Raw genomic sequence first — 56,719 nt, forward strand, 5'->3', positions numbered from 1 at the left:
CCGACATGACGCCGGACCAGCGCACCGAGGCCCTGCGTCGGCTCCTCACCGCCATCAACAGCCAGGCACTGCAGGTGCAGACCGGCGGCGCACCATTCTGAGACGGCGCAGGCCCTCCGCTTCGCCCGCGCGGGTCACGCCCGCGCCCACCGTGGCGACCGCGCTTCCCTTTCCCCCGCGCCGCACACCTGTCCGCTCCCCGGCACCACGCGTGCAATCGAGCCCGTGGGGCCCCGACTGCCCGTGAGCGAACGGACAGCCGGACGACCTCCCACGTCGTTCACCCTTGCACTTCCACACCACTTGCTTATTTTGCACGCCAAATTTAATTTAGCTGTCGAAACCTCGAAGCACTTATAAAAATAAGGTCAGACCCGCCAATGCCCATGGATGAGCTCGACTTCCGCCTGGTGGACCTGCTGCAGCGCGATGGCCGCGCGACGCAGCTGGAGCTGTCGCGCGCGGTGGGGCTGTCGCAGCCCGCGGTGGCCGAGCGCATCCGCAAGCTGGAGGAGCGGGGCGTCATCACCGGCTACGCGGCGCGCGTGGACGCGACGAAGCTGGGCAAGGACATCACCGCCTTCATCGGTGTGAGCATCGAACATCCGAAGTACTTCGAGGGCTTCGCCAAGAAGGTCCTCGCGCTGCCCGACGTGCTGGAGTGCCACCGCGTCGCCGGGCAGGACTCGTATCTGTTGAAGGTCAAGTCGGCCAACACGCGGACGCTCGATTCGCTCCTCGTGGAGACGCTGCGCACCATCGCCGGCGTCACCCGCACGCAGACCGTCATCGTCCTGTCGTCCATCAAGGAGGACACGCACGTCCGCGTGCCTCCCGAGCTCGCCAAAGGAGAGTGAAAGATGAGCGCCGATGCCATGAGCGCACCCCTTCCCCCGCCGCCGGTCTGGCGACTCGCCCAACGCATGTCGCGCATCAAGACGTCCGCGGTGCGCGAAATCCTCAAGGTGGCCGAGCGGCCGGACATCCTGTCCTTCGCCGGCGGCCTGCCCGCCCCGGAGCTGTTCCCCGTCCAGGCCATCGCCCAGGCGCACGCCCAGGTCATGGCCGACGAGGGCCCCGCCGCCCTCCAGTACAGCACCACCGAGGGCTTCGGCCCCCTGCGTGAGTGGATTGCCGGCCACCTGGGCAGGAAGGGCCGCGTCTGCGAGGCCAACCAGGTCCTCATCACCAACGGCTCGCAGCAGGGCATCGACCTGGTCGCCAAGGTGCTGCTGGACCCGGGCGATTTGGTCATCGTGGAGAACCCCAGCTACCTGGCCGCGCTGCAGACCTTCGGCGGCTACGAGGCGAAGTTCGCCACCGTGGAGAGCGACGACCAGGGCATGCGCATGGATGACCTGGAGCGGGTGCTGGCCACGTGCAAGCCCAAGCTGCTCTACATCGTCGCCAACTTCCAGAACCCCAAGGGCACCACCCTGGCGCTGGAGCGCCGCAAGAAGCTGGTGGAGTTGGCCCAGCAGCACCGCTTCCTCATCCTCGAGGACGACCCGTACGGCGAGCTGCGCTTCCGCGGCGAGCACCTGCCGTCCCTGGCCGCGTTCGATGACCAGGGCGTCGTCGTCTCGCTGGGCACGTTCTCCAAGACGCTGGCCCCCGGCCTGCGCATCGGCTGGGTGGCGGGCCCGCGCGACTTCGTGCGCAGCCTCACCATCGCCAAGCAGTCCACGGACCTGCACACCGCCACCCTCGCCCAGCGCGCGGTGTCCCGGCTGCTCAAGGACTTCGACTACTACGCGCACCTGGACGCGCTCACGCCCGTGTACGGCCAGCGCGCCAACGCCATGCTGGACGCGCTCAAGGCCTACATGCCCCAGGGCACCAGCTGGACGCACCCGGAGGGCGGCATGTTCCTGTGGGCCCGGCTGCCGCCCGGCCTGAGCGGGGACACGCTCCTGCCGCGCGCCATCGACCAGAAGGTGGCCTTCGTGCCGGGCAGCCCGTTCTTCGCCAGCGACCCGCGCTCGGAGTTCATCCGCCTCAACTACTCCAACCGCCCGCCCGAGCTCATCACCGAGGGCATGAAGCGGCTGGGTGGCGTCATCTCCGGCGCGCTCTAAGCCGCGCCCCTGACACCTCGAGGTCGTGCCGCGCCGCGTCGGACACCCGACGTGGCGCTTTCGTTTCCGCCCAAGTTGAATGTCGATTCAGGTTTCAACTCCATCGGTGCTGGCCAGGGCGGGCCGGGTTGCGTAGCCTTGGCGGCGGGTTTCCCGGCGGCACGGGCCCACAGGTGGGTTTCGACAGGCCGCCCCAACACACCGGAGAGAGACAGACATGCAGCTCAAGGACCTGAAGGTGATTGTGACGGGCGGCGCCCAGGGCATGGGCGCGCACTTCGCGCAGCGGCTGCTGGAGGCGGGCGCGCAGGTGGCGGTGGGCGACGTGGCCGAGGACAAGCTGGCGGCGCTGCCCGCGGGCATCCACCGGCGCAAGCTGGATGTGTCGTCGGAGGCGGACATCACGTCGTTCGTGGCCTGGGCGCACGGGGCGATGGGCGGGCTCAACGGCCTCATCAACAACGCGGGCATCCTCCGCGACGCCCTGCTGGTGAAGAAGGACCGGACGACGGGCGAGGTGAAGAAGCTGTCCACCGCGGACTGGAACGCCGTCGTCGGCGTCAACCTCACGGGCGCCACGCTGATGGTGCGCGAGGTGGTGGCGAAGATGGTGGAGACGGACCAGAAGCCCGGCGTCGTGGTGAACATGTCGTCCATCGCCCGGCACGGCAACCGCGGTCAGTCCAACTATGTGTCCGCGAAGGCGGCGCTGGCGGCGAACACGGTGACGTGGTCGCGCGAGTTCGGCCCGTTCGGCGTGCGCGTGGGCGCGGTGGCGCCGGGCATGATTGAAACGCCGATGACGCAGGGCATGAACCAGAAGGCCCGCGACGCGCTGGTCTCCGCCATCCCCGTGGGCCGCATCGGCCTGCCCGAGGACATCTGGCTGGCCGTGAAGTTCATCCTCGAGTGTGACTACTTCAACGGCCGCACCATCGACGTCGACGGCGGCCTGAGCTTCTAGGGCCCTCGCGGCGCCGGCGCGTCTCCGTCATCCCGCGGAGACGCGTCGCACGCGCCGCTATCGCCGGCTGGCGGCCTCGACCTTCGTCGGGTGCAACATCACCGGCTGCCCCGTGTAGAGCAGCTTGTAGGCGCCGTAGCTGCCGAGCACGTGCTTCACGTACTCGCGTGTCTCGTCGAACGCGATGTGCTCCACCCACTCGTCGAGCTCCGCCTGCGGCAGCGCCTGACGCCAGCGGTCCACCGCGTGCGGCCCCGCGTTGTACGCCGCCACCGCGTACGCGACGTTGCCACCGAAGCGGTGCAACAGCTGCCCCAGGTACGCCGAGCCCAGTCGCACGTTCTGCGCCGGCTGCAGCAGGTTCGACTCACCCACGTCCCCCAGCTTCAGCGCCTGCGCCACCTGCTTCGCCGTCGCCGGCATCAGCTGCGCCAGCCCCAGCGCCCCCGTGGACGAGCGCGCCGTGGGACGGAAGCGGCTCTCCTCGCGGATGAGCCCCTGCATCAAATCCGGGTCCACCTTGGACGCCTTCGAGTACCGCTGGATGACGTTGCGGAACGCCAACGGCCACGTCGCCTCCCACACCGGACGTGACTCGGGGCTGAGCGGGCCCTGCACCTCGCGCCGCAGCGACTCGCGCGCCACCTGCCGCGCGGCCCGCTTGCGCCCCGTGCGCACCATCGTCTGGTAGAGCAGCCGCGCCGGCGCCTCCGACAGCCCTCGCGAGTTCACCGCGAGCAGCTCGTCCGCCGCGCCCGGATGCCCCAGCCGCAACAGCTCCACGCCCGCCGCGAAGCGCACGTCGTGACGCAGCGGCCCCGGCGGCAGCGGCCACACCTCGTCCGCGGGCTCCTCCGCGGCCCCGCTCGCCCCAGGCACCGGCGACAGCCGCCCCAGCCGCTCCGGCGCCAGCATCGCCAGTCGCGAGCGCGCCAGCATCCCGTACCAGGTCGCGGGCCGCTCGGTGGCCAGCTGCTCGTAGTCATCGAGCGCGGTCGCGCTCGTCAGGGGCACGGGCTCGCGCACCCGCGCGCGCCAGTACCGCGCCCGCCACAGCGCCTCGTCCGTGCGCGACGCCGCGGGCAGCCGCTCCACCGCCTCGAGCGCCGACAGCGCCTCCGCCTTCGCCTCGCGCCGCGTGTGCAGCCAGAAGGCCCGGAAGAGCGCCTCCGACGCGAAGTTGCCCGCCGGGTAGCGCTCCGCCGTCTCCTGGTAGCGCGCGAGCGCCTCATCCAGCTGCCCCGTGCGCTGCAGCAGCCACGCCTCGAAGAAGAGCGCGTCATCCGCGTACCCATGCTCGGGATAGTCGCGCGCGAGCGTGGCGTACGTGGTGATGGCCGACCTCGGGTCCACCACCGACTGCGAATAGCCCAGCACGTAGAGCGCCTGCGGCCGGTACTCCGCCGACGTGCACTTCTCCACCACCGGCGTCAGCATCTGGATGGCGCGGCGGTGCTGGCGCTCCTTGCGCAGCGCGCGCCCGAAGGCCAGGTGCGCCCGACACGACAGCTCATCCGGCGGGTCCACCTGGGACATCACCCCCGCGAGCAGCTCCGTCGCGGGCCCGTGCCGGTGCAGCTCCACCAGCGCCTCCCCGCGGCGCACCTTCCACTTGAGCGGCAAGGGCAGCCCCTTGAGCCGCTCCTTCGCGCGCTGCGCCTCGCGAGACAGGGGGCTCGTGGCCCACACCTCCAGCAGCGCGCGGTGCTCGACGTTGTACAGCCCCTGCGCCCGCGCCAGGTCACAGATGGCCAGCAGCGCCTTCATCCGCAGCGCATCCGGCCCCCGCGCCTGCCGGCTGTCGATGAGCTCCTGCAGCGCCTGCAGCGCCCCCGGGATGTCCCGCTGCCGCTGCAGCACGCGCGACAGGCTGAAGCGCGCCTCCGCGTACAGCGGCGAGCCCGCGCTCACCTCGCGGTACTGCGAGGCGGCCAGCTCCAACCTGCGCAGCTTCTCGTTCGCCTGCGCCGCCCACAGCAGGCAGTGGTCCTTCAACGGCACATAGTCCACCGCCAGCGCCGACAGCTCTTCCGCGGCAGTTGAGTAGTCGCGGCCGAGCAGCGCGCTCTGCGCCCGCAGGAAGCGCACCGGCAACGTGGGCTCCTGGTCCGCGAGCAGCGCGCGCGCCTTCGCGAAGCGTCCCCTCCGCACCTCCGAATGCGCCCGCGCGAGAACCCCTTCCGCGAAGTAGGGCGCGAGCTGCTCCGGGCCGAACGACGCCACGGACAGCTCCGCGCCAGAGGGCTGCTCCGTGGGAGTGTCGAGGAGTTGCTCGAGCTGCTCCTCCGACAACACCTCACCCGGCTCTCCCTCCTCGGGAGCCTGCGCCCACGCGGAGCCCGCGCCGCCCACCAGGCCCGCGCACGCCACGCACACCGCCATGGCACTCGCGCGCAGCCGACGTCGTCCATCCATGCATGCCCTCGTCGCGTTTCGGGCCGCTGAGGATTTGCACGCCGGGCGGAGTTGGGACCGGGCCTCGCGCACGCCGCACGCGCACGCGTCGTCCAGGCGATATACGCGCGCGACGTGTCCGCGCGTCACTGCCCGAAAGACAACGGAAGCCCGCGCGCGCACGTGGGTGCGCCTGCGTCGGGGTGCCTCCGGAGACGACGTCACGCGGGGGTGGAGAGTGCCCTCACCCGCTCCGCCAGCGCGCGGTTCATCCCCTCATAGGCGGCCCGGAACGCGTCCCGCCGGGGCTTGCCCATGAACCACGTCACCACGCCGCTGAAGTCCTCGCCGTGCACCAGCCGCGTCCCGGAGCCCTCGGGGAGAAGCTCGAACCCGTGCCGGCCGAACATCAGCCCCGGCACGCCGCCCGTCCACTCCAACCTCATGGGTGGCTCCACCCGCGTCAGCGTGGCGCGAAAGCCGAACACCCGCCCCGAGCCATCCGGCGAGCGCGCCTTCATCGCCACCCGCGCGCCCACCTCCACCCTCCCGTGCGCCTCCAACATCAACGGGTTCCACAGGGGATAGGCCTTGAAGTCACACAACACCGCCCACACGGCGTCAGGCGACGCGTCGATGAAGGCCTCGGTCCTCAACTGGAACATCCACCGCCCTCGCGCCCTTCGCTTCTGGCCACTGCAAAGTCACACCCACGCCGTCACCGGTGTGAAACCAACGCTCACATGCCTCCCGGGACGATTGCGGGATGACAGGCGAATCGCGAGTTTCTAAGTTAATCAGGAACAAGCGGAGATACCGTGAGTTCCCCGGATTGGAAGCCGGGACTCGCTCTCCGCGCCGCCAGGTGGAACGAGCCACCACGGGCCGCCCTCCGGGACATCGGATGGGGAGCCCAGACCAGGGGTGCACGGCGAGGGGCACCCACCGCTAGTAGAGGTCGACGGGCATCATCGCGCCCGCCTCGAACTCCGGAGCGCGCCGCAGCTGGTCCAGCACGCGAGGCGCGCAGCGCAGGTGGAGCATGGGCATGGAGCCCGGCTCGCTCACCGAACGCACGGAGCCCAGGAGGTGGTGCGCCTCGAGCCAGCGCATGAAGCTCTCGTGGAAGCGAGCGCTCTCCGCCAGCCCGGCCCGTTGGACCTCCGCCCGTGACAGGGGCGGGGGACGTGCGGGCGCGCGCGCGCGGGGAGGCGCGGGCGTCTCCCGGGGCATCACGGTGATGTCGATCCACTCGGGCTGCGTGCGCGCGCTGGCCATGCCTGGCAAGGCTCGCACACCCGAGGAGACGCGGGGAACCCCCGCCGCGAAGCCGTCTCCGGGTTCGCCATTCTTTCTGCTCATGGCCTCATCCTCCCCCGGGCCCGGCGCTCGACTGGCGCCGACCCCGGTTTCGACCCACCACCGTCACCTGAAGACAGCCAGGCCCTTGCCCGTTCGGTGACCACCAGAGCGAGGAAGCTTGACCGCATTGGCCAAAATCAAATCCCGCACCTCGAGCGCCGTCAAGTCAGGGGCGCGGCACCGATAGAGCGCCGCGATACCGGCTACATAAGGCGCCGCCATGCTGGTGCCACTCATTCGTTCGTAGAACGCCTGGTTGTTACAACGCCGCTCGGTGCTCGAGTACACATTGACTCCGTAACCCATGACGTCGGGTACGACGCGGCGCTCCACGACACCGCTGGCGGAGAAATGAGCCACGTTGCGCTCGAAGTCGACTGCACCGACGGCCAGGGACTCGTCAAAGGCGGCTGGATAACCAACCGTGTCGGGTCCACTGTTACCTGCCGCGACAACAGGCAGCACGTTGCTGTCGAGCAGCCGACGGATCATGGTCTGCAGCGCGCGCTGGTTGAGGCGGTAGTCGGCCTCCGAGATGCCCGGCGGCGGCTTGAGCGGGAAGCCCAGCGACAGGTTCACCACCGCGGGGCGGGTGACGTTCTGCGGGCTGCTGAACTGGTGCAGCAGCCACTCCATGCCGGCGGCCACGCGGCCCAGGCTGGTGCGGATGGTCTCCGATTCGATGACGGACGCGACGTAGAGGTCCACCTCCGGGGCGACGCCGTGGTGCGTGCCCGCGGCGATGCCGCACACGTGGGTGCCGTGGCCGTCCGGGTCGAAGCCGCGGATGTCCCGCGCCGGATTGTGCGGCGAGTTGGGGAACAGCGACACGTAGCGGAACTGGATGACCCTGGCGGCGTGCTCGGGGTGGTCGGCGTCCACGCCGGTGTCGAGCACGCCGAGCAGCACGCCCGCGCCGCGGATGCCCTGGGCGTGGGCCAGGGGGACGCCGCTCTCCTCGGGCCACTCGCGCTCGGCCAGGGAGCTCATGCCCCGGTTGCGCGGGCCGGACTGTCCGGCGGACACCGGTCCGGGGAACGACAGGGGCACCACGTCGGGGATGAACTCGAAGTCGGCGGCGAGCTCGCCGCGCGCCTCGGCCTCCGTGGCGTCCGAGTAGAAGTGGGCCATGGTGGCGCCGATGAGCGGCATGAAGCGGAAGCTGCCCGCCTCACTCCCCGTCTGCTCCGAGACAGGAGCGCCGGGCAAGGGCGGGGTGGTCGCGTCCGCGCCACGGGTGGTGGGGCGCTTCACCTTCGAGCCCTTCGCGACGCGCTTGCGCGCCTCCTGCCCGCTGACGGGAGGACGGGGACCGGGCAGCGTCGCCGAGCGCAGGCCCAGAAGCGACAGCGTGTCCGGCGCGCGGTTGGCGACGGTGAAGCGAAGCGCCGTGGTGCGCGGCAACACGCGCTCACCCTGCTGCGTGCCGCGAGGCCCGACGCGGGCCTGTGTTTCGATGGACTCCTTGGGGACCAACAGGTAGGACTTCATGGGTTGTCGACTCCTTGAACCACCGTGCAACGCGGAGGGCGACGGACAAGGGCCACCCGCATCCAGACCGCGTCCGCCATGCCCGGAGCCTCGCGAGCCCGGCGGATGTGAAGGCGCGCTTGCTGGGCGCGCGTCTGCCGGGACCTCCCGCCCGGCGTGATGAGACCTCCCGGAATCCCTGAAGCCATTGTGAGATTGGACAGGACTGGCCTGACAATTAAAGCAGGGTTTCCAAGCTGTAGACGCCTGAGCCCCCCTGTTTCGGTCCTGGCGGGACTTTCCGGAGCGTCGGGAAGTATGAAGGAGGCCCTCTGACTGCTCGGAGCGGCACAGGAGGGGTGTCCGCCAGCCGACCCGGGCCGTCCGGGCGACAGGGCGGAGCGGGGGGGGAAGTTCGGGTCCCCACAATTGTTCGCCTACGTCGCCCCCGACGGATTAAGTGGGGCGGACGGTCCGTCCTCTGGAGCCATCGACGTGATTCCCTACTGGCATGCCCCCTCGCTGAAGCTGGGGCCCCTCACCATCGAGCCCTTCGGCATCTTCGTGGCCGCGGGCATCCTCCTGGCCGCCAACCTGCTTGGCCGCCAGGCGAAGCGGCAGGGGTTGGACCCCACGCCGCTCGCCGACTACGCCCCCTGGGGCGTGGGCGTGGGCGTGCTGGTGGGACACTGGGTGCACCTGTTCTTCTACCACCCGGAGGAGCTGTCCAAGAGCCCGTTCCAGATTCTGAAGGTCTGGGATGGGCTGTCGTCCTTCGGAGGCCTCGTCGGCGGCATCATCGCGGCCATCTTCTTCTTCCGGCACCGCAAGCTGCGCTTCAACGACTACGCGGATGCGTTCGCGCTGGGCGTGGCGCCGGGCTGGGCGGTGGCGCGGCTGGGGTGCTTCGCGGTGCATGACCACCCGGGCGTGCGCACCGACTTCTTCCTGGCGGTGGCGTTCCCCAACGGGCCCCGTCACGACCTGGGCATGTACGACGCCATCGCGCTCTTCGCCATCTCCGGCCTGCTGTACGCGCTGCGCGACGTGGAGAAGATGAAGGGGCGGCTGTTGCCGCTGCTGGCGATTCTGTACGCGGCGTGCCGCTTCGGCTTCGACTTCCTGCGCGCCACGGACATGAGCTACGTGGACGCGCGCTACTTCGGGATGACGCCGGCGCAGTACGGCTGCTTCGCGCTGGTGGCCTACGGCCTGTGGGGCCTCTTGCGTCGCCGCGAGCCGAGCGCCCAGGCCGCCGCGCCGGGCGAGGGCTCGCACACGAGCCACCCCACGCACCGACGCGCGGGCTGAGCCACCCCACGCCCGGGCCCCTTCACGCGGGCTCGGGCATCCGGACGTTCGCGAGCTTGCGCTCGGCGAGCACCGAGTGGATGTGGGCGATGCGGCCATCCGCGCCCAGGTCCACGCGCACCACCGCCCGCGTCGCGAGCATCGGGTCCTTCGCGGGCGCGAGAATCATCACCAGCGCGGGCAGGCCGTTGAGCCACTGCAGCTCCACCGCTCGCGGCGAGCCGCGCAGCTCCATCAGCTTCGTCAGGAACGTCAGCACGCGGCGCGCGCCCACCACGGGCACCAGCGCGGCGCGCACCTCGCCCCGGCCGTCCGAGAGCGCCTTCACGTCGACGGACAGGAGCGCCTCGGCCGCGGCCACGTCCCGCTCGAGCAGCGCCGCCATGAAGCCCTCCAGCGCCGCGAGCGTGCGCTGCTGGAGGTCCCTGGTCGGCACGCAGCGCTCGCCCTCGTACGCGGCCATGGCCGCCCGGGCGCGGTGGTGCACCACCTTCACGTGCGCCTCGCTCATGCCCAGCGCCTGGGCCACCTCGCGCACGGAGGAGTCGAACACGTCGCGCAGCAGCAGCACCGCGCGCTGCTTGGGCGTCAGCGCCTCCAGCGCCAGCAGGAAGGCGAAGGAGACGCTCTCCAGCAGCTCGTAGCGCCCCTCGGTGGAGCCGCCTCCGGGCAGCCTCGCCTCCACCGCGGGCGGCACCTCCTCGTCCCCCGTCTCCAGGGGTGAGGGCAGCCACGTGCCGACGTAGCCCTCGCGGCGGCGACGGCGCAGCGAGTCCCGGGCCAGGTTCACCGCCACCCGCGTCAGCCAGGGGCGCAGCTCCTCGTGCCGCGCGGGCGGTGAGGCGAGGGCGCGGGCGAAGGTCTCCTGCACCAGCTCGTCCGCGTCCGCCGCCACGCCCGTCATCCGGTAGCACAGGCCCCAGAGGTAGCGCTCATGCTCGCGCGCCGCCTCCTCCAACACCCCTCGCGACAGGTCCGACATGGCCTCAGGCTCCCACCGCCAGGCGACGCGGCGCCACCTCCGCGTGATGGAGCAGCGCGCGCTCCACGGACTCCGCGCTGGCGAAGGACGCGTCCGAGAGCATCCCCTCCCCGCCGACCCAGTCTCCCACGCGGAACAGGCCCGCGACGTGCGGCACCGCGGGCGCGGGCCTCCCCGACAGGCCGCCCGTGCTCGCCGTCGGGAGCCAGTGGCTCACCACCAGCGCGGGCCGGAAGCGGCGGGCGACGAGCACCTCGCGCCAGCCCGGCTGCAGCGCGTCCATCACCGCCTCCAGCTCCGCCTCGGTCGCCTCGGGGGCGGACGGCGACAGGTACTTCATCACGTGCACCATGGCGCCGCCCTCCGGCCCCAGCCGGGCATAGGCCGAGTGCACCGAGGCGTACCATGGGCCATCGACGCCGAGCGCGAAGAGGGACTCGCTCCTGGGCAGCCGCGACAGGCCCAGCTCCAGCGTGGCGGCCCGGATGGGCGTGGCGCCTTCCGCCTCCTTCGCGAGCACCGCGTCCTCGGGCAGCAGCGACGCCACGTCCCTGGGGCTCCCCGCGAGCACCACCGCGTCCGCCGCGCACACCGAGCCATCCGACAGCCGGAGGCCGCGCACCTGGCCCTGCTCGACGACCACGCCCTCGACGCGCGCGGACAGCTCCAGCGTCGCGCCGGACGCCTTCGCCACGGCGGCCACCGCGTCCACCAGCGCGGCCCAGCCGTCATCGAGGTAGAGCACGCCGGCCTCGATGGCGAGCTGCACCTGCGTCACCGCGGCCTCCGCGCTCAGCGCGTCCAGGTCCGAGGCATAGGTGGCCACGCGCACGAGCGCGGCGACGAGGGCGCGCCCGTCCTCCCGGGACATGCGCGTGTCGAGCCACTGGCGCATCGGCACGTGCGTCAGCGGCTCCGTGTCCACGCGGCGCAGGCTCGCGAGCAGCCGCGCCATCTCCAGCTTGCTGCTCAACTGCAACACATCCGTCGTCAAGAGTGACACGGGCCCGCGCGGCAGCGTGTGCAGTCTGCCGGCGCGCAGCGCGTAGGAGCCGCCCGACTCTCCGGCGACGCGGCCTCGCGGCTTCACGCCCAGGCGTCCGAGCACCCGCATGCCGGCCCCCGCCCGGTACAGCGCATGCGGCCCCAGGTTGAAGCGGAAGCCCTCCACGTCCGTCGTCTGCGCGCGACCGCCCAGGTGCTTGGAGCGCTCGTACAGCGTCACCGCGCAGCCGCCGCGCGCCAGCAGCGCCGCCGTCGCCAGGCCGCCCAGCCCTCCTCCCACCACCGCCACCTTCTTCGCCTCCATGTCCGTCCTCCGTCGCACCGCCGGGGGAAATCCCGGCGTTCGACGACTCCACGAAAATGGGCGGCGAAAGGTTACAGCGGGCCGCGCCGCCCCTCGACGAACAGCCCGCACGCGGCCCTTGTTGGGGCCAGGCGCGAAACGCCGCGGCCCACGCACACGCGCCCACGAAACGCCCGAGGTCGATGACCGCCGCCCCCGCCGCGCCCTGGACTGTCGCGCGCACCGGTCGGTGATAGGGTGGCTCCCGCTTCGCGAAGGGGGACGACATGCGCCACACCATCTCGTACATCGCCATCGTCACCGGGCTGCTGCTCGCCGGCTGCGACCACGTGAACGGCATCCAGGTCAACGGCGGCCATCGCACCGCCGCGAAGCGCGCGCAGCCGTTCAAGCTGCCGGACCCCAACCCGAGCGATGAGCCCGTCTACGGCCCCGCTCCTTCGTCGTCGGGCGCCGACGCGAAGACAGACGCCCAGTCCTCCTGAGCGTCCGGCCGTTCACCTCGACGAAGCACCCGAGCCCGGGGACATGGCGCGTCGCAGCCCGATGACACGCGTGGGTTGCGCAGCTTTCCCCGCTCGGGTGTCAGGCCCTCGTGAGCCCTTCCCACCGGCGATTCCATCCCGCGCCGGTCATGTGGAGAACTCGACTACGGTGCGGGATTCAGAGCCGTCGGAGAATGCCATGCGCAACGTCGCCGTCGCCGTCATCGCCAGTCTCTTCTTCACGGGTTGCAGCAACTACTGGTGGCTCGCCCGCGCGCTCTTCCCCGGCCACGAGGTCGGTCACCCGAACGACCGCGGCGGTAGCCGGAACTTCCAGGAGCCCCCTCCGAATCCCTCCAGCGAGCCCGTGTACGGACCGGACCGCTCCTCGGATGCTCCGGACGCCAGGCAGGAAGAGTCGAAGACCGCCAGCGACAAGCCCTGAAGCGTTTCGCGCCAGCGCGGCCCCTCATCGAAAGCAGTGTCCCCGCCACAACACGTCGCGGCACGTCATGGCCGCGCGGACCCAGGCCCTTCGAGACGTCGTCTTCGCGCATCGTCAAGCCAGGTTCGCGACACGGACTTGATACAGATTTCGCCGCGACAAGAACCTTCCGCTCCGAGTGGCGTGAGACATCTCGACCGGGTCTGTTTCACCTCGGACCTGGAGCGAAGACGACCCCACACGTCGCGGCAACCGAGGCAATGTCAGAGGTAGTCGTAGGATGATGCGTGCACGGCGGATTCCCCGCCGGGACTGGACAAGGCACGCATCCATGAAGACGCTCCTCGCCGCCCTGCTCACGCTTCCCCTGCTCGCCTGCGGCCCCGCGCCCGAGGCGGAGCCCACCGCGGCTCCCGCGGACACCGAGAGCCTGACGCAGTCGAGCGAGCTGTCCTCCGCGCCCCGCGAGCGCTCCATCCGCCTGCGCACCGGCGTGACGCTCCGCTATGTGGAGCAGGGCTCGCGGCGTGGCCCCGCCGTCGTCTTCCTGCACGGCTACACGGACTCGCACCACACCTGGGACCTGAACCTGTCGCGCTTCTCACGCGACCTGCACATCTACGCACTGGACCAGCGCGGCCACGGCGACTCGTCCCGCCCCGCGTGCTGCTACACGCAGCAGCACTTCGCGGCGGATGTGGCGGCCTTCCTCGACGCCGTGGGTGAGCCTCGCGCCATCCTCGTCGGCCACTCGATGGGCAGCTTCATCGCGCAGCAGGTGGCGCTGGACCACCCGCGCCGCGTGGAGGCGCTGGTGCTGGTGGGCTCGGCCCCCACCGTCGCGGGCAACGAGGTGGCCCTGGGCCTGAAGTCCGTCGTCGACGAGCAGGTGGGCACCGTCGACCCCGACTTCGTGCGCGAGTTCCAATCGAGCACCTTCGTGCGCCCCGTGCCCGCCTCCTACCTGGACACGCTCGTGTCGGAGAGCCTGAAGGTCCCCGCGCGCGTGTGGCAGGACTCGCTCGACGGGCTCATCGCGGAGGACCACTCCCAGCGCCTTGGCTCCATCCGCGTGCCCGTGCTCGTGGTGGGCGGAGACCAGGACGGCTTCTTCCCCGTCGCGCAGCAGCAGGCGCTCGTCAATGCGCTGCCCGACGCGCGCTTCATCCTCTACCCCGACACCGGCCACGCGCCCCACGCGGAGCTGCCGCGGACCTTCGTGCGCGACGTGAGTCAGTTCATCAAGCGCGTGACGCGGTAGTCCCTCGACGGCCCGCGTGAGGCACTCCCGGGCGGGTGTGCCTCACGCGGTGGTATCCGCGCCCTCGGGCTTCAGGCTCTGCCCCGGGACATCCGAGCGCGCGAGCAGCACGGCGGCCGTGAGGATGAGCACCCCGCCCAGGCCCTGGCGCAGGCTGAGCCGCTCGTTCAGGAAGAGCGCGCTCAGCACCACCGCCGTCAGCGGCTCCATGTTGGACACCAGCGACGTGTTCACCGGGCCGATGCGCGCCATGCCCAGGAAGAAGAGGAACACGGCGGCCACGGTGGAGATGAGCGACAGGCCTACCACCGCGGCCCAGCCCAGCGTCGTCGTGGGGAAGGACGGCCCCTTCACCAGCGTCGCCAGTCCGAAGGTGAGCCCCGCGGACATCAGGATGACGGTGCTGGAGACCAGCGGCCCCGCGCGGCCCGCCACGCGCGCGCTGGTGACGACGTACACGGCATACAGCAGCGCGGACAACAGCCCCAGCGTCACCCCCAGCGGCGTCACCCCACCCTGGCTCAGGTCCGCCGTGAGCCCCGTGCCGCACAGGGCCAGCACCACCGCCACCCACTTGATGCGCCCCAGCTTCTCGCGGAAGACGAACACCTGGAGCAGGGCCACCAGCGCCGGGAACGAGTACAAGAGCAGCGCCACCAGCCCCGCGGGCGCGTGCTGGAGCGCGGCGAAGTACACGCCCGCCTCGCTCACGTAGCCCACCGCGCCCAGCAGGATGAGCGACACCAGCAGGCGCCCCTTGGGCAGCGGTTGGCGCATCGCCACCATCACCGCGCCGAGCACCGAGCCCGCCAGCGTGAAGCGCAGGAACAGCAGCGTGGAGACGTCCGCGCCGGCCGCGTAGGCCAGGCGCCCGAAGAGCCCGAGCGCGCCGAAGCACGCACCGGACAGGGCCACGATGAGGAAACCAGCGGTGCGGTTCATGACGGGAGCGACGGCACGCTGCTCCATGCCGCCCGCCTTGTCACGCGTCGCGCGGGGCCCAGGCCTCGCACGGCCCCGCGGTCACCAGTTGTTCACCGAGCGCAGGTCGAAGACGTCCGGGAAACCATTGGCGCGCAAAATTTGTGTGGCCACCGCGCTGCGGCCTCCGGCGGCGCAGTACACCACCACGGGGGTGCCGGGCGGGCCGACCTCCTTGACGCGCTGGGGCAGCTCCTGCACGGGGATGTTGCGAGCGGCCTCGGGGTGTCCCTGCTGGAACTCCTGAGGGGTGCGCACGTCCAGCAGCACCGCGCCATCGGCGACGAGCTGCCGGGCCTTCTGTGACAGTTCCTGGGGCGTCATGGGCGACAGCATGCCCTACTTGCCCGGGGCAGGGCTCGCTCGTCGCGCGGGTCCTGTTCCCTTCAAGGCACATCCCCCGGCTCAGAGCTCCACCGTCTCCTCGAAGCCGCCCGCCCTCACCGTGAGCGACTGGAGCGCGGGGAAGCGCTCGCGCGCCTGGGCCACCACCGTGGCGAGCGCGTCCTTCGCGGCCTCCTCCCGGTCGTAGCAAAGGGTGAGCTCGCGCAGGCTGTCCGAGCGCAGCTCGTGCACCTCCACGCCGTCCCCGGGGAAGAACTCGAACGCGCGCAGCCTGGGCAGGAACTCCACCAGCAGCGCCAGGATGCGGTTGCCTTCACCCAAGGACCACGTCTCGGTGGTGTCCACCCGCGCGCGCCGACGCCGCCAGACGAAGGCCGGCTTCAGGGTGATTCGGCTGCTGGCGTCGCCGCTCCACTCCGGCGTGAAGCCGTGCTCGCGCAGGACCTCGACGATGGTGCGCCCCACCGCCGCCGCGTCCTCGCTCACCTTCGCGTCCTCCGCCTCGGTGCGCTCGTCCTCGCGCGCGTCGTCCTCCGCGTCGTTGACGAGCCCATAGGCCAGGTGCAGCGGGTGGCCCTCCATCGCGGAGGCCGCGTCCTGCTGGTCGAAGAACACCGTGCCGACAATCGTCTCGCCCTGCTCCCGGCGCAGGTCCGCCAGCTCGCGTGACACCTCCCACCCGCCGCTCATCGTGGTGGACGCGGACATCTCCGCCACGAAGCCCCGCGCGCGCAGCACGTCGAACGCCGCCTCCAGCCGGTCCGCGGGGATGACGTCCGGCCAGGTCTTCTCCTCCTCCTCGGCGCGCGCCCGCACGTGCGCGCAGACCTGCTCCAACACCCGACGCCGCAGCCGGTCGTCGTCAATTTCATCCCAGTCCGGCATGCCCAGGTAGTCGAAGAGGCTGTTCAACGGGTGGTGGCCGTACTCGAACTGCTCGAGCACCGCCTCCACCACGCCCGGCACCCGCGCGGCCTCGTCCTCGGGCTCCGGGTCCCTCATCGCCTGGAATCCCAGCGCCCCCAGCTTCGCCGCCAGCGCCAGGGCCTGGGCCTCCAGCCCCAATCGCCGCGCGCATCCCGGCTCCGGGACATCCCCGCGCGTGGTCGCCAGCGTCTCGAGCTGGAAGCGCCACTCGCGCCTGTCGAAGGTGTGCACGCCCACCTCCAGATGGCCGTCCCCCCGCCACTCGACCACGGCGTCGTGCCCCGCGGGCTCCAGGACCTCCTGCGCCAGCGCGAGCACCCGCAGCTCCCACTGCTCCTGGTCCGACGGAGGACGCGGGGCGAGCGCCCTGAGCCGCTTCGCCAGCGCCTCGACCTCCTCGAGCAGGCCTTGCTGCTTCGCCCACAGCCGCAGGTGCACCTCGCCCAGCGTCGACGTCAGGGTGCGGAAGGCGACCTGTCCCGTGTCCGGGTCGACTTCGTCGACGTTGACGTAGCCCCGAGGCGGCGCGTGCCAGGTGGTGACGCCCAGCGAGAGCGCCTCGCCCAGCACCTCCCGGGCGACTTCGCGGATGTGCCCCCGCAGCTCCTCGTTCTCCATCTGTCGCGTCCTTCCCGGTGGGTGGGGGGCCGGCGCCGTGTACGGGCTTGCCACGAGGAAGAACGCCCAGGTGCACGGGATGTCGCATCGGCCCACACGGCGCGAGCCCGCGAGGGGGTGCCCGGTGGCGACGGAAAACTGGAGCCGGCGCCCAGGCGCGCTACAGTTCTGTGCCATCATGTCACTCGACAAGCAGGCACTGCTCCTCCAGCTCGCCGAGCGCCTCCAGCAGAGCGACCGGCTGGCCCACAGGGCCGAGGCCGAGGCTCGCGAGGCGGCCCGCAGCCTGGCCACCGAGTCGGAGAAGAAGGAGGACGGCCGCGCGGCGTTGGAGTTCGGCAGCCTGGCCACGGGGCAGGCCAACCGCGCCCGCCGGGTGCAGGAGGAGCTCCAGGCGCTGACGCACTTCGGCCAGGCCCCCATGCCGCGCTTCTCGCGCCAGGGCCCGGTGGGACTGGGCGCGCTGGTGGACGTCAGCACCGAGGACGAGGAGGGCTTCGCCGAGCGGACCTTCTTCGTGCTGCCCGTGGGCGCGGGCACGGAGCTGACGGGCCCCGGCGGCGACGGCTTCCTGTCCGTCATCACCCCCGCATCCCCGGTGGGCCGCGCGCTCATGGGCCGCAAGGCGGGAGACACCATCGAAGTGACGCTGGCGGGCGAGGTGCGCGAGTGGACGGTGCTCGAGGTCGCCTGACGCCGGGTGTCCCGCCCTGGTCGTCCGGGGTGTCAGGCCCCCGACGCTCGGCGAGGGAGCACTAGAACCATGGGCCCGGCCACGCCTGAATCCGGGAAGATGTCCCCACTCCCCACAGCGCTCACGCCCCAGGCGCCCGCCTCCGCCACCCTGCTGCCGCTGACCTGGCCCGCGGCGCTCATCGGCCTGCTGTTCGGCGTGCTGATGACGTACGTGCCCTACGAGTTCCGGGTGGCCGCGTTCCGGCCCCTGTACCCGTACGTGCGGCTGCTGGGCGTCGTGTACCTCACCGGCAGCATCGCCCTGATGGGCGCCCTGCTGTATCCGCGCGCGCCGCGCTGGCTGGACGTGGGCGGACGCCTGCTCCTGGGCGTGGCCATCGCGCTGTACTGGTGGGTGCTCAACGTGCTGCCCGGCAGCCTCACGGGCATCGTGCTGTACCCGCTGCTGTTCGTCGGGCTGCTCCTGGAGGGGATTCCCGCCCTGCGCCAGCGCGCCATGCTGCGGGGGCTCGCCGCCCTCACCGGCACCGCGTTCGGCGTGGCGCTGCTGTCCGTGCCGGAGCGCTTCCCGCTGTCCGTCTACGCGCACCTGGCCCCGCTGCGGCCGCTGGTGGGCCTGCTCTTCGCGGCGGGCGGCGTGGGGCTGCTCCTGCCCGCGCGCTGGCTGCACCCGCGCGTGCCCGCGCTGCTGATGGGCGTGCTCGCGGTGCCCTTCTCGCTGCTGGCGTACGCGCTGGCGCGGGGCGCGTCGTGGCTGGGCGCCAGCGTCTACACCGTGCTGGCGCTCGCGTGTGTCGCGCAGGCGGTGAACTGGCGGCCGCGCGCGCCGCGCACGGTGGGCTGGAAGCTCTTGCGCGGGCTGGCCTTCGCGGGCCTGGTGCCGCTGCTCGCGCTGGGGGGCCTGGCCGCGTACCTGGCGCAGAAGGCCATCGAGAAGCAGGTGCGCGACGACACGCGCTACGCGGCGGCGGGCGAGGCGGACTTCACCCGGCGCTACCTGGATGACTCGCGCGAATCGCTGTACCTGTTGCTGGAGTCACCGGGTTTCCGCGCCGCGCTCATGAGCGGGGAGCGCGAGTCCCTGCGGCCGTACCTCTCCAACCTCGCCGCGCGCGAGCGCACCTTCCACGCCGCGCTGGTGCTCGACGAGCGCGCGACGGTGCTGGCCACCTCCGAGGGCCTGGAGGGCTGGGGCTTCCAGATGCGGGAGCTGTTCCCCGAGGCGCCCGCGCCCGGGGAGCTGCCGCTGTCGCTGCCCTTCACCCGCCCGCCCGACAAGCCGCTCGTGGCCGTGGCCCTGCCCTTCCAGCTCGACCTCCACGGCGCGCGCCGGGGCCTGCTCGTGGGGCTGCTCTCGCTGGAGCGGCTGAGCGAGGCCGCCACGCCCGCGTCGCGCCGCTTCCGCGTGCAGGTGCTGGACCGGCGCGGACAGAAGATCCTCCGGGACACCGCGCCGGGCGCCCAGCTCTTGGGCTCCGCGCACCTGCCGGAGGCGCTGCAGGAGGAGCTGGCGCGGCCCGGTGGCGGCGTGCTGGAGGCGTTCGACGCGGCGGACCGGCGCGTGCTCGCGGCCGAGGCGCCCGTGGAGGGCTCGCCCTGGAGCGTCGTGGTGACGCAGGAGCTGGGCGTGGCGTACGCGGCGATTACGCGCATGAGCGCGGCCGTGGTGGGGCTGGTGCTGATGGGCGTGTTGCTGGCCCTGGCGCTCTCGCAGCTCGTCGCGCGCGACGTCATCCGCCGGCTGGGCACGCTGCGCGAGGCCACCGCCGCCCTGGCCGCCGGCGACCTCACCCGCCGCGTGGAGGTGGAGGAGGACGACGAGCTGGGAGAGCTGGCGCGCGGCTTCAACGAGATGGCGGACCGCACCGGCGCCACGCAGGAGGAGCTGAAGGAAGCGGTGCGCGCGCGCGAGGAGTTCCTCAGCGTGGCGAGCCACGAGCTGCGCACGCCCCTCACGCCGCTCAAGGGCTTCGCGGCCCTGACGCTCCAGCGGCTGGAGAAGAGCGGCGACTTCCCGGAGCGCGAGCGGCTGCTCAAGGCGCTGCGCTCCATGGCGCGGCAGACGGAGCGGCTGGCCCGGCTGGTGGATGACCTGCTCGACACCGCGCGCATCCAGGGCGGACGCTTCGAGCTGGAGCGCCAGCGCGTGGACCTGCTGCCCGTGCTGCGCGAGGTGATGGAGCGCTTCGAGCTGCGCGGCGAGGGCGGCGTCACCTTCGAGCTGCGCGTGCCCGAGCACCCCGTGGAGGGCGACTGGGACGCGCCCCGGCTGGACCAGGTGCTCACCAATCTGGTGAGCAACGCCGTGCGCTACTCGCCCCAGGGGGGCCTGGTCCGCGTGACGCTGGAGGAGGCGCCCGACAGCATCCACGTGCACGTGAAGGACGAGGGCATCGGCATCCCCCCGGAGAGCCTGGCGGGGCTGTTCCGTCCCTTCGCGCGCGCTTCCAACGCCACCGCGCGCCACTACGGCGGCCTGGGCCTGGGCCTGTTCATCTGCCGCGAAATCGTGGAGCGCCACGGCGGCACCATCTGGGCGGAGAGCCCGGGGCCACAGCAGGGCAGCGCGTTCCACGTCCGGCTGCCGCGCAACGTCGCGCCGCCCGCCGTGTCCGACGCGGCCGCGTGACTCAGGGCCCAGGCTCGGGCGCGCCCGGCACGGACAGCCACTCGTCCGGGATGTCGCCCCGGGGCAGCTCCAGCACGAAGGTGGAGCCCTGCCCCAGCGCGCTCGTGGCCCTCACCGTGCCGCCGAACGCCTCCACAATCTGCCGGGTGATGTAGAGGCCCAGCCCCAGGCCGCCGTAGTGCCGGTCACTCACCGCGCGCTCGAAGCGCTCGAAGATGCGCGGCAGGTCCTGCGCGGAGATGCCGATGCCGCCGTCCTCCACGGTGAGGCGCGCGGTGCGCCCGTCCGCCTCCACCGTGAGGCGCACGGGCTGGCCCGCGCCGTACTTCAGCGCGTTGGACAGCAGGTTCGTGACGACCTGCTCCAGCCGCAGCCGGTCCCACCGCCCCAGCACCGGCACCGGCGCGTGCATCTCCAGCGAGCAGTGGAGCTGGGCCGCGGACGGCGCGAAGCGGTAGAGGATTTCCGCCGCCACGCTCGCCAGGTCCATCTCCTCCAGCTCCAGCTTCAGCCGGCCGGCGGTGATGCGCGACACGTCCAACAAGTTGTCGACCAGGCTGGTCAGCTTGCGCACCTGGCGCTGCACCACGTCCAGCGTCTCGGAGACGCGCTCGGCGGACACGGGCTTGCCGTGGGCGGCCAGCACGTCCACCTGCTTCTGGAGCAGCTGAACCTTGAGGTGCAGCGGCGTCAGCGGCGTCTTCAGCTCGTGGCTGGCGATGCCCAGGAACTCGTCGCGAAGCCGCACCGCCTCGCGCGCCTCGCGCAACAGCCGCGCGTTGTCCAGGGACAGCGCCGCCCGGCGCGCCAGCTCCTCCGCCACCCGCTCCTCCTCGTCACCGAAGGCGGGCGCGCCCTCCGAGCGGAACAGCGCCAGGGCGCCGATGACGCGTCCGCGCGCCACCAACGGCACGCCCAGGTAGCGCGTCACCCCGAGGAGCGCGAACAGCCGCGCGTGCTCGGAGTCCCGGGTGAGGGCCTCCACGTGCGCGTCCGACAGCTCGGCCACCCGCTCGGTGCGCCCGGTGAGGAACAGGGCCGGCAGCCCGCGCGGGTCCAGCGGGTCCGGCGGGTAGCGCCGCAGCATGTCCACCAGCAGGACGTGGCGCTCCGGCTCCGCGTGCACCGCCGCCGCCGCGCGCACCGCCTCGCCGCCGGCCCCCAGGAAGAACACACCCGCGTCCGCCAACGTGGGCACGAGCAGCCGCAAGAGCGGCTCCACCCGCTCCTCGTTCTCCAGCTCCGCGGCCAGGAGCGCGCCCGCCTCCGCGAGCAGCCGCGCCGCGCGCATCGCGTCCAACCGCGGCTCCTCCATCACCTCCCGCGCGCGCAGCAGCACGCCGGCCGGCTTCGCGCCGGGCTCCTGCCCCACCGGGAACACGCTCCCCTCGAGCACCACCCGCGTGCCGTCCGGACGGCGCAGGCCCCAGCGCTCGTCGCGCACCCCCTCGCCCGCGAGCGCCCGGGACAGCGGTGACACCGCGGGCACCCCACCACCCTGGTCCAGCCGAACCCAGACGCAGCCTGGAAGATTGCCGTGAGGCTCGATTCTCTCGGGCGGGGGAATCCGAAAGCGCGACCCGGCTTCGGAGTTGAAGGCGAGCACGCGGCCCGTCGCATCCATCAGCAGCATGGCCTCGCCCGCCTGCTCCACGAGCAGGCGCAGCGCCGCATCGCTCAACCGGGCTTCTGCCCGTTCCGCGAGCGCCTGATGAATCAAAGAAAGCTGGGCGCGGCCAGAGGACATGAGTTCAGGGACTTTCCGCTCGTGGCATGGTGGCATCCCCACCCGCCTGAAGGAAGACAACTCCCCGCCCTCGCACAACATCCAACGGCACGCGGTCCGAATCCCTGCCCCGGGGTCAGGCCAGCCCCCTTGCTTGGACTGCAGGAAATCCTGAATCGTTGGATAGTTGCACATCGTCCGGACTCCTCGTCCGGATGAGCGCCGTCCACTTCTCGAGCCTCAACATGCAGACGCCGCCCCCCAGGCCAGACTGGACTCCACACGAGCGACGCTACCGGCTCGTCATCGACAGCCTGAAGGAGGTGGTGTTCCAGACGGACGTGCAGGGCCGGTGGACGTTCCTCAACCGCGCGTGGACGGAAATCACCGGCCACGCGGTGGACGTGTCGCTGGGCAAGTCGTTCCTCGACTTCGTGGACCCGGAGGACCACGCGCCCTGTCGGGAGAACCTGCGCCGGCTGATGACGCGCGAGGTGGAGCACGTGCGCATCGAGGTGCGCTACCTGACGCGCGATGGAGGCTTCCGCTGGGTGGAGGTCTTCGGCCGGGTGATGGTGGGCGAGGACGGCGAGCTGGTGGGCACGTCCGGCACGCTCAACGACATCACCGAGCGCAAGGCGTCGGACGGGGCGCTGGCGCGGCGTGAGCGCTACCTCACGGCGCTGGTGGAGATGCAGCAGCGGCTGCTCGCGGTGCGCGATGGCGGAGACCTGTACGGCTCCGTGCTGTCGTCGCTGGGGCTCGCCGCGGGGGCCAGCCGCGTCTACGTCTTCGACCTGCACCCGGGCCCATCCGGTGAGCGGATGTGCAGCCAGCGCGCGGAGTGGTGCGCGCCGGGCGTGCACGCGGAAATCGACAACCCGGACCTGCAGAACGTGCCCATGGTGCCCGTGCTGGAGCGCTGGGAGACGACGCTGTCGCGGGGCGATGTCATCGAGGGCCTGGTGGCGAGCTTCCCCGAGGTGGAGCGGGCGCTGCTGGACCCGCAGGGCATCCTCTCCATCCTGGTGCTGCCCCTGCGCGTGCAGGGGGCGCTGACGGGCTTCGTGGGCTTCGACAACTGCTCGGAGGCGCGGCGGTGGGACCGGCTGGAGGTGGACCTGCTGTCCGCCGCGGCGGGCGCCATCTCCGTCGCGCTGGAGCGGCGCGAGTCGGAGCGCGCGCTGCGTGAGCGTGAGCGACGCTTCCGTCAGCTCGCGGAGAACGCGTCGGACGTGCTGTACCTGTACCGGCGCGAGGCGCCCCGGGGCTTCGTCTACGTCAGCCGGGTGGCGCACGCGAAGCTGGGCTACGGGCCGGTGGCGCACTACGGCGACGCGGACCTGTGGTACCGGCGCGTGCACCCGGAGGACCGCGCCGCGCTGGAGCAGCTGCTCGAGGCGCCGCGCGCGTCGGCGGGGGCGCCGGTGACGGTGCGCTACCTGCACCCGGACGGCCGCATGCTGTGGCTGGAGCACGTGGTGGTGCCGGTGACGGACGCCATGGGCCGCATGGTGGCGGTGGAGGGCCTGGCGCGCGACATCACCGAGCGCCGGCAGGCGGAGGAGGCGCTGCGGCTGTCCGAGGCGAGCTTCCGCGCGCTGTTGGAGGGCGTGCCGGACGCGGCGGCCATCGAGCGGGACGGGCACATCGTCTACGCGAACGCGGCGCTGGTGGGCACGCTGGGCTTCGAGCGGGCCGAGCAGCTCGTGGGCCGTCAGCTCTCCGAGTTCGTCAAGGACATGCGCGGCGTGGAGGCGGTGCGCGCGGGCGCGCTCACGGGCGAGCGGCGGCTGGTGCGGCGCGACGGGCGCACGCGCGTGGCGGAGGTCGTCTCGCTGCCCCTGCGCTTCGACGGACAGCCCGCGGTGGTGTCCATCGCGCGCGACGTGACGGAGCAGCGGCAGTTGCAGGCGCGGCTGACGCTCGCGGACCGGCTGGCGTCGGTGGGCACGCTGGCGGCGGGCATCGCGCACGAAATCAACAACCCGCTGGCCTTCGTGCTGTCCAACCTGAGCTTCCTGTCGGACGAGTTCCGCCGCAACCTGCCCCCGGGTGACGGCGCCGCGGCGCTGCAGGCCCGGCTGCGCGGCGAGCCGGACCTGGCCGAGTGGGGCGAGGTGCTGCACGAGGCCTGCGAGGGCGCGGAGCGGGTGCGGCAGATTGTGCGCCAGCTGAAGACGTTCTCCCGTCCGGACGAGGAGCGCGTGTCGCCGCTGGACGTGCACACGGTGCTGGAGTCGGTGGCGATGATGGCGGCGAATGAAATCCGCCACCGCGCGCAGCTGAAGCGGGAGTACGGCGACATCCCCTCGGTGATGGCGAACGAGGGCAAGCTGAGCCAGGTGTTCCTCAACCTGGTGGTGAACGCCGCGCAGGCCATCCCCGAGGGCTCCGCGCACCGGCACGAAATCCGGCTGGCGACGCGGCGGGACGGGCTGTCGCGCGTGGTGGTGGAGGTGCAGGACACGGGTGTGGGAATCGCCCGCGAGGTCATCGACCGCATCTTCGACCCGTTCTTCACCACCAAGCCCGTGGGCGTGGGCACGGGGCTGGGCCTGTCCATCTGTCACAGCATCGTCCACGGGCTGGGCGGTGAAATCACCGTGGAGAGCGAGCCGGGCCGGGGCACCACCTTCCGCGTCGTGCTGCCCACCACGGAGCCGGAGGCGCGCGCGGTGGCCACGTCGCCGGAGCCCTCGGGCGCGCCGGTGGGTCCGCCGAGGGGACGCGTGCTGGTGGTGGACGACGAGCCCGCCGTGGGCCGCGTGCTTCAGCGCATCCTGCGCGGCCACGAGGTGGAGGTGGCGTGCAGCGGGCGACAGGCGCTGGAGCTGCTCGAGCAGGGGCTGAAGCCGGACGCGGTGCTGTGCGACGTGATGATGCCGGACCTGACGGGGCGCGACGTGTACGAGCTGGTGCGGCGCGCGCACGCGGGCCTGGAGGGGCGCTTCGTCTTCGTGTCCGGCGGCGCCTTCACCACGGGTGCCCGCGAGTTCCTGGCGAGCATCCCCAATCTCCTCCTGGAGAAGCCCTTCGACGAGGGGCGCGTGCGGCGCGTGGTGGATGACCTGGTCCGCCTGCGACCTCCGGAGGCCTGACGCCGCGTGTGGACCGATGAGGAGCTGCGAGAGCTGGAGACATGCGCCGCGCGGCTGCTCGCACAGGTGCGCGAGTCGGACGGGTTCGAGCAGGTGAGCGCGCAGGTGGCCGAGGCCCAGGCCGTGGACGCGGGGCTCGTCGCGGTGATGACGGCGGGGCTGGTGAAGAGCTTCGGGATGTACCGCGAGCCTCGCTACCTGCGGCAGGAGGCGTACGTCTGGGAGGCGCTGGACGGCGTGCGCCGCGCCCGCGTCCGGCCGCTGTCGGGCCTGTTGCTTTACTGGGCGGGCGGCGACGTGAGCCCCTACGTGCCCCAGGAGGTGTGGGGCCAGGGGCTCGTCGAGCACCACTACGAAGAGACCGCGACGGAGAACGCGCTGGACTCCAGCGCGACCAACTTCGACACCTGCGGCGGCTTCGGGCTGGGCTCGGTGGGCGATGCGCTGCTGGAGCTGGCCGAGGACCGCGGGCTTCGCGCGCTGGAGGTGTTCGCTCCGCTCGAGAAGCTGCTGGTGGTGCGCTCACTCCAGTGCGCGCGTGAGGCGGTGCGGAAGGCCGTGGAGTCGGAGGCCTTCCGCGCGCTGCCTCGTGAGGCGTCGTTCCAGGTGCTGGCCATGCCGGGACACGACGCGCCGGCGTGCCTGCTATGGCGCACGCCCTGACGGACTACTTCACGCCGTCGAGCGACAGCGGCCCGCTGTCCAGCAGGCGCTGACGCGTCACCACCTGGCCATACTCGGCGGTGCGGAAGGTGCGCCCGCCCGCTTCCGTCGTGCCGTGCAGCCGCACCTCGGAGGCGTCCGGCAGGTAGCCCACGCGCAGGCGCAGCTCGCGCACGGCGGACAGCTCCAGCGTGGTCTCCGTGCCCTGGGGATAGGGCAGCGACGTGCGCAGCGGCAGGGGCACCACCAGACGCGAGGACACGGTGGCGCCGGGCGCCAGGGCGCTGACGGTGGGGACCTCGGGCGCCTCCACGTCGAGGTTCTCCGGCACGGGCACCAGCGCGCGCAGCAGCACGGCGCCGTCACCGGAGAGCTCCACGTACGCGCGCTCGGGGGCGAGGCCGACGTAGCCCGTGGGCCCCCACTCCGGCAGGCCGTCCACGAGCAGCACCTCGCGCGGCGAGCCGTTGTGCACCGCGTACGAGACGGCGAGCCCCTCGGGCCCGCTCGACACCGACTCCACCTTCAGCTCCACCACGTCCGCCTGGGCCACGCTTCCTCCCGCATTCACCGGGCGCTCCGCCCGCGTGCAGCCGACGATTATGGCCAGCGCCATGCCGAGGGCGCCAGCCTGGAGCAGGGTCCGCATGGACTAGTAGCGCGGGCGGGTGGGCAGGTTCAGCTCGTCGCGCAGGACGTTCTCACCCGGGCGGCCCGGCTGCACCACGTCCGGTGTGGCCGGGTTCTGGTCCAGGTCGATGGGCAGGCCCACCGCGGACGTCTCGCGGTTGTTGACGCCGTTCTTCTCGCCGCGCGCCAGCGTGCCATTGGCGTAGTCGGACGCGTGCACCAGCTCGTGGAACAGGGCCACGATGGGAGGACGGGTCATCCACTCCTCGCCGCCGAGCGAGGTGCGCGTGGTGTTGTAGTTCACCGTGCCGTCGGTGCCCTTGCCCGGCGTGCCGTCCGTGTTGAACCAGGCATCATCGCGGTTGGCGGGAGACGCGGAGTTGCCGCTGGTGGTCTCCTTGATGGTCGTCGAGTGGCCGCTGTCGTCCAGCGTGCGCAGCAGGTCCTGGCCCGAGGGCAGCGAGCGCATCGCGTCCAGGTCCGACTGCGTGCGCGCCTGGAAGTCCGCGCTGCCCTCCACCGTCACGGAGCGGCCGCGCTGGCTCGCGTCCGTCATGTCGACGATGGTCCGCTCGCTCGCGGCGCCGTCGGTGGTCTCGCTCTCCTCGACGTAGAGCTTGTCGTCGCCGGCATCGCCGCTGACGGTGTCCGCGCCCTCGCCGCCGGCCACCGCGTCGTTGCCTTCACCGCCGCTCAGCCGGTCATTGCCACGGCCGCCGATGACCTGGTCATCGCCCGCGCCGCCCGTGGCCGTGTCGTCACCCGCGCCACCGTCGATGTAGTCGCGGCCCTCGCCGCCGTTGAGCAAGTCGTTGCCGTCCAGGCCGTAGAGCACATCGCGGCCCGCACCGCCCTGCACCAGGTCGTCGCCCGCGCCACCCTCCACGTAGTCGTCGCCGTCGTCACCCGACACCGAGTCGTTGCCCGTGCCGCCGATGATGGTGTCGTTGCCAGCGCCGCCGCGGATGGTGTCGTGACCCGCGCCGCCCTTCAGCGTGTCGTTGCCGTCGCCGCCGTCCAGGGTGACGTCGACGGTGACGTTCGGGTCCACCGTGATGGTGTCATTGCCGGCGCCGCCGTTGATGATGGCGTTCTTCGACTGCTCCGGCGACAGCGTCACCGTGTCCGAGCCGGACTTGATGACCAGCCCGCCGCTCTTGTTCATCGTCACCGTCGCGGTGTTGTTCCCCGCGCCCAGGTCCACCACCGTCTGGCCGTTCGCGTTCGTGCTCACCTGCGGCGCCGTGGCCGAACCCGCGGCCTGCTTCACCTTCTCCGCGATCTTCGCGATGGCCTTGCCCAGTCCACCACCAGGGCCAGGAGGGGGCGCGCCCTCGAAGTCGCTGCCACCGGTGCGGGACGGGGTGCTCGCGCGCGTCGGGGCCGCGTCGAAGCCGTCACGCATCCGCTGGTCCACCGCCGTCTTCACCACGTTGGGGCGCTGGGCCGGCTGCTTCGCCGTCTCCTGCTTCGGCTCGGGCTTCACGTACGAGGTGCTGCGCGAACCGGTCTTCCCAATCGTGGACATGCGGCTTCTCCCTGAGGCGGCCCGTGCCTGTGAGGCGGACCAACGCCGAACTCCTTGATTATCGGGACCTCAGGACGCCGGTTGCTTCGAGGCTCGGGACAGGGAGCGGATCACTCGTTCCATGGGGGGCGCGGGACCGAGTCGCTGGCGCGCGACGCGTCCGCGTCGCACAAAGAGCCTGTTGTTCCAGGGGGTTGGCGGAGGGGAGTGCGAATCAACCCAGCACACGCCCCCCTGCCTCACGTCGACGCGGCGCCAGAGAGGCGAGTGCTCGAGCAGAGCCCCCTCGTGGAGCAGGCGCATCCCTGCGCGCAGCCCTGAATCGGCGTCGACACGGCCCCTGAGGCGAGTGCGCGAGCGGAGCGCGCCCTCAACCAGGAGCAGGCAAGTCCCTGCGCGCAGCCCTGAATCCATGTCGATGCGGCGCTGGAAGCGCGTGCCCAAGCAGAGCCCTAACGTGGAGCCGGCGCATCCTGCGCGCGGCCCGGAATCCACGTCGACACCACGCTGGAGGCGCGCCCAAGCAGAGCCCTAACGTGGAGCTGGCGCATCCTGCGCGCGGCCCTGAATCCACGTCGGCACCACGCCGAAGGCGGGGCGCCCTCGGAGGCCCCCGCCATCATCGGCGGCTCACATCGAAACGCGGCTTAGTAGTGCGGACGGGTGGGCAGGTTCAGCTCGTCGCGCAGGACGTTCTCACCCGGGCGGCCCGGCTGCACCACGTCCGGCGTGGCCGGGTTCTGGTCCAGGTCGATGGGCAGCCCCACCGCCGAGGTCTCCAGGTTGCGCACGCCGTCCTTCGAGCCGTTCGCCAGCGTGCCGTTCGCGATGTCGGACGCGTGCACCAGCTCGTGGAACAGACCGACGATCGGGGGACGGTTCATCCACTCGTCGCCACCGAGCGAGATGCGCGTGGTGTTGTAGTTCACCGACGCATCCGAGCCCTTGCCCGGCGTGCCGTCCGCGTTGAAGAAGCCATCGTTGAAGTTGGTACCCGACGCCGTGTTGCCACCGGACGTCTCGCGAATCGTCGTCGAGCGGCCGCTCTTGTCCAGCGTGCCCAGCAGCTCCTGACCCGACGGCAGCGAGCGCATCGCGTCCAGGTCCGACTGCACGCGCGCCTGGAACTCCGGCGAGCCCTCCACCTTCACCGAGCTGCCGCGCTGGTCCGCGTCCGTCATGTCGACGATGGTCCGCTCGCCCTCGGCCGCGTCCGCCGTCTCCTCGCCCTCCTCGACGTAGAGCTTGTCGTCGCCGGCGTTGCCACTGACGGTGTCCTTGCCCGCGCCGCCCGCCACCGCGTCGTTGCCCTCGCCACCCGACAGGGTGTCGTCGCCGCGGCCGCCGATGACCTGGTCATCGCCCGCGCCGCCCGTGGCCGTGTCATCGCCCGCGCCCGCGTCGATGTAGTCGCGGCCCTCGCCGCCGTTGAGCAAGTCGTTGCCGTCCAGGCCGTAGAGCACATCGCGGCCCGCGCCACCCTGCACCAGGTCGTCGCCCGCGCCACCCTCCACGTAGTCGTCGCCGTCGTCACCGGACACCGAGTCGTTGCCCGTGCCGCCGATGATGGTGTCGTTGCCAGCGCCACCGCGGATGGTGTCGTGACCCGCGCCACCCGTCAGCTTGTCGTTGCCCTCGCCACCGTCCAGCGTCACGTCCACCGTGACGTTCTTGTCCACGGTGATGGAGTCATTGCCCGCGCCGCCGTTGATGATGGCGTTCCGCGACTGCTCCGGCGACAGCGTCACCGTGTCCGAGCCGGACTTGATGACCAGCCCGCCGCTCTTGTTCATCGTCACCGTCGCGGTGTTGTTCCCCGCGCCCAGGTCCACCACCGTCTGACCGTTCGCGTTCGTGCTCACCTGCGGCGCCGTGGCCGAACCCGCGGCCTGCTTCACCTTCTCCGCGATCTTCGCGATGGCCTTGCCCAGCCCACCACCAGGGCTCGGCGGAGCGTTCTCCGTGGTGCGCGTCTCGGTGAGCACCTGCGGCCGGGACGCCGAGCCCGCGCGAGCCGGGGCCGCGTCGAAGCCGTCCTTCATCCGCTGGTCCACCGCCGTCTTCACCGCGTTGCGCTGCGCCTGGGCCGGCTGCTTCGCCGTCTCCGCCTTCGGCTCGGGCTTCACATAGGTGGGGGTGCGCGAACCCGTCTTGCCAATCGTGGACATGTCTTCCTCTCCTGGCGGGCGCGCTCCCAGTGCGGTCCCGACCCTCTGAAGTCGCGGTCGGAGAAGCTCCGACCTTCCCGATTATCGGAATCCCCGGAGAGCAGTTGCTTCGATTCTTGGTTCTCGGGAAGAAATGATGATCCGCCCCATCCTCCCCGAGCGACACCTCGGGGTCCGGATCCGCCGACTCCGGGAACCCAGCGGGGCGGTGAGGTGTCCAGCGACCCGGAATGCCTCGCGCCGCAATGTCTGACGTCTGGGTTATCGGTCATCGGGGGGACCCTCCTCCCGGTGACCGATGCGGTCCGGGGGGCGGACGGGCGAGTGTCCCTCCCGCCAAAGCCACACACCCCGAGGAACCGCATGAACCGCACCCTGCTGCTGCTGTCCGCCGCCGGATTGCTCGCCCTGGGCGCGCTCTCGCTGGGCAAGCCTCCGCCGCCGCCCGCGCCTCCTGCCCCGCCCGTCACCGACACCAGCCACACCGTGGCCCAGCCCGACGAGCCCCCCGCCACCACCCTGCTGCCGCACGTCATGTCCCTGCCGGATGACGGCGCCCTCGTCCTCTCCGGCAAGCTGTCCGGCAGCTACATCCAGACGGGCCCCAGCGAGGCCTTCGCGTGGCTGGAGGTCAAGGCCCGCCCCAACCCCACCGCCGCCCGCCGCGTCCCCGTCAACCTGGCCCTCGTCGTGGACCGCTCCGGCTCCATGAGCGGCCAGAAGCTCGCCGACGCCAGGAGCGCCGCCGTGGAGCTGGTGCGCCGCCTCACCGCCGAGGACCGGCTGGCCCTCATCCACTACGGCACCGACGTGAAGGTCCTCCCCAGCCGCCCCGTCACCGAGGCCGTCCGCCAGGAGCTGCTCTCCGCCATCGCCAACATCCGCGATGACGGCTCCACCAACATCAGCGGCGGTCTGACCGAGGCCGCCGTCGCCCTGCGCCCCCACCTGCGCGAGTACCGCGTCAGCCGCGCCATCCTCCTGAGCGACGGCCAGCCCACCACCGGCATCGTCACCGAGCCGGAGCTGTTCCACCTGACGCGCCAGCTGCGCGATGAGGGCATCACCGTCAGCGCGCTCGGCGTGGGCGAGGACTACCAGGCCTCCCTCATGCGCGGCATGGCCGAGCAGGGCGGCGGCTTCTCCGGCTTCATCGAGGACTCGGCCCGGCTGGCGGAGGTCTTCTCCCGCGAGCTGGACCAGGCCACCAGCACCGTCGCCCGTCAGGTGGAGCTGCGCCTGGAGCTGCCCCCCGTCGCCCGCGACGCGCAGGTGCTCGGCCTGCCCTCCACCCGCGAGGGCACCACCCTCAAGGTGCCGCTGTACGACCTGGCTGGCGAGCAGTCCATCCGCGTCGTCGTGAAGCTGACGCTCAACACCCAGGCCACGTCCGACGCGCTCCCGCTGCTCCAGGCCAGCGTGCGCTACATGGACGTCTCCCGCGACATGCGCGCCGAGACGAAGCTGGCCCTGTCCGCCGTCGTCACCCAGGACGCCTCGCTGGTGCGCGCCAACCTGGACCGGGAGGTGCGCGTGCACGCCGTGCGAGCGTTGGGAACCCAGCAGATGCGCGCCGCCGCGGAGGAGATGAAGCGCGGCAACCGCGGCGCCGCCATGGGTCTGTTGGGCAACGCCCGGAAGCTTTTCGGCTCGTCCGCGGACGCGCTCTCGGGGGAGCTTGCGGAGCTGGACCAGACCCAGGCAGCCTATGAGGGGGCATCGAGTGACGACGAGGTCCGCCGCGAGTCGCTGAAGCTCTACAAGAAGACCATGAAGAACTTCGGCGAGAACAACGCCTACTAGTCAGGACGGTGCAGCCCCATGGCCCTCTCCCTGCAGATCCTCCACCGCGAGGAGTTCGAGTCCCGCACCCTGCGCGCGCTGGGGGGTGGAGCGTGCATGGGCATCTTCGCCGCGCTCGCGCTGCGCCTGTGGGCCCCCTTCGAGCCCGTCGTCCGGCTCACCCTGGAGCCGGGCTACTTCGCGGTGCTCGGCGCGGCGCTCGCCGCCGCCCGGACGGCCAAGGGTGGCGGCTGGGGGCTGCGCGCGGCCCTCACCGTGCTCCCCGTCTTCCCCTTCCTCTTCTCCGCTCCGTGGCCCCTGGCCCAGAGCGTGGCGGGCTGCATCGCCGCCGCGCTGGTGACGTGGCTGGGCCATGGCCGCGAACAGCCCGGCGCCCCCGTCCCCGTCGCCCTGAGCGCCGCCGCCGCGGGTGTGCTCACCCCGGTGGGCCTGTACGTGCAGCAGGTGCTGGATGCCCACTTCCTCGGGAACACCGCGCTCGTCTCGCTGGTGGTGGGCTACGCCTGCGTGGCGCTCTTCTGGAGCACCGGCACGCTGATGTCGCACCTGGTGCTGCACACCGACGCCGTCGAGGCGCGGGGCAAGACGCTGCAGGGCACGCTCTCGGGTGAAGCCCAGGAGCTGACCACGCGCGCGCTCGGGCTGTATCAGCAGTGCAAGAGCTCCGCGCTGCGCCTGCCCGCGAGCCCCGGCCGCCAGGAGCTGCTCGGCGTGGTGGAGAAGATGGCCGCGGAGAGCTTCTCGCTCGCGGAGGCCCACGCGGGCCTCACCGCGCAGCTCGACTCCGTGGTGGCCCATGACGTGGACGCGCAGGTGAAGGAGCTTCGCGCCCGCGCCGCCGCCACCCAGGACACCGTGGCGCGACGCCAGCTGGAGCTCGCCGCGTCCTCGCTGGGCGAGGAGCTCAACCACCTGGATGCCCTGGGTCGCAAGCAGGAGCGGCTGCTCGCCCAGCTCCACGCCCAGGTGGCGCTGCTGGAGCGCGCCCGCGTGTCCTTCGTCGGCGCGCAGGGCCACGAGCTGGGCACCAAGGGGGAGCAGGCCGCGCAGCTGGCGCGCAGGCTCAAGGGCCTGGGCGAGGAGTCCGCCACGCCGCCCGCCCCCGTGGACGACGCCGCGCGCCCCGCCACCAGCGCGGCCACGCGGCTCAACAGCTAGGCGCCGCCTTCAGGAAGCCTGGCTCTTCTTCTTGCGCGCCGCCGTCCGGCGCTGCTTGGGCTTCTGCTGCTGCGCCCGCGCCCGGAAGCTGCCGGGCGGCGCGTGCAGTTCGTCCGCGATGCGACGTTCGATGGCCTCGCGAGTGTCGCGTGCCACCAGGAGCGCCGCCTCGATTTCCTCGCGCACCCGCGCCGCCTGCTCCTCGGCCGCCGCGCGGTACTCCGAGGTGGGCCGACGTAGGGCGAGCGAGCCCCGGTCCTCCCCTTCCATCGGCTGGGTGCGCCGCGTCGTCACCGCGGCCTGTCCCCGAGCCCTGCTCCCTCGCGCCTTGTCTTCCCCAGCCTTTTCCGCCATGAGGGCCTCCCCGCGCTGATCCCTTGCGTCGAACATGGGCTGCGCGCTTCCCGCCGGGAAGTCCACCGGCCGACTCGGCCCCCACCCGGGCGGGAGGGCAGGCGTCCCACCGGGGGGACGCACAGCAGCGGTGCTTCTCTTGGGCCGCAGAAAAACGTAAAAGCCGGCCGGATGATTGTGGCGCGAGCGCGCCCGGGCCCTGCTACTCACAGCGGCGCCGCATGCCCCAGGCCGGCGGGCATGGCGCGGCCCACCTGCTCCACTGCCCCCAAGGGCAGCGTCCACCTGCGAGGCATACCGTGGCGGTCAGCGCACCCTTTTCGTTCTTGAAGAACCGGAAGCACAACCTCGACCGGATGACGCTGGGCGACCTGGTCTATTCGTTCTTCACCTACTACGCCGTGCTGGCCTACATCACCGTGGGCATCGTCAGCCTGGTGTACGCGGTGAAGTGGTTCGAGAGCCCCGTGCGCACGCTGCTCTCCATGGCGGCCGCGAGCGTGGTGTTCCCGCTCGGCTGGTTCCTGGTGCACAAGCACATCCTGCACAGCCGCTTCCTCTACAAGTCGCCCCTCACCGCGGCCACGTGGAAGCGCATCCACTTCGACCACCACCAGGACCCCAATGACTTGCGCGTGCTGTTCGGCGCGCTGGCCAACGTGCTGCCCACGGTGGGCGGGGTGATGGCGCCCTTGGGCTACCTCATCGGCGGCAAGGCGGGCGCGGCGGCGGCGCTGGGCTGGGGCATGGTGATTACGTGCTTCTATGAGTTCTGCCACTGCATCCAGCACCTGAACTACACGCCGAAGCTGGGCTTCCTGAAGGACATCAAGCGCCTGCACCTGTCGCATCACTTCCACAACGAGCAGGGCAACTACGGCATCACCAACTACTTCTGGGACCGGCTCTTCGGCACCTACTACGCCAAGGCGGGGGATTTGCCCAAGAGCCCCACCGTCTTCAACCTGGGCTACACCGCCGAGGAGGCCCAGCGCTATCCGTGGGTGGACCGGCTGTCCAACGGCACGCGCGGGGACGGACACCCCAAGCGCTTCTGGCAGGGCAAGGACGGCCAGGGCACCCAGCCCGAGTAGTCCCCGAGCACGGCGACGGGCGGGACCCCACGAGGAGGACCCGCCCGTGGTCAGGGCTCACCGAAGGGCGCCGCGCCGCCGCCCTCCGGGAGCCTCGCCCCTACCGTGTCGGCTAGAACTTCACCGCGCCGGAGGGCAGCAGCAGCGTGCTGGTCTCCACCAGGCCGTTGGAGCCCGACACGGAGGTGTCCACGATGGAGCGCGACACATCCAGGTGGAGCACCGCGCGGCCACGCGTCCTCAGGTCGGACACCTTCGCCTCGAAGGTGATGGGCGCCACGCGGGCGTCGAGCTGCGAGGCCTGCGCGGAGTGACGGGCGAAGTCACCCATGGCGTTGAAGAACACGGTGACCTGCACCTTGTCGACGCCGGGAGGCACCGTGAAGCGCGCGGCCAGCGGCGCGTGGATGGGGTCGGCGATCTCCAGCAGGTTCGACACCACCTGCACGTTCACCGGCTTGCCCTCGGCGGTGATGGTGACGTCGGAGATGGGCACCTTCAGCGAGGTGAAGTCCATCAGGCTCTCGCCCTTCAGGCGCAGCTCGAAGCTCTGCGTGGAGGGCGTGCCGGGGTCCTCGCCACCGGGCGTGGGGCCCGGGTCCTCACCGCCGGGCGTGGGGCCCGGGTCCTCGCCACCGGGCGTGGGGCCGGGGTCCTCGCCGCCGGGGACGGGCGTCTCCACGCCGGGGTCTTCATTGCCAGGAACCTGGCGGGAATCATCCCCGCCGCAGGCGGAGAACAGCAGGGCCGAGGCCCACAGGGTCGACATCAGGAACTTCTTCATGACTTGATACCTCAAAGACTTTCAGTGATTCGGATGTGTCTGGAATGGATTGGGACGCCGACGCTCACGGCAGGGGCGGGATGCAGAACAGCCCCGTGGGAATGGTCGGGTCGATGCCCAGCGCCTCCGCGGCCTCCGGCGTCGAGGGACCGGGGTCGAACCCGCCCGGGAACGGCGCCGTGGTGCAGGAGTTGTTGTAGGTGCTCAGCTGCGTGGTGAGGCTGGTCAGGTCCGCGCAGTTGACCGTACCCAGCGCGGTGAGGATGAGCTCGAGCAGGTTGGCTGGGACGGTGACGCCACCGAACACACGCTGGTTGCACGTGGCGACGAACAGCTCACGCCCGGCCAGGAAGCGGATGCGGTCCAGCTGGCTGCGCGGCAGGTTGGTGATGGGGTAGCGGTCCGGGTTGCCCCAGAGGATGCCCTCGGCGCCCGCCAGGCCGATGACGATGCCGATGCTGCCCAGCGGAATGGGCCCGCCAGCGAGGCACTGCTGCACCGCGGGGATGTGGTTGCGCCAGAAGTCCAGCCCACGCGTCGCGTTCTCGCACACCTCGCCCGAAGGGTCTCCGCAGGTGACGCGCGCGGTGCACAGCGAGCTGCCCAGGTCGAAGCCCGCGGTGAACGTGTTGTCGATGTTGTTGTCCGGCAGGCCGTCCAGCAGCGCCAGCGCCCGGCACTCCTCGACAGTGTCCAGGGTGACGCTGAAGTTCGACGTCACCGACGCGCCCACCGGAATCACCACCGGCGGCGGCGGATTGAAGACGAACCCCTCACCCGCCAGCAACGGGTCCGTGGCCGTCAACAGGATGGACGGCAACGTCGGATGCACGTTGTTGACCTGGAAGCTGAAGTTCGCGGTGAACGGATACGTCGTCGCCTGCACCGACGCCTGACCGTTCACCAGCTTGGTGCACGTCAAATCGTGCGCCTGGGCCACTCCAGAGAACCCCACCACCGCGGCACAAGCCGCCCCCATCCAACTGCTCAACGCCTTCATGTGTCTGCCTCGTCTTTGCTTCGCGGCTCGAGCCCCGATGACCCGCGCCGGGCAGACCCTTTTTCACCGGATGTGCCACGCGCCCGACCTGTCAGGTCGCATCCACGGCAACGCACCCACCTCCCCCCAGTCCGACCTGCCTGGACCCGGGGGAAGCTTGCGTGGCCCTCGCGCTTCCCTCCGTGGGCAGAAATCTTCCCACTCGGAAAAACGGATTCTTCTCCTCGTGGGTAAAACCTGGGAGCAGGCAGGCGTCCCGCTGGGGAAGCTACGGCCCTTGCGCTGATGTCACCCACACCTCGGGAGTGAATCCCACCCCACGGGCGGCATCTACGAAGACCTTCGTTGACATCTACGAATCCGTTCGTATGATGGCCTCGTGGATGTTCGAAGCGAGGGAGTCATGAGCGAGGCGGTGCTGCCGCGCCCCACGGATGGCGAGCTGGCCATCCTGCGGGTGCTGTGGGAGCGAGGAGACAGCACGGTGCGGGAGGTCCATGAGGTCCTCTCGCGGCGCGAGCCAGGGGACGCGGGCCCGGGCTACACGACGGTGCTGAAGCTGATGCAGATCATGACGGACAAGGGCCTGGTGGAGCGCGACGAGACGCAGCGCGCGCACGTCTACCGGGCGAAGGCGACCGAGCAGCGCACGCAGCGGCAGCTGGTGACGGACCTGGTGGAGCGCGCCTTCGGTGGCTCTCCGGCGCGGCTGGCCATGCAGGCGTTGTCCTCGCGCAAGACGAGCCCCCAGGAGCTGGCGCAGCTGCGTCAGTTGCTCGATTCCCTGGAAGGAGCGGACGAATGAGCAGCCTGGTGATGGAGTCGCTGGGGTGGGCGCTGGTGCACTCGCTCTGGCAGGGCGCGCTGGTGGCGGTGGGGCTGGCGGCGGCGCTGTTGACGGTGGGCCGTCACGCGGCGAACGCGCGTTATGCCCTGGCGTGCGGCGCGCTGGTGCTGGCCGTGGCGCTGCCGGTGGCCACGGGCGTGCGGCACGCCACGCGGGCCCGGGCCGAGCAGTCCGCGACCTGGCGAGGCGAGGCGGCCCCGGCGTTCCAGGCGGCGCGGGCGCAGGTGATGGAGCGCGTGTCGCGGGCGCTCCGGGCCGACAGCCGGCCCGCGCTCGAGGCCGCGCGCGACCGGGGCTTCGACTGGCGTGAGGCGACGCCGGCCACGGCGCTGGCGTGGCTCTGGGAGCGCGCGAGCAAGGCCGCCCCCACGCTCTTGCGCTGGCTGGTGTTCGCGTGGGTGGCGGGCGTGGGGCTCAGCTCCGGACGGCTGACGGCGGAGTGGGTGCGGCTGCACCAGCTGGCGCGCCGCGCGCTGCCCGCGCCCCGGGAGTGGCAGGAGCGGCTGGACGCGCTGTCGGGCCGGCTGGGCCTGAAGCGCGCGGTGCGGCTGCTCCAGTCGGTGGAGGTGGACGTGCCCTCCACGGTGGGCTGGCTGTCGCCGGTGGTGCTGCTGCCCGTGTCCACGCTGTCCGGACTGCCCGCGCGGCAGCTGGAGATGGTGCTGGCGCATGAGCTGGCCCACATCCGCCGGCATGACTTCGCGGTGAACCTGGCGCAGGTGGTGGTGGAGACGCTGTTCTTCTACCACCCGGCCGTGCGGTGGATGTCCAACGTCATCCGCGTGGAGCGCGAGCACTGCTGCGACGACGTGGCCGTGGGCGCGAGCCCCAACCCGGTCTCCTACGCCCGCGCCCTCACCGCGCTGGAGACGCTGCGCGTGATGCCCGCCGTCGAAAGCCACGCCATGTCCGCCCTGGGCGGCTCGCTGCCCGAGCGCGTTCGCCGCCTCGTGTCCCCGCCCGCGTCGCGCTGCTCCTCTCGCTGGGTGGCGGGGGCCTCCGTGCTCACGCTCGTCAGCGGCCTCGCCGTCGCCGCGCCGCTGGCCTCGCTGGTGATGGCCCAGACGCCTCCGCGCACCCTCGCCATGCTCCCCGCGCCTCCCGCGCCTCCCGCTCCCGCCGCGCCTCTCGCGCCCCCCTTCCCCGCGATGGACGTGAAGGTGGACTTCGCGCCGAAGGTGAAGCTCGCGGCCGCGCCGCAGGTGAAGGTGGACTTCGAGCGAGAGGACGACGTCGACGGGAGCACCCGGGTGGGCGCGGGGCAGCCGCTCTCCGTGGACCAGCTGGTGGCGCTGAAGGTCGCCGGCGTCACGCCGGAGCGGGTGAAGGAGCTGCGCGGGATGGGCCTCGAGCCCACCGTGTCCAACCTGGTGGGCATGGGCCACGCGGGCGTCACCCCCGAGTTCGTGAAGCGGATGAACGAGGTCTTCGGCCGCAAGCTGGAGGCGGGCATGTTGGTGGAGCTGCGCCACCTGGGCGTCACGCCGGAGTACGTCGCGGCGCTCTCGGGCGCGGGCTTCGAGACGAAGAACCCGCGCGACGTGATGGACGCGCGCGCCGTGGGCGTGAGTGAGCAGTACGTCCAGGGCTTGAAGGAGGCGGGCTACTCGGGCCTGCCGCTCCAGCAGGTCATCGAGCTGCGCGCGGTGGGCGTGGACCCGGGCTTCATCAGCGCGCTGGGCAAGTCGGGGCTGACGAAGCTGACGGCGGACCAGCTCCAGGAGCTGCGCGCGGTGGGCGTCAACCCGGCGTGGCTGGAGCAGATGCGCTCGGCGGGCGTGGACACGAAGGACCCGCGGGTCCTCACCGAGCTGCGCGCGGTGGGCGTCAACCCGGACTTCCTGCGCGAGCTGAACGCCGCGGGACTGAAGAACCTCACGCCCGAGGAGCTGGTGCGCCTGCGCACCGGCGGCGTGGACGCCGAGTTCATCCGGCGCATGCGCGACACGAAGTAACACCTGTCACACCGTCACGCCGAGGTCGGAGGGCTTTCTCCCTCCGGCCTCCGGACACCCCACCGCTCATCACCGCCTTCCCACGGCGGCGTGCCCCACCCGAGGGGCGCGCGCCGGACGGGAGGGCTCCATCCTCGAATCGAAGGAGCCTCACCATGCGCCGAGCGTCGTCCTCGTGGTTGTTGTGTGTCCTCATGCTGGTGGCCAGCGCCGCGTCCGCCGCGAGCGAACTGCGCGGGACGTGGAGCGCGTCCACGCACGAGAAGTCCCCCGACAAGCTCCACCTCAACCTGAGCCACCCCGAGGACGAGCGGAAGGGACGGGGGCGGCTGGGCTTCACCGAGTCCCGCGCCTCCTTCCAGGGCCTGTCCACCGGTGACGGCCCGGCCACCTTCACCCTGCCGCGCGAGGCGGGCACGTTCGCCTTCACCGGGAGCTTCCAGGACGGCGAGGGCGCGGGCCACTACCGCTTCACCTCCAGCGATTCCTATCTCAAGGCCATGGCCTCGCTCGGTTACGCCTCGCTGACGCCGAACCAGCAGTTCCAGCTCGCCGCCACGGGCGTCACCACCCAGCGCATCAAGGACCTGGGGGCCGCGGGCTACAAGGACATCCCCGTCGAGAAGCTGCTGATGGTGGGCATCTTCGACATCACGCCCGAGTACGTGAAGGAGCTGTCGAGGCTGGGCTACGACAAGCTGGACCTGGATGAGCTGGTGCAGGGCCGCATCCACGGCGTCACGCCGCAGCGGGTGAAGGAGCTGGCGGACGCGGGCTACGCGAAGCTTTCGTGGGACGACCTCATCGCCATGAACATCCACGGCGTCACGCCCGCCTTCGTGAAGGAGATGAAGGAGCTGGGCTTCAAGGACGTGGGTCCCGAGAACATCGTCTCGCTGCGCATCCACGGCGTCAGCGCGGACTTCGCCCGGCAGATGCGCGAGCTGGGCTTCCAGGACCTCGCGGCCGACACGCTGGTCAACTTCCGCATCCACGGCGTCACGCCGGACTTCGTGAAGGAGATGCGCGGGATGGGCTTCCAGGATTTGGGCCCGGACGAGCTGGTCAACTTCCGCGTCCACGGCGTGAAGCCCGCCTTCGTGAAGGAGATGCGCGAACTGGGCTTCGCGAAGCTCACGTCGGACGAGCTGGTCAACTTCCGCATCCACGGCGTCACGGCGGACTTCGTGAAGAAGCTGCGCGACGCGGGCTACACGAACATCACGCCGGAGGAGCTGGTGCGCCTGCGCATCCACGGTATCGACGAGACGTTCATGCGCGCCATGTCCAAGGGCGACAAGGCGAAGGGCGGGAAGTAGACGGCGCCCGGTTCTGGAAGGACCAGGGGGCGCCGGGGCCGGGGCGCTCGGGCGGGCGGGGGCCCGCCGCCAGGGCGTGGGAGCGTCGACTGGACGACGGAACGCGGGGGGAAGGCCGTGCACGCGCCGGACACCGGCCACACCTTCGCCGCGGGTGGCGTGGAGGAGGTGGGTGCAATGGTGTCACTGCGAATCGCGTGTGTCGGGTTGCTGGCGCTTTCGGCGTGTTCCTCGTCGAGGCCCTCGGTGGTGAGGGCCCCCCGGCAGGAGGCCGCGCCCGTCGCGACCTTCCCGGACGAGGGAGGCACCTACGGCTACCGCGCGGAGGACCCGGTGCGGGTGGGCTGGGGCAACCCGGGCATCCTGGCCTTCTTCGAGCTGCTGCGCGGCCCCCAGGGACAGCGCGTGGCCTGGAAGCGGCTGGGGCCGTGTGACGAGGGCCCCTCGCGGGAGTACGCGGACCTGGTGATGTTCGAGGTGAGCTACGACGGGCTGGGGCTCCCGGTGCGCATGTACCTGGACCCCAACCACGGGGCGTCCATCCGCGCGCCCCGGGGCTTCACCATCGAGGGCCTGTCCTCGCGCGACACGCCCCAGACGCCCGAGGACGTCATCGAGCTGTAGTCGCGCGAGGCGTCGGGCGCGGGTGCTCGGCTACTCCAGCGACGGCGCCTCGTCGCCGGGGATGAGCACCTTGCGCGCGAGCGACACGGGCAGGCCCAGCTGCAGGAAGCGGTCGTGGAAGTCCTTCAGCACGAACTTCTTGCCGCTCGCCTCCAGGTGCTTCTTGTAGTCCTCGCGCAGCTTCAGAATCTGCATGCGGCCCAGCGCGTAGTACAGGTACGTGGGGTTGGAGGTGCCGCGCTCCACCTCGCGCAGCGCGGGGAAGGGCTCGAAGTAGGCAATCTCCGCGTAGCGCTTCGCCACGGCCTCCACCGGCTCGTTGTACACGTGCAGCGCGAGCGCCGCGTACCAGCGCGCGTGACGCTGGAGCGCGCGGCGCAGCTGGCCCAGGCGCACCGCCGGGTCACCCTGCCCCAGGCCCTCGTCCACCATCATCTGCTCGGCGTAGTGGGCCCAGCCCTCCACCACGGAGGCGGGGGTGAAGACCTTGCGCACGTCGGTGGGAATCTTCGCCCCGTAGAGCAGCTGCACGAAGTGGCCGGGCATGGCCTCGTGCACGGTGATGCCCAGCAGGCCCGCGCGGTTGAAGTACGTCAGGTGCTGCGCCTTCTCCTCGGTGGACCACTCCGCCTCCACGTTGGTGATGTTGTAGTAGGCCTCCTGGGCCTTGCTCTCGAAGGGGCCCGGCGTGTCCATGGACGCGAAGCCCAGCCGTTCGTACGGGGGCGTCTCGCGCACGGACGGCAGCGAGTCCGAGGGCAGCGTGAGGATGTCCTTCTCCCGCACGAAGCGCTGCAGCTCCACCAGCTGCTGGCGCGCCAGGGGGATGAGCTCCTCGGCCTGCGGGTGGTCCTTCACCAGCGCGGCCATCACCTCGGCGGGGGACTTCGTCGGGTCCACCTTGGCCGTCTCGCGCGCCACCCAGGCCTGGTACTCGCGGATGGCCCGCTCGTTGATGTCGCGCAGCTGGTCCGCGTTCAGCGTGATGTGCTCCTCCAGGGCCAGCTTCTTCTCGAACCGCTCGCGGCCCAGGCGGAAGTCACCGGTGGCGCGGGGGAGCAAATCCCGCTCCAGCCACGCGGTGAAGGCCTCCATCTGCTCGAGCGCCTTGGCGCGCGCGGCGTCGAACTCCTGGCGCTCGGCGGGGGGCAGCTTGTCGGCGCCCTGGGCCTCGAGCGCGCGAGGCAGGTCCACGCGCAGGTACACCTGGGTGCCGCGCGCGTCGCGGATGGCCTGCTCGGCCCACAGGCGGGGCACGTCCTGGAGGTTCGCCTTGGCGGCCTCGAGCACGCGGGGGATGTCGTTCATGCGCGAGCGCATGTCCATCATCCGCTCGGACAGGGGCGCGAAGTCGCGCGAGGACAGGCTGGACAGTCCACCGGAGACGAGCCCCACGTAGGCGCCCGGGTTGCGGCGCCAGACGCGCTCCTCCTCCAGCTCCAGCAGCTCCGCGCGGATGGCGTTCTCCAGCACCACGCCGTCGACGGCGTCGTCACCGGTGAGGGCCGAGCAGTTCACCTGCTCCAGCCGGGTGAGCCAGCCGCGCAGCGCCTCCGCCTTCCGGTCGAGCGCGACCTGCGAGACGTCCTGCAGGTGGGCGTCGTGCTTGTGGAAGCCCAGGCGCGTGGCGCGCACGGGGTTGGCGGCGGAGAACCAGTCGAGGTACTCGCGGATGAAGTGGGAGTAGGCGGTGGTGGCCGCGTGCGAGGGCGTGGGGAGGGAGGACGCATCCCTTCCTTCCTTCGGGCGCGAGGCACACGCGCAGACACTGGCCAGCAGGACGACGGCGACACGGATACGCATGAGGGCTCTCATCGAGATTGACGGGCCCCAGTGTCCGCACTGTGCGCCGGAAGGGGTAGGCGGAAACAAGGGCAGACGTCGGAGGCCGTCCTGCGCTCAACCCGCCACGTCGCCCCCGAGGTCACGGTTGACCGTGTGGTGAATCACCCTTGCGTGTCCGCGCCCGTGGGTCCGTCGTGCGGCGGACGCTCGCGTGTCAGGATGCGTTCTCGTCGTGACGACGAAGTGAGCCCCTCACGAGGCGCGAGCCTCCTGGCCCCTCGCGGTCCGCGCGAGCGCGAGCACGTCCTCCACCTCCCAGTGGTCATCCGCGTGGCGTCCCCGATGGAGGGCGAGCACCCGCCCCGTGGCATCCAGGAGGAAGTCCGCGGGCAGCCCCTGGGCCCCGCCTTCCCCCGCGAAGGGATTCGAGGGGACGGAGGCCAGCCCCTTCACGGCCGCCAGCATGGCCCGCGGATGGAGCGCTGAGACCCGGGACTGCTCCACCCCGAAGTGTCGGTACCAACGACGCTCCGGGTCCGGCACCACGGGGAAGGGCAGGTCCCCCTGATAGGGGCGCATGGACGCCTCGGTGGAGTGGAAGAACGCCACCGGGTGGACCCCCTCCGCCTCCAGCCGCTCCCGGGCGGCGGCGAACCTGCGCACGTGCAGGTTGCAGATGGGGCAGCCCGCGAACCGCCGGAACTGCAGGTGCGTGAGCGCGCCGGCGCTCCGCAGCGGGAGCTCCAGCGAGCCCTGGGTGAGCGTGGTGACGAGGAAGGGGGCGATGACCTCGCCGACCTGGAGACGGGAGCGCTTGTTGGAGTCCATTCGCGCAACCTAGCGACGCGGGGCTCCATCGCGCTGCTTCATCTCCGACATGAGCATCATGGCATCATTCGATGATGCGCTTCGACCGCCTCGACCCCTCGCACCTCCACGCGCTGCAGGTCCTGCTGGAGGAGCGGCACGTCACGCGCGCCGCCCGGCGCCTCGGCATCAGCCAGTCCTCCCTGAGCCATCGGCTGCGGCGCCTGCGCGAGTCGCTGGGTGACCCCTTGCTGGTGCGCTCGGGCCCGGGGCTCGTGCCCACGCCGCGCGCGGAGGCCATCGCCCCCCGGCTCACCGAGGCCCTCCGGGCACTCGAGGCCGCCGTGAGCCTCCCGGCGGAGTTCGACCCGGCGAAGTACACCGGGGCGCTGACGCTGGTGATGCCGGACCTGTTCGTCCCCGTGCTCTCGAACCTCCTCGCCGCCCTCCAGCGGACGGCCCCGGGGCTGAGCCTGCGCGCGCGGCCCCTGTCTCCGGAGCTGCCGCGACTGCTCGCCGAGGGCCCGCTGTGCCTCGCGCTCGCGCCCTCGCACTTCGCGGACGCCACCACCCACGCGCGACTGCTGGCCGAGCCGCGGTTCGCCGTCGTCGGACGCCGAGGCCACCCGGCGCTGCGCCAGCGCCTGACGCTCTCGCGCTGGCTGGCCCATGGGCACGTCGTCGTCCATGTCGGCGGCGAGCGGGTCAACCCCCTGGCGGAGCTGCTCGCGCGCCAGGGGCTGCGGCGGCACGTCGCCCTGGAGGCGCCGTCGTTCCTCTCCGGACTCCAGGCGCTGGCCCACTCGGACCTGCTGATGAACGTCCCCATGCCGCTCTTCGCTGACGCCATCCGCGCGCTGGACCTGGAGACCTGCCCACCTCCCATCGCCCTGCCGCGCGTCCGCTTCGCCATGCAGTGGCACGAGCGCTTCCAGCACGACGCCGCGCACCGGTGGGTGCGGGACCAGGTCTTCTCGGCGGTCCGCCCGCTGCTCCACAAGCCCGGCGCATCCCCGGGCGCGCGCGCCACCTGAGCGCTCGCGCCCACCCGGCTCCCTGGCCGCCCCGTCCCATCGGGCGATGCCCGCGAGGGGTGCGCTCTCCAATGTGCGGGGACCCGATGGGCCGGAGGGCCGCCGCATGTCCACGCATCCTCAGCGACACACCTCCCACGCGCGCCCTCTCGCCCGCCACCTGCCCTTCCTCGCCTGGCTCCCCGCGTGGCGCCCCAGCTCGCTCAAGCGCGACCTGGTGGCGGCGCTCACCATCACCGCGCTGCAGATACCGGAGGCCATGGCCTACGCGGAGCTGGCGGGCGTCCCGCCGCAAGCCGCCTTCTACGCCGGCCCGGTGGCGCTGGTGCTCTACGCCCTGCTGGGCACGTCGCGCCAGCTCGTCGTCGCCATCTCCGCCACGGTGGCCGTGCTCTCCGCGTCCACGGTGGCGAGCCTCGCCGAGAGCGGCACCCCGCGCTTCATCGCGCTGACGGCCGCGCTCGCGATGCTCGCCGGGGTCATCTCCATCCTGGCCGGCGTGCTCAAGCTGGGCCGCATCGCCCAGTTCTTCTCCGACTCACTCCTCACGGGCTTCGTCTTCGGGCTCGCGCTCGTCATCGCCATCAAGCAGGTGCCCAAGCTGCTCGGCATCCAGGCCGGGAGCGGCAACTTCTTCGAGCGGCTCTGGGACCTCGTCACCCACCTGCCGCAGACACACCCGCTCACGCTCGTCGTCGGCGCGGTGAGCCTGGGGCTGTTGCTCGTGCTGGGCCGCTGGGTGCCCAGGCTGCCCGCGTCCCTCGTGGTGCTCGTGCTGGGCACCGCGTGCATCGGCATGCTGGGACTCCAGGGCCACGGCGTGAAGGTGGTGGGCGACATCCCCTCGGGCCTCTCCGGTCCCGCGATTCCCGACGTCGGCTTGAAGGACCTGCTGGGCCTGCTGCCGGGGGCGTGCGGCATCGCGCTGGTCACCTTCGCGGAGGCCATCGGCCCCGCGCGTGTGCTCGCATCGAAGCACCGCTACGAGGTGGACGCGAACCAGGAGCTCATCGGCCTGGGCGCGGCCAACCTGGGCGCCGGGCTCTTCCGCGGGCTCTCCGTGGGCTGCAGCCTGTCGAAGTCCGCGGCCAACGACGCGGCCGGCGCGCGCACGCAGATGCCCAGCCTGCTCGCCGCGGCCCTGCTCGCGCTGGTGGCGCTCTTCTTCACGCCCCTGTTCCGCACGCTGCCGGAGGCCACCCTGGCCGCCATCGTGGTCCTGGCCACCGCGGGGATGATGGACGTGAAGCAGATGCGCCGCCTCTTCGCGCTGCGCCGCACCGACTTCCTGCTGGCCATGGGCGCGCTGCTGAGCGTCCTCGTGCTCGACGTGCTCCCCGGGTTGATGGTGTCGGTGGGGCTCTCGGTGGCCTTCCTCGTGTGGCGGGCGAGCCAGCCCCGGCTGAGCGAGCTGGGCCGCGTCCCGGGCACCCTGGACTTCGCCGACATCCACCGCCGCCCGGCGCCCTTGCGCGTCCCGGGCCTGCTGATACTCCGGCCGAACGAGGGCATCTTCTTCGCCAACGCCACCGCGCTGCGCGACGCCGTCATCGCGCACGTGAACCAGTCGAGCGCGCCCGTGCACACGGTGCTGCTGGACCTGGAGGTGACGGCGGACCTGGACGTGCCCGGCGCGGACATGCTCGGTGAGCTGAAGGAGTCGCTCGACCAGCGCGACATCACGCTGATGTTGTCCCGCGTGCTCGCGCCCACCCAGGCCCTGCTGGACAGGACCGGGGTGACGGACCGCCTGGGCGACGGGGACCTCCAGCCGCAGACGCTCAACGGCGTCATCGAGTACCTCACCCGCAGGGCCCACCACTCGGAGGAGGAGTGGGCCCTCATCCGGGATGGGCTCCACCGCCTGGGCGAGCTCGTCGACGAGGCACACGACTCCTCGGAGGATGAGGCGGAGCGCCGACGGCTGGAGCAGCTGCGTCGCACCCTCGCGCGGCTCGACACGTCCCACGGCCCTCCGAAGTGACGGCGGCTCAGCGCGGCGGGTCCTCCTTCTGCTCCCCACGCAGCTCGCGCATGATTCTGCGGCGGTGGAAGACGCGAATCTCCAGCAGCCCCACCAGCCAGCTCGTCACGGAGATGCCGGGCGCCACGCAAGCGGCGAGCAACGGGTTGCCCAGCGCGGCCTCACAGCCCACCGCCGCGGCAATCCAGATGGAGGCGGCCGTCGTGATGCCGAAGATGGCGCTCCCCCGCTTGAGCACGCTCGCCGCGCCCACGAACCCGATGCCGGAGGCCACGCCCTGGATGATGCGCAGCGCCTCCCCGGGGGTCGCCATCAGGTTCGCCCCGGAGGTGCAGAAGAGGGCGGCGCCCAACGTCACCAGGTAGTGCGTCCGGACCCCGCCCGGCCGCTTGCGGTACGGCAGCCCCAGGACGATGCCGGCCCCCCCGGCCACGAGCAGCCGGACCAGAATCTCTCCACTCCCGAACTCGGCCGCCATCCCTGACTCCTCGCGCGCCCGCTCAGAAACCGATGGCTGGAAGCGGTGGCATGGGCCCTCCGTCGAGCGCCCGCTCCAGCGCCTCGGCGTGCCGCTGAAGCAGCGGGCCCACCCCGACGCCCTGTCCCGCCGCCCGCTCCGCGACGGTCGGGATGGAGCGCAGCAGCTCGCGCGCCGCGGACCGGTCCTCCGCGTCCCGCGCGCGCTGCCCCACGGCCGCGGCCAGGCGCATGAGCCGCAGCGCCACGGTGGGCTCCGAGGCGCCATAGCGCAGGAGCGGCTCCGCGACCGACGCCAGGTAGTCCCGCAGCGTGGGGCCGTGCAGGAACACGCGCGGCGTCCCGGCGTCGTCCGCCAGCACCCGGGGCCCCAGGCGCATCGGGCTCAGCTCGCACAGGAGGAACGTGAGCTGGTCCAGCGCCTCGACGGCGGTGTACGGGTCATTGACGCCAGGGGACAAGGCCTTGAGGGCCACGTCCACCAGCTGCCGCACGCCCAGGGCGATGTCCCGGTCCTCGTCCCGCCAGTGGTCCAGGCGGATGGCGCGGCCCATCGCCTCCACCAGCTCCCGCCGCGAGGGGGGCCCTCGGGAAGGCTCCACCTCGACCTGGCCGACCTGCTCACCCCGAATCACCGGCTCGCCGATGGCGCGCTCCAGATGGATGACCCAGCGCTTCGTCGTCGCCACCTCCAGCAGGGCCTTCGCATCGACGGCGGCGATGAAGCCGTCACCAGGGCTTCGCAGCGGCATCGCCACCGCCGCGCGAACACGCGCGGGAGGTGGCGCCTCCAGGTCCCCCTCGCGGAACCGCTCGAGCTCGCGCGCGACCGTCAGCGTCTCCTGACGCACCCGCCGGACCAGGTTCTCCACGCGCATGAGCTGGAAGGTCTGGAGCACCTGGAAGACGAGCGCCCCCTCGCAGGCGATGAGCAGCAGCATGGCCAGGGCGAGCGCCGGTCGCGGCATGCGCTCCAGCCCCGAGACGAACCCGAACTCATGCGCCGCCACGAGGCAGAAGACGCTCGTGGCCACGAACACCGGGATGACCACGCGGATGCCAGTGCCATGCAGATACAGACGCAATAGACGTGGCGAATACTGCCCCGCGGCGTTCTGCACCACGAGCATGGACAAGGACAGCACGATGCTCAGCGAGGTCAGCGCGATGCCCAGCACCGCGGAGAGCATGCCGCGCGCCTCGGCGGCCGTGGCCCGCCAGGCCGCGCCACTCAGCAGGCGGGGCAGGAGGGTCGGGGAGGGCTCCACCAGGAGCACGGCCAGACAGGCGCCGAGAGCGGCTCCCACGACGGGCGGAATCCAGGACTGGTGACGCACCCGTCCGCGCAGGGGCAAGGCCTCTCGCGGCCGGGCCCGCATCCCTTGCCCCGGCCGTGCCTCCGCCCGCGCAAACGCCTGTGCGCCCGCCATGTGCGTCACCTCCGTGCCATGCGCCCCGCCCCTGCCCGACCCCAGCCCCTCTTCGTCGAAGCTGGGCCCCCACGGAGGCGGGCACAACGCGGGCCCGGCCCGCGAGACGAGCGTCCGCACCGCCCGTGAGCGCCCCATACCTGCCTCGACGAGCCCCACCACCTGGGAGGCGGCCTCGCGGTAACACCTCTGCCCACCTCGAAAGCGGGAGCACACCCCTTCCCTCGCGGCGCGCCCGTGGATACCTGGAGCGTGTTGGGTGGCAAGGAGGCGCCAGAGGGCCGGCTGGCGCCTCCGCTCTCGCCCCCGGGACGACCGGACGGGCCCCGCGCCCTGGCGGCGTGCATTTCCAGCCCCCTCCACCGTCCCGGGATGAGATGAGGCCCCCGCCGAGCCACCCCGATACGTGGCCGCGCCAGACGCGTGCGGCACGCCCCGGGCTGGGCTAAGCGTCCCGACGTGAGCCCAGGCTCCGCGCCGGGCCGAGACCCGGGGCCGCTCACCTGAGGAGGAACCAAGCGATGTCCGACGTCGTGAAGAAGAAGCGCCGCTGGCCGTACGTGCTCGGGGGAGTCTTCGCGCTCCTCGTCGTCGCCGTGCTCGTGGTGCTCTGGCGGCTCGACGCCATCCTGCTGAAGACGGCCAGGGAGCAGGCCGCCACGTATTCGCAGAAGCTGGGCCGCCCGATTGAAATCGGCGACATCTCCACCCAGCTCTTCCCCAGCGTGGGCGCGGTGGTGGAGGACGTCTCCATCGGCGCCGCGGAGGGCGAGGACCTGCCGCTCGCGACGCTCGCCAAGGTGGACGTCAGCGTGGCCGTGGGCCCGCTGCTCTCCTCGAGCGGCAAGGACATCCAGGTGAAGAACGCCGAGGTGTCCGGCCTCACCGTCAACGTGGTGCGCCTGGCCGACGGCACCACCAACGTGCAGCGCCTGCTCCAGCGCCTGGAGGAGCAGTCCCCTCCCGAGGAGCCGAAGCCCGAGGAGGAGTCGAAGCCCACGGACCTGTCCGGCGTGCACGTGGAGCGCGCGGCGCTCACCGACGGCACCATCCGCTTCGTCGACCGCGCCGGGGGACAGGGCGCGCGCGAGCTGGCGGTGAAGGACCTGGACATCGAGGTGAAGGACCTGCGCGCCGGCAAGCCGCTGGTGGTGGACCTGGCCGCGGCGGTGCTCGCGGAGAAGCAGAACCTGAAGCTCTCGCTGCACGCGGCCCCGCTGCCGCCCACGCTGATTCCCACGCCGGAGCGCGTGACGCTCAAGGCGGAGAAGATTGACCTGTCCCCGCTGGGTCCCTTCCTGCCGCCCGACGTGGGCCTGCAGGCGGGCACGCTGGACGCGGACTGGAAGGCGGAGCTCGGCGGCGCGGTGCCCGGTGGCAAGGGCCCCACGCGGCTGGTCGGCGCCATCTCCGCGCTGGGCCTGCGCTTCGCGGGCGCCGAGGGTGGCAAGGCGCTGGACGTGGTGCTCGACACGGACGTCGCCGGAGACCTGGCCACGGGGGACTTGTCGCTCGACAAGCTGAAGCTGGACCTGGGCCCGGCGAACATCACCGGCAAGGGCCGCGTGAAGGGCATGCTGTCGGACACGCCGTCGGTGGAGGGCTTCGAGCTGGTGGGGCGCGACCTGGACCCGGCCGTGCTCGCCGAGTACTACCCGCCGCTGAAGAAGCAGCTCCAGGGGATGATTGCCGGTCCCATCGGACTGGACGTGCGCGCCAGCGGGACACAGGCCGCGCAGGCCATCAACGTGTCGGTGGACCTGACGCCGGTGCGCCTGCGGGTGCCCGCGCAGCTCACCAAGGACGCGGGCGGCGCCATGAAGCTCACCGCCAGCCTCACGGGCGCGGCGGCGAGCGGCGGCGCGCTGAAGTTCGACGCGAAGGCGGACCTGTCCGGCGTGGACCTGCGCCCGGGCCTGCTGGTGGACAAGGCCCCGGGCCAGCGGATGGAGCTGGCCGCGGCGGGCACGTACGCGCCCGGCAAGGGCGGCGTGGGCATGAAGGTGGACGTGCCGAAGATGACGGCGAACCTCCTCCAGGACACGGTGACGGGCAGCGCGTCGTTCGCGACGGCGGGCACGGGCAAGAAGCAGACGACGACGTTCTCCGCGGACGTGAAGGCGAACAAGCTGGACGCGGACGCGCTGCTGTTCGACGAGCAGGAGCTGGCGGCGCGCAACGGCGGCACGGTGCCCGCGCCCGAGTCCGCGGAGCTGCCTCCCGAGGACCCCGCGCGCTTCAACGGCTACCGGGGCGACCTCCGCTTCGCGGTGGGCACGCTGCGCTACACGCAGATGGACCTCACCAACGTCACCGGCGTGGTGAAGATGACGGACGACCTCATCACCGTGGAGAAGTTCTCCTCGGGGGTGTTCGGCGGGAAGGTGGTCGCTGACGGGACGAGCATCCGCCTGGGCCCCGCGGCGCCGCAGCGCCCGTTCGAGGCGAAGGTGAAGGTGGAGGGCGTGCAGGTGGCGGACGCCATCGCGCAGGCCACGCCGCACAAGGTGATGACGGGCACGTTCAACGGAAACGTGGACGTGAAGGGCATCGGCTACACGCCGGAGAAGCTCAAGGAGACGCTGCTGGGCGGCATCAGCGGCAACATCCTGGGCGGCACGCTCCTGGGCAAGGACCTGGTGTCGTCCGTCTCCGAGCCGCTCGCCAAGGCGCTCCCCTTCGCCTCCAAGGCGCTCAAGAGCAACGAGGTGACGTCGCTCAGCGAGAACCTGCCCTTCGGCGTGCAGATCAAGAACGGCGTCGCGCAGCTGTCCAAGCCCATCACGTGGACGCGGCCGGAGGCGGCGATGAGCTTCGACGGTGGCATCAAGCTGGACGGCACGCTGGACCTCACGGGCGCGGTGGCGCTGACGCCGTCGACGGTGAAGACGCTGACCTTGGGCAAGGTGACGCCGCCGTCGGACATCCCGGTGGGCCTGAAGTTGACGGGTCCGGCGTGGAAGCCCGAGGTGACGGGCGTGGACGTGAAGCCGGCGGTGACGACGTTGGCGAAGCTGGCAGCGTCCTCGCTCGCGGGCAACCTCATCGGCGGTGAGCGCGGCAAGCAGGTGCAGCAGGCCATCGAGGGCGGCGAGGAGAAGCTGCGCGCCGACGCCGAGGCGAAGCGCAAGGAGATGGAGGCCAAGGCCGAGGAGGAGAAGAAGCGCCTGGAGGCCGAGGCGAAGAAGCGCGCGGAAGAGGAAGCCAAGAAGCGCCTGCGCGGCATCTTCGGGAAGTAGCGCTCCGAGCGCACGCAACGACGGGAGCCCCCACGACCCGGTCGAGCGGACGTCCTCTCCAGGGCGCTCGCTCCTCCGGGCCGTGTTGCATGAAACACCCTGAAACGGTGTGAAACAGCGCCGCGCGCCAGCGCACACACGGGCCGCACTCGGGGACGATGGTGGCATGCGCCCTGCTAAGGCCCCCTGCCGACTTCACCCAGGCAGGGAGCGAGCACGATGGACGCGAGCGAGGACTGCGGCTGCACCGACCCGGCGACGACGCCCATGCCTTACGTGGCACCCGTGAGCGAGCGTCACCGGGTGCTCATCATCGGCGGAGGCACGGCGGGCATCTGCGTGGCGGCGCGGCTCACGAGGCTGGGGCAGAAGGGCGTGGCCATCCTGGAGCCCTCCGAGCGTCACTACTACCAGCCGCTCTGGACGTTGGTGGGCGCGGGCGAGGCGCGCGTCGAGGACACCGTGCGCGACGAGGCCGACCTCATCCCCCGGGGCGTGAAGTGGCTGAAGGACGCCGCGGAGGAGGTGGACCCCGTCCGGCAGGAGGTGCGTACGCGCGGCGGCCTGCGCGTGGGCTACGACTTCCTGGTGGTGGCGCCGGGCATCCAGCTGGACTGGGACAAGGTGCGGGGTCTGCGCGACGCGCTGGAGACCGAGCACGTCAGCAGCAACTACGACGTGAGGCTCGCGCCCAAGACGTGGCGGATGCTCCAGGCGTTCAAGGGCGGCACGGCGCTCTTCACGCATCCGGCCACGCCGGTGAAGTGCGCGGGGGCGCCGCAGAAGATCATGTACCTGGCCGCCGACCACTTCCGACGCACGGGCATCCTGGAGCGCTCGCGGGTGGTGTTCGGCTCGGGGGCGAAGGCCATCTTCGGGGTGCAGCCCTTCGCGCGGGTGCTGGAGGACGTGGTGAAGCGCTACGGCATCCAGACGCACTTCGGACATGACCTGGTCGCGGTGGATGGAGCGCGGCGAGAGGCGACGTTCGAGACGATGCGGGACGGGCAGAAGACACGCGTCACGCTGGGCTACGACCTGCTCCACGTCACGCCGCCGCAGAGCGCGCCGGACTTCATCCGGAACAGTCCGCTCACCTCGCGCGAGGGGGCGTGCAGTGGCTGGGTGCGCGCGGACAAGCACACGCTCCAGCACCCGGTGTTCCCGAACGTCTTCGCGCTCGGGGATGCGTCGGACCTGCCCACGAGTCGCACGGGGGCCGCCATCCGCAAGCAGGCGCCGGTGCTCGTGCGCAACCTGCGCGACGTCATGGCGGGCCGTGCGCCCACCGCGAGGTACGATGGGTATGCCTCGTGTCCGCTGACCACGGGCTACGGGAAGCTGCTGCTCGCGGAGTTCGACTACGACGGCAAGCCCACGCCCAGCTTCCCGCTCATCGACACGATGCAGGAGCGACGGGACATGTGGCTGATGAAGAAGTACGGCCTGCCGCAGCTCTACTGGAAGGGCATGCTGCGCGGGCGGGCGTGAGACACCACGGGCGTGCCCGCGAACCCGCTCCGCGCTATGCACCCGGAGCATGCCCACGTCCCGCCCTCCGCAGCGTCCGCCTCGGCTCGCCCTGTCCGCGCTCGACGCGCTCGCGGGCGCCGTGCTCCTCGTGGACGCGGAGCGCCGCATCGTGGGAGCCACCTCCGCGCTGGAGTCCCAGCTCGGCGCCCCCGTGCGCGAGGGCACACCCCTCACGGAGCTGCTCTCCCTCCAGGGTGACGCCGAGCGCCTGGACGCACTCCTCACCACGGGACGCGAGACGACCACGAAGCTCCGCGCCGGAGGCACCATCCGGGTCCGCGCGACAGCGCTCGGCAAGGACGGCTGGGCGCTCACCGTCCGCCAGGACACCTCCCCTCCCGCCCTGGAGGGCGCCGAGGTGTTCCACGGCCTGTGGACCCAGGATGCGGAGCTGCGCCGCGTCTTCCGCATCGTCGAGAAGGTCGCGCGCACCGAATCGAGCGTGCTCGTGCGAGGCGAGTCCGGCACGGGCAAGGAGCACATCGCGCACGCGCTGCACGAACTGTCCCCTCGCGGCAAGGGCCCCTTCCGAGCCATCAACTGCGCGGCCCTCCCCCCCAACCTCCTGGAGAGCGAACTCTTCGGCCACGTGCGCGGCGCCTTCACCGGCGCGGTGCGAGACAGCCCGGGGCACTTCCGGCTCGCGCACGGCGGCTCGCTCTTCCTCGATGAAGTCGCGGAGCTCCCCCTCGACCTCCAGGCGAAGATGCTGCGAGTCCTCGAGACGCGCACCGTCATCCCCGTGGGTGGCCGCGCCCCCGTCCCCGTGGACGTGCGCATCATCGCCGCCACCCACCGCGCGCTGCGTCGCGAGGTCGAGGCCGGCCGCTTCCGCGCGGACCTCATGTACCGCCTGCGCGTCGTCCCCATCTTCCTCCCCAACTTGAGAGAACGTCGGGGCGACATTCTTCCGCTCGCACTGCGCTTCCTCGACGAGCTGCACCAGCGGGGGACGCGGCGTGTGGAGCGAATCGCGCCTGGCGCGCGCAAGCTGCTCGAGTCCCACGGGTGGCCCGGCAACGTGCGCGAGCTGCGCAACGTCATGGAGTACGCCTACGTCATCGGCGAGGGCCCGGTGCTGCGCGAGGTGGACCTGCCCCCCGAGTTCTCCGAGGCGAAGGCGCTCACCCACCTCCCCGTGGCGACGACCGGCGCCACGCTCGACGAGGAGCAGGTACGCGCGGCCCTCACCCGGGCGGGCGGCAATCGCTCCGAGGCCGCGCGCCTGCTCGGCGTCAGTCGCGTGACACTCTGGCGCCGCCTGCGGACCTTGGGCGAAGCTGCGCGCTGAGCGAGCAACCGTCCTCGAATCCAGGGCGGCCGTTTCACCCAGGTGTTTCACCTGTTTCCCCGAAGTGGGTGCAACGACCGGCGCGCTCGGGCCGTCACTCGGAGCCGCAACGCTGGCATGCGGCTCGCAGTACCGCTGGACATGCGCTGCGACCAACCCAGGAGGGAAGTGGACATGCTCTTCCGGCAGCTCTTCGACTCGGAGTCCTCGACCTATACCTACCTGTTGGCGGACCCGGCGACGCGGGAGGCGGTGCTCATCGACCCCGTGTTGGAGCAGGTGGAGCGGGACACCCGGCTGATGGAGGAGCTGGGGTTGAAGCTGGTGGTGGTGTTGGAGACGCACGTGCACGCGGACCACGTCACCGGCGCCGGGCAGTTGCGCGAGCGCCTGGGCGCCCGGGTGATGGCGTCGGCGAAGGGCGCGCCCTGTGTCGACCGGCAGCTCAAGCACGGCGACGTGGTGCGGGTGGGCCAGCTGGAGCTGCGCGTCCTGGAGACGCCGGGACACACCGACGACAGCCTGAGCTTCCTGTGCGACGGCCGACTGTTCACGGGGGACGCGCTGCTGGTGCGCGGCACGGGCCGCACGGACTTCCAGAATGGAGACCCGGGGCAGCTCTACGACTCCATCACCCGCGAGCTGTTCGTCCTGCCGGACGCGACGGAGGTGTTCCCCGCCCATGACTACGCGGGCTTCACGTCGTCCTCGGTGGGCGAGGAGAAGCGACACAACCCACGCCTCGCGGGCAGGACGCGGGACGACTTCGTGCACTTCATGAAGTCGCGACAGATTCCGCCGCCGCGCAAGCTGGACGTGGCCGTGCCGGCCAATCGCGCCTGCGGTCTCACCGCCCCGGCGGAATCCCAGTCACCGTCCGCGTGATGTGACCCGTGCCCGCTGGGGCACGTCGCCAGTCCCGCACCTCCAGAGCCCCAGCCGCCTCCCCCGAGGGACGCGGAGCGGGGACCCTTTTGCTCGAATCGAAGGAGCCGCAGCTTGAGTCACCTCTACGACAACGCCCCTCCCCGGCCGGAGGGCTATCGCGACGTGGACGTCCAGCAGCTCGCGACCGGGCGGTCCCCGGGGCTGCACCTGGTGGACGTGCGCGAGCCCGTCGAGCTGGATGGGATTCTGGGTCACCTCGAGGGCGTGCATCCGGCGCCGCTCGCCACCCTGCGCGAGGCGGCGACGTTGTGGCCGAGGGACACGGAGGTGCTGCTCATCTGTCGCTCGGGTGCGAGGTCCGCGAAGGCGGCCACGCAGTTGGTGGGGATGGGCTTCACGCGGGTGATGAACCTGGCGGGCGGGATGCTCGCGTGGAACGCGCATGCGCTGCCGGTGGTGCGACTGACGACGGAGCCGCTCCCGAACCTCGGGCAGGTGGGAGACACCCTGCGCGCGAGGCTCACGGGGATGCGCGTGCCCGCGGTGGAGTCGCTGCCACCGGAGCCCTCTCGCGAGGAACTGGGTGCGGTGCTGGATGCGCTCCAGGCAGAGCCGCCGAAGGAGCGAGGAGACGCGGCGGCGTTCGAGAAGACGCTGCGAGAGGTCCGGGACCTGCTCGCGGTCGCGAAGCCTGGAGGAGGCAGTCGTCCATGATGTGGGCCGTGGGGATGGCGGGCGCGTTGCTCGTGGGAGTGTTGCTGGGGTTGCTGGGAGGCGGGGGCTCCATCCTCACGGTGCCGCTCCTGGTGTACGTGCTGGGAGTGGAGCCGCGCACGGCCATCGCCATGTCCCTGGTGGTGGTGGGCGTCACGAGCGCGAGCGGCGCGCTGCTGCATGCGCGAGCGGGCCGGGTGCGGTGGCGCACGGCGCTCCTGTTCGGAGCGGGAGGGATGGCGGGGGCGTTCCTGGGAGGAAAGCTCAACCCGCTCCTGTCGCCCACGATGTTGCTGCTGTGCTTCGCGGGGGTGATGGTCGCGGCCTCGGTCGCCATGCTGCTGCGCTCGGATGCACCTACGCCGGTGACGAGCGGCCACGTCACGGCCGACCTCTCGGAAGCACGAGCGACCTCCGGACAAGTCGAGCCGAGCACCTCGTTCGCTGCCGACCAGCACGAGCAGCCCACCGAGAAACGTCGTCCCACGAGTGTCGAGAGCGAATCCTCCGTCTCCATGGGGCACAC

Annotated in this window: 47 protein-coding genes (2 of these 47 cut by a window edge); 27 read left to right on the top strand and 20 right to left on the bottom strand. The window is 71.6% G+C overall.

The window, feature by feature from the left end:
* From OWM54_RS19975 to OWM54_RS19990, 4 genes are all read left to right on the top strand, one after another.
* Positions 1 to 101, top strand: the 3' portion of a protein-coding gene (locus OWM54_RS19975) for a hypothetical protein (protein WP_223751968.1). The gene continues 400 nt to the left of window position 1, outside the view; only the last 101 of its 501 coding nucleotides appear in the window; its start codon lies off the left edge, out of view; it ends in the stop codon at positions 99 to 101.
* Between the two features lie 279 nt (positions 102 to 380).
* Complete coding sequence (locus OWM54_RS19980; protein ID WP_082164907.1) at positions 381 to 857, top strand: Lrp/AsnC family transcriptional regulator; 477 nt, start codon at positions 381 to 383, stop codon at positions 855 to 857.
* 3 nt (positions 858 to 860) lie between these two features.
* Positions 861 to 2,078 carry a PLP-dependent aminotransferase family protein gene (locus tag OWM54_RS19985; protein WP_267698510.1) on the top strand — a complete coding sequence of 406 codons (1,218 nt, stop codon included), beginning with the start codon at positions 861 to 863 and terminating at the stop codon, positions 2,076 to 2,078.
* A 217-nt stretch (positions 2,079 to 2,295) separates the two neighbouring features.
* Positions 2,296 to 3,042, top strand: coding sequence for an SDR family oxidoreductase (locus OWM54_RS19990; RefSeq protein WP_141330975.1), 747 nt, complete (start codon positions 2,296 to 2,298; stop codon positions 3,040 to 3,042).
* A gap of 57 nt (positions 3,043 to 3,099) precedes the next feature.
* Here the strand turns inward: OWM54_RS19990 and OWM54_RS19995 are convergent, their stop codons facing one another.
* The 4 genes from OWM54_RS19995 to OWM54_RS20010 form a co-directional block, all read right to left on the bottom strand.
* Positions 3,100 to 5,457 carry a transglycosylase SLT domain-containing protein gene (locus OWM54_RS19995; RefSeq protein ID WP_267698511.1) on the bottom strand — a complete coding sequence of 786 codons (2,358 nt, stop codon included), beginning with the start codon at positions 5,455 to 5,457 and terminating at the stop codon, positions 3,100 to 3,102.
* A 200-nt stretch (positions 5,458 to 5,657) separates the two neighbouring features.
* Positions 5,658 to 6,101, bottom strand: a complete 444-nt coding sequence (locus OWM54_RS20000; protein WP_267698512.1) for an SRPBCC domain-containing protein — start codon at positions 6,099 to 6,101, stop codon at positions 5,658 to 5,660.
* Positions 6,102 to 6,384: 283 nt separating this feature from the next.
* Positions 6,385 to 6,798 (bottom strand): PopC secretion inhibitor PopD, encoded by a 414-nt coding sequence (gene popD / locus OWM54_RS20005; protein WP_046710407.1) that lies wholly within the window; start codon positions 6,796 to 6,798, stop codon positions 6,385 to 6,387.
* Positions 6,799 to 6,861: 63 nt separating this feature from the next.
* On the bottom strand, positions 6,862 to 8,289 hold the full coding sequence (locus tag OWM54_RS20010) for a S8 family peptidase (protein WP_141330969.1): 1,428 nt from the start codon (positions 8,287 to 8,289) through the stop codon (positions 6,862 to 6,864).
* 474 nt (positions 8,290 to 8,763) lie between these two features.
* On the opposite strand from OWM54_RS20010, the gene OWM54_RS20015 reads away from it, so the two are divergent.
* Positions 8,764 to 9,579: a prolipoprotein diacylglyceryl transferase gene (locus OWM54_RS20015; protein WP_267698513.1), complete on the top strand. Its 816-nt coding sequence runs from the start codon at positions 8,764 to 8,766 to the stop codon at positions 9,577 to 9,579.
* A 22-nt stretch (positions 9,580 to 9,601) separates the two neighbouring features.
* Here the strand turns inward: OWM54_RS20015 and OWM54_RS20020 are convergent, their stop codons facing one another.
* Positions 9,602 to 10,561: a sigma-70 family RNA polymerase sigma factor gene (locus OWM54_RS20020; RefSeq protein ID WP_267698514.1), complete on the bottom strand. Its 960-nt coding sequence runs from the start codon at positions 10,559 to 10,561 to the stop codon at positions 9,602 to 9,604.
* Between the two features lie 4 nt (positions 10,562 to 10,565).
* Complete coding sequence (locus tag OWM54_RS20025; protein ID WP_267698515.1) at positions 10,566 to 11,870, bottom strand: phytoene desaturase family protein; 1,305 nt, start codon at positions 11,868 to 11,870, stop codon at positions 10,566 to 10,568.
* A gap of 266 nt (positions 11,871 to 12,136) precedes the next feature.
* Here OWM54_RS20025 and OWM54_RS20030 point away from each other — a divergent pair, with 266 nt between their 5' ends.
* The 3 genes from OWM54_RS20030 to OWM54_RS20040 all read left to right on the top strand — a co-directional run bounded on the left by OWM54_RS20030 (position 12,137) and on the right by OWM54_RS20040 (position 14,061).
* Positions 12,137 to 12,355 carry a hypothetical protein gene (locus OWM54_RS20030; protein ID WP_223782102.1) on the top strand — a complete coding sequence of 73 codons (219 nt, stop codon included), beginning with the start codon at positions 12,137 to 12,139 and terminating at the stop codon, positions 12,353 to 12,355.
* A 199-nt stretch (positions 12,356 to 12,554) separates the two neighbouring features.
* On the top strand, positions 12,555 to 12,800 hold the full coding sequence (locus OWM54_RS20035) for a hypothetical protein (protein WP_267698516.1): 246 nt from the start codon (positions 12,555 to 12,557) through the stop codon (positions 12,798 to 12,800).
* 331 nt (positions 12,801 to 13,131) lie between these two features.
* A complete protein-coding gene (locus tag OWM54_RS20040; protein ID WP_267698517.1) occupies positions 13,132 to 14,061 on the top strand; it encodes an alpha/beta fold hydrolase in 930 nt (309 codons plus the stop codon).
* A gap of 42 nt (positions 14,062 to 14,103) precedes the next feature.
* Here OWM54_RS20040 and OWM54_RS20045 read toward each other — a convergent pair whose 3' ends face one another.
* The 3 genes from OWM54_RS20045 to OWM54_RS20055 all read right to left on the bottom strand — a co-directional run bounded on the left by OWM54_RS20045 (position 14,104) and on the right by OWM54_RS20055 (position 16,932).
* Positions 14,104 to 15,030, bottom strand: coding sequence for a DMT family transporter (locus OWM54_RS20045; RefSeq protein WP_223751979.1), 927 nt, complete (start codon positions 15,028 to 15,030; stop codon positions 14,104 to 14,106).
* Between the two features lie 54 nt (positions 15,031 to 15,084).
* Positions 15,085 to 15,366 carry a rhodanese-like domain-containing protein gene (locus OWM54_RS20050; RefSeq protein ID WP_141330090.1) on the bottom strand — a complete coding sequence of 94 codons (282 nt, stop codon included), beginning with the start codon at positions 15,364 to 15,366 and terminating at the stop codon, positions 15,085 to 15,087.
* An 81-nt stretch (positions 15,367 to 15,447) separates the two neighbouring features.
* A complete protein-coding gene (locus tag OWM54_RS20055) occupies positions 15,448 to 16,932 on the bottom strand; it encodes a DUF6891 domain-containing protein (RefSeq protein ID WP_267698518.1) in 1,485 nt (494 codons plus the stop codon).
* A gap of 178 nt (positions 16,933 to 17,110) precedes the next feature.
* Between OWM54_RS20055 and OWM54_RS20060 the strand changes: the two genes are divergently transcribed.
* Positions 17,111 to 17,626, top strand: a complete 516-nt coding sequence (locus OWM54_RS20060; protein WP_141330071.1) for a GreA/GreB family elongation factor — start codon at positions 17,111 to 17,113, stop codon at positions 17,624 to 17,626.
* Between the two features lie 99 nt (positions 17,627 to 17,725).
* A complete protein-coding gene (locus tag OWM54_RS20065; RefSeq protein ID WP_267698519.1) occupies positions 17,726 to 20,257 on the top strand; it encodes a sensor histidine kinase in 2,532 nt (843 codons plus the stop codon).
* A gap of 1 nt (position 20,258) precedes the next feature.
* Here the strand turns inward: OWM54_RS20065 and OWM54_RS20070 are convergent, their stop codons facing one another.
* Positions 20,259 to 21,938, bottom strand: a complete 1,680-nt coding sequence (locus tag OWM54_RS20070) for a sensor histidine kinase (RefSeq protein WP_267698520.1) — start codon at positions 21,936 to 21,938, stop codon at positions 20,259 to 20,261.
* A gap of 290 nt (positions 21,939 to 22,228) precedes the next feature.
* Between OWM54_RS20070 and OWM54_RS20075 the strand changes: the two genes are divergently transcribed.
* Both OWM54_RS20075 and OWM54_RS20080 read left to right on the top strand, forming a co-directional pair.
* Complete coding sequence (locus OWM54_RS20075; protein ID WP_223782095.1) at positions 22,229 to 25,084, top strand: PAS domain S-box protein; 2,856 nt, start codon at positions 22,229 to 22,231, stop codon at positions 25,082 to 25,084.
* 6 nt (positions 25,085 to 25,090) lie between these two features.
* Entirely contained in the window at positions 25,091 to 25,747 is a 657-nt protein-coding gene (locus tag OWM54_RS20080) for a hypothetical protein (protein WP_267698521.1), read from the top strand.
* Positions 25,748 to 25,751: 4 nt separating this feature from the next.
* On the opposite strand, the gene OWM54_RS20085 is transcribed toward OWM54_RS20080, so the two are convergent.
* The 3 genes from OWM54_RS20085 to OWM54_RS20095 form a co-directional block, all read right to left on the bottom strand.
* Positions 25,752 to 26,396, bottom strand: a complete 645-nt coding sequence (locus OWM54_RS20085; RefSeq protein WP_223782093.1) for a hypothetical protein — start codon at positions 26,394 to 26,396, stop codon at positions 25,752 to 25,754.
* A 3-nt stretch (positions 26,397 to 26,399) separates the two neighbouring features.
* Entirely contained in the window at positions 26,400 to 27,905 is a 1,506-nt protein-coding gene (locus tag OWM54_RS20090) for a M91 family zinc metallopeptidase (protein WP_267698522.1), read from the bottom strand.
* 647 nt (positions 27,906 to 28,552) lie between these two features.
* Positions 28,553 to 30,073, bottom strand: coding sequence for a M91 family zinc metallopeptidase (locus tag OWM54_RS20095; RefSeq protein WP_267698523.1), 1,521 nt, complete (start codon positions 30,071 to 30,073; stop codon positions 28,553 to 28,555).
* 363 nt (positions 30,074 to 30,436) lie between these two features.
* On the opposite strand from OWM54_RS20095, the gene OWM54_RS20100 reads away from it, so the two are divergent.
* Both OWM54_RS20100 and OWM54_RS20105 read left to right on the top strand, forming a co-directional pair.
* Complete coding sequence (locus OWM54_RS20100) at positions 30,437 to 31,876, top strand: vWA domain-containing protein (protein WP_267698524.1); 1,440 nt, start codon at positions 30,437 to 30,439, stop codon at positions 31,874 to 31,876.
* Between the two features lie 18 nt (positions 31,877 to 31,894).
* Positions 31,895 to 33,034 carry a hypothetical protein gene (locus tag OWM54_RS20105; RefSeq protein ID WP_267698525.1) on the top strand — a complete coding sequence of 380 codons (1,140 nt, stop codon included), beginning with the start codon at positions 31,895 to 31,897 and terminating at the stop codon, positions 33,032 to 33,034.
* A gap of 9 nt (positions 33,035 to 33,043) precedes the next feature.
* Here OWM54_RS20105 and OWM54_RS20110 read toward each other — a convergent pair whose 3' ends face one another.
* Positions 33,044 to 33,388: a hypothetical protein gene (locus OWM54_RS20110; RefSeq protein ID WP_267698526.1), complete on the bottom strand. Its 345-nt coding sequence runs from the start codon at positions 33,386 to 33,388 to the stop codon at positions 33,044 to 33,046.
* A 299-nt stretch (positions 33,389 to 33,687) separates the two neighbouring features.
* Here OWM54_RS20110 and OWM54_RS20115 point away from each other — a divergent pair, with 299 nt between their 5' ends.
* Positions 33,688 to 34,482 (top strand): sterol desaturase family protein, encoded by a 795-nt coding sequence (locus OWM54_RS20115; RefSeq protein ID WP_141330039.1) that lies wholly within the window; start codon positions 33,688 to 33,690, stop codon positions 34,480 to 34,482.
* A gap of 112 nt (positions 34,483 to 34,594) precedes the next feature.
* On the opposite strand, the gene OWM54_RS20120 is transcribed toward OWM54_RS20115, so the two are convergent.
* Both OWM54_RS20120 and OWM54_RS20125 read right to left on the bottom strand, forming a co-directional pair.
* Entirely contained in the window at positions 34,595 to 35,266 is a 672-nt protein-coding gene (locus OWM54_RS20120) for a hypothetical protein (protein ID WP_141330041.1), read from the bottom strand.
* A gap of 64 nt (positions 35,267 to 35,330) precedes the next feature.
* Positions 35,331 to 36,266, bottom strand: a complete 936-nt coding sequence (locus OWM54_RS20125) for a hypothetical protein (protein ID WP_267698527.1) — start codon at positions 36,264 to 36,266, stop codon at positions 35,331 to 35,333.
* A 403-nt stretch (positions 36,267 to 36,669) separates the two neighbouring features.
* Between OWM54_RS20125 and OWM54_RS20130 the strand changes: the two genes are divergently transcribed.
* The 4 genes from OWM54_RS20130 to OWM54_RS20145 all read left to right on the top strand — a co-directional run bounded on the left by OWM54_RS20130 (position 36,670) and on the right by OWM54_RS20145 (position 41,011).
* Positions 36,670 to 37,071 carry a BlaI/MecI/CopY family transcriptional regulator gene (locus tag OWM54_RS20130; protein ID WP_141330045.1) on the top strand — a complete coding sequence of 134 codons (402 nt, stop codon included), beginning with the start codon at positions 36,670 to 36,672 and terminating at the stop codon, positions 37,069 to 37,071.
* Positions 37,068 to 39,068, top strand: a complete 2,001-nt coding sequence (locus tag OWM54_RS20135) for a M56 family metallopeptidase (protein WP_267698528.1) — start codon at positions 37,068 to 37,070, stop codon at positions 39,066 to 39,068. Before OWM54_RS20130 ends, OWM54_RS20135 begins: the two co-directional genes overlap by 4 nt.
* Positions 39,069 to 39,223: 155 nt before the next feature.
* Positions 39,224 to 40,387, top strand: coding sequence for a 4-hydroxy-3-methylbut-2-enyl diphosphate reductase (locus tag OWM54_RS20140; RefSeq protein ID WP_223782084.1), 1,164 nt, complete (start codon positions 39,224 to 39,226; stop codon positions 40,385 to 40,387).
* A 177-nt stretch (positions 40,388 to 40,564) separates the two neighbouring features.
* A complete protein-coding gene (locus OWM54_RS20145; protein WP_223752078.1) occupies positions 40,565 to 41,011 on the top strand; it encodes a fibril protein in 447 nt (148 codons plus the stop codon).
* A gap of 30 nt (positions 41,012 to 41,041) precedes the next feature.
* Here the strand turns inward: OWM54_RS20145 and OWM54_RS20150 are convergent, their stop codons facing one another.
* On the bottom strand, positions 41,042 to 42,814 hold the full coding sequence (locus OWM54_RS20150; RefSeq protein ID WP_223782083.1) for a DUF885 domain-containing protein: 1,773 nt from the start codon (positions 42,812 to 42,814) through the stop codon (positions 41,042 to 41,044).
* A gap of 234 nt (positions 42,815 to 43,048) precedes the next feature.
* On the bottom strand, positions 43,049 to 43,624 hold the full coding sequence (locus OWM54_RS20155; RefSeq protein WP_223782082.1) for a peroxiredoxin-like family protein: 576 nt from the start codon (positions 43,622 to 43,624) through the stop codon (positions 43,049 to 43,051).
* A gap of 71 nt (positions 43,625 to 43,695) precedes the next feature.
* Here OWM54_RS20155 and OWM54_RS20160 point away from each other — a divergent pair, with 71 nt between their 5' ends.
* Together OWM54_RS20160 and OWM54_RS20165 are read left to right on the top strand one after the other, a co-directional pair.
* Positions 43,696 to 44,637 carry a LysR family transcriptional regulator gene (locus OWM54_RS20160; protein WP_267698529.1) on the top strand — a complete coding sequence of 314 codons (942 nt, stop codon included), beginning with the start codon at positions 43,696 to 43,698 and terminating at the stop codon, positions 44,635 to 44,637.
* 106 nt (positions 44,638 to 44,743) lie between these two features.
* Positions 44,744 to 46,621: a SulP family inorganic anion transporter gene (locus OWM54_RS20165; protein WP_267698530.1), complete on the top strand. Its 1,878-nt coding sequence runs from the start codon at positions 44,744 to 44,746 to the stop codon at positions 46,619 to 46,621.
* A 7-nt stretch (positions 46,622 to 46,628) separates the two neighbouring features.
* Here OWM54_RS20165 and OWM54_RS20170 read toward each other — a convergent pair whose 3' ends face one another.
* Both OWM54_RS20170 and OWM54_RS20175 read right to left on the bottom strand, forming a co-directional pair.
* Positions 46,629 to 47,099, bottom strand: a complete 471-nt coding sequence (locus OWM54_RS20170) for an MgtC/SapB family protein (RefSeq protein ID WP_223752083.1) — start codon at positions 47,097 to 47,099, stop codon at positions 46,629 to 46,631.
* Between the two features lie 22 nt (positions 47,100 to 47,121).
* The gene (locus OWM54_RS20175) at positions 47,122 to 48,528 is read right to left on the bottom strand and encodes a DUF2254 domain-containing protein (RefSeq protein ID WP_420715338.1); all 1,407 of its coding nucleotides are present in this window, start codon (positions 48,526 to 48,528) and stop codon (positions 47,122 to 47,124) included.
* A 521-nt stretch (positions 48,529 to 49,049) separates the two neighbouring features.
* Here OWM54_RS20175 and OWM54_RS20180 point away from each other — a divergent pair.
* The 6 genes from OWM54_RS20180 to OWM54_RS20205 form a co-directional block, all read left to right on the top strand.
* Positions 49,050 to 51,767, top strand: a complete 2,718-nt coding sequence (locus tag OWM54_RS20180; RefSeq protein ID WP_267698531.1) for an AsmA family protein — start codon at positions 49,050 to 49,052, stop codon at positions 51,765 to 51,767.
* 219 nt (positions 51,768 to 51,986) lie between these two features.
* A complete protein-coding gene (locus tag OWM54_RS20185) occupies positions 51,987 to 53,258 on the top strand; it encodes an NAD(P)/FAD-dependent oxidoreductase (protein ID WP_267698532.1) in 1,272 nt (423 codons plus the stop codon).
* A gap of 49 nt (positions 53,259 to 53,307) precedes the next feature.
* Positions 53,308 to 54,591: a sigma-54 interaction domain-containing protein gene (locus OWM54_RS20190; RefSeq protein WP_267698533.1), complete on the top strand. Its 1,284-nt coding sequence runs from the start codon at positions 53,308 to 53,310 to the stop codon at positions 54,589 to 54,591.
* Positions 54,592 to 54,765: 174 nt separating this feature from the next.
* Entirely contained in the window at positions 54,766 to 55,476 is a 711-nt protein-coding gene (locus OWM54_RS20195) for an MBL fold metallo-hydrolase (RefSeq protein ID WP_267698534.1), read from the top strand.
* A 114-nt stretch (positions 55,477 to 55,590) separates the two neighbouring features.
* On the top strand, positions 55,591 to 56,193 hold the full coding sequence (locus OWM54_RS20200) for a rhodanese-like domain-containing protein (RefSeq protein ID WP_223752088.1): 603 nt from the start codon (positions 55,591 to 55,593) through the stop codon (positions 56,191 to 56,193).
* Positions 56,190 to 56,719: the start of a sulfite exporter TauE/SafE family protein gene (locus OWM54_RS20205; protein ID WP_267698535.1), read on the top strand. 661 nt of this gene lie beyond the right edge of the window; 530 of the gene's 1,191 nt are visible here — the first part of the coding sequence; the start codon lies at positions 56,190 to 56,192; the stop codon falls past the right edge of the window. The genes OWM54_RS20200 and OWM54_RS20205 overlap by 4 nt, the downstream gene beginning before the upstream one ends.

Source organism: Myxococcus sp. MISCRS1, assembly GCF_026626605.1.
GTDB classification, from domain to species: Bacteria; Myxococcota; Myxococcia; order Myxococcales; family Myxococcaceae; genus Myxococcus; species Myxococcus fulvus.

Coding starts and splice junctions, on each gene's coding strand:
- OWM54_RS19980 (WP_082164907.1), top strand. CDS start 381: ATGCCCATGGATGAGCTCGACTTCCGCCTGGTGGACCTGCTGCAGCGC.
- OWM54_RS19985 (WP_267698510.1), top strand. CDS start 861: ATGAGCGCCGATGCCATGAGCGCACCCCTTCCCCCGCCGCCGGTCTGG.
- OWM54_RS19990 (WP_141330975.1), top strand. CDS start 2,296: ATGCAGCTCAAGGACCTGAAGGTGATTGTGACGGGCGGCGCCCAGGGC.
- OWM54_RS19995 (WP_267698511.1), bottom strand. CDS start 5,457: ATGGATGGACGACGTCGGCTGCGCGCGAGTGCCATGGCGGTGTGCGTG.
- OWM54_RS20000 (WP_267698512.1), bottom strand. CDS start 6,101: ATGTTCCAGTTGAGGACCGAGGCCTTCATCGACGCGTCGCCTGACGCC.
- popD (WP_046710407.1), bottom strand. CDS start 6,798: ATGAGCAGAAAGAATGGCGAACCCGGAGACGGCTTCGCGGCGGGGGTT.
- OWM54_RS20010 (WP_141330969.1), bottom strand. CDS start 8,289: ATGAAGTCCTACCTGTTGGTCCCCAAGGAGTCCATCGAAACACAGGCC.
- OWM54_RS20020 (WP_267698514.1), bottom strand. CDS start 10,561: ATGTCGGACCTGTCGCGAGGGGTGTTGGAGGAGGCGGCGCGCGAGCAT.
- OWM54_RS20025 (WP_267698515.1), bottom strand. CDS start 11,870: ATGGAGGCGAAGAAGGTGGCGGTGGTGGGAGGAGGGCTGGGCGGCCTG.
- OWM54_RS20030 (WP_223782102.1), top strand. CDS start 12,137: ATGCGCCACACCATCTCGTACATCGCCATCGTCACCGGGCTGCTGCTC.
- OWM54_RS20035 (WP_267698516.1), top strand. CDS start 12,555: ATGCGCAACGTCGCCGTCGCCGTCATCGCCAGTCTCTTCTTCACGGGT.
- OWM54_RS20040 (WP_267698517.1), top strand. CDS start 13,132: ATGAAGACGCTCCTCGCCGCCCTGCTCACGCTTCCCCTGCTCGCCTGC.
- OWM54_RS20045 (WP_223751979.1), bottom strand. CDS start 15,030: ATGGAGCAGCGTGCCGTCGCTCCCGTCATGAACCGCACCGCTGGTTTC.
- OWM54_RS20050 (WP_141330090.1), bottom strand. CDS start 15,366: ATGACGCCCCAGGAACTGTCACAGAAGGCCCGGCAGCTCGTCGCCGAT.
- OWM54_RS20055 (WP_267698518.1), bottom strand. CDS start 16,932: ATGGAGAACGAGGAGCTGCGGGGGCACATCCGCGAAGTCGCCCGGGAG.
- OWM54_RS20060 (WP_141330071.1), top strand. CDS start 17,111: ATGTCACTCGACAAGCAGGCACTGCTCCTCCAGCTCGCCGAGCGCCTC.
- OWM54_RS20065 (WP_267698519.1), top strand. CDS start 17,726: ATGTCCCCACTCCCCACAGCGCTCACGCCCCAGGCGCCCGCCTCCGCC.
- OWM54_RS20075 (WP_223782095.1), top strand. CDS start 22,229: ATGCAGACGCCGCCCCCCAGGCCAGACTGGACTCCACACGAGCGACGC.
- OWM54_RS20085 (WP_223782093.1), bottom strand. CDS start 26,396: ATGCGGACCCTGCTCCAGGCTGGCGCCCTCGGCATGGCGCTGGCCATA.
- OWM54_RS20090 (WP_267698522.1), bottom strand. CDS start 27,905: ATGTCCACGATTGGGAAGACCGGTTCGCGCAGCACCTCGTACGTGAAG.
- OWM54_RS20095 (WP_267698523.1), bottom strand. CDS start 30,073: ATGTCCACGATTGGCAAGACGGGTTCGCGCACCCCCACCTATGTGAAG.
- OWM54_RS20100 (WP_267698524.1), top strand. CDS start 30,437: ATGAACCGCACCCTGCTGCTGCTGTCCGCCGCCGGATTGCTCGCCCTG.
- OWM54_RS20105 (WP_267698525.1), top strand. CDS start 31,895: ATGGCCCTCTCCCTGCAGATCCTCCACCGCGAGGAGTTCGAGTCCCGC.
- OWM54_RS20110 (WP_267698526.1), bottom strand. CDS start 33,388: ATGGCGGAAAAGGCTGGGGAAGACAAGGCGCGAGGGAGCAGGGCTCGG.
- OWM54_RS20120 (WP_141330041.1), bottom strand. CDS start 35,266: ATGAAGAAGTTCCTGATGTCGACCCTGTGGGCCTCGGCCCTGCTGTTC.
- OWM54_RS20125 (WP_267698527.1), bottom strand. CDS start 36,266: ATGAAGGCGTTGAGCAGTTGGATGGGGGCGGCTTGTGCCGCGGTGGTG.
- OWM54_RS20130 (WP_141330045.1), top strand. CDS start 36,670: ATGAGCGAGGCGGTGCTGCCGCGCCCCACGGATGGCGAGCTGGCCATC.
- OWM54_RS20135 (WP_267698528.1), top strand. CDS start 37,068: ATGAGCAGCCTGGTGATGGAGTCGCTGGGGTGGGCGCTGGTGCACTCG.
- OWM54_RS20140 (WP_223782084.1), top strand. CDS start 39,224: ATGCGCCGAGCGTCGTCCTCGTGGTTGTTGTGTGTCCTCATGCTGGTG.
- OWM54_RS20145 (WP_223752078.1), top strand. CDS start 40,565: ATGGTGTCACTGCGAATCGCGTGTGTCGGGTTGCTGGCGCTTTCGGCG.
- OWM54_RS20150 (WP_223782083.1), bottom strand. CDS start 42,814: ATGCGTATCCGTGTCGCCGTCGTCCTGCTGGCCAGTGTCTGCGCGTGT.
- OWM54_RS20155 (WP_223782082.1), bottom strand. CDS start 43,624: ATGGACTCCAACAAGCGCTCCCGTCTCCAGGTCGGCGAGGTCATCGCC.
- OWM54_RS20160 (WP_267698529.1), top strand. CDS start 43,696: ATGATGCGCTTCGACCGCCTCGACCCCTCGCACCTCCACGCGCTGCAG.
- OWM54_RS20165 (WP_267698530.1), top strand. CDS start 44,744: ATGTCCACGCATCCTCAGCGACACACCTCCCACGCGCGCCCTCTCGCC.
- OWM54_RS20170 (WP_223752083.1), bottom strand. CDS start 47,099: ATGGCGGCCGAGTTCGGGAGTGGAGAGATTCTGGTCCGGCTGCTCGTG.
- OWM54_RS20175 (WP_420715338.1), bottom strand. CDS start 48,528: ATGGCGGGCGCACAGGCGTTTGCGCGGGCGGAGGCACGGCCGGGGCAA.
- OWM54_RS20180 (WP_267698531.1), top strand. CDS start 49,050: ATGTCCGACGTCGTGAAGAAGAAGCGCCGCTGGCCGTACGTGCTCGGG.
- OWM54_RS20185 (WP_267698532.1), top strand. CDS start 51,987: ATGGACGCGAGCGAGGACTGCGGCTGCACCGACCCGGCGACGACGCCC.
- OWM54_RS20190 (WP_267698533.1), top strand. CDS start 53,308: ATGCCCACGTCCCGCCCTCCGCAGCGTCCGCCTCGGCTCGCCCTGTCC.
- OWM54_RS20195 (WP_267698534.1), top strand. CDS start 54,766: ATGCTCTTCCGGCAGCTCTTCGACTCGGAGTCCTCGACCTATACCTAC.